Source organism: Nocardia jiangxiensis NBRC 101359 (assembly GCF_000308615.1).
GTDB classification, from domain to species: Bacteria; Actinomycetota; Actinomycetes; order Mycobacteriales; family Mycobacteriaceae; genus Nocardia; species Nocardia jiangxiensis.
In genome coordinates this window covers 743,516-801,186 of record NZ_BAGB01000041.1, presented here as the reverse complement: position 1 = coordinate 801,186, position 57,671 = coordinate 743,516, and the positions used below count along the sequence as shown (strand labels likewise).

Sequence of the window (57,671 nt, the reverse complement as noted above, 5' to 3'; positions counted from 1 at the left end):
TTCTGGAAATGCTGCTCGACGGTGAGCGGACCGTGCAGATCATCGCCGAGCGGTTCGAGATGACCCGGCCGAGCGTGTCCGAACATCTGCGGGTGCTGCGTGAGTGCGGGCTCGTCGGCGAGGACAAGCGCGGTCGCTATCGGTATTACCGCGTCGAACCCGAACCGCTGCACGAGTTGCAGACCTGGTTGAGCCCGTTCGAGCGCTACTGGCGTACGCGGCTGCGTGCCCTGGGCGATGTGCTCGACGCCATGCCCGACGACCCCGATGACACCGAGGAGTTACCGTGAGCGACACCGCCACCGCGATAGAACTGGACCACTACTACCCGCACCCGCCTGAGAAGGTGTGGTGCGCGCTCACCACGCCGAAACTGATGGCGCAGTGGATGATGGAACCGATCGGCTTCGAACCGGTGGCGGGCAACATCTTCGAGATGAAGACCCGCCCGATGCCCGGCCAGAACTTCTCCGGCCACATCCGTGGCGAGGTGCTCGAGGCCGCCGCGCCCGAACTGCTCCGCATGACCTGGAACGACGCGCAGATGGACACCCCGACCGGCTGGATCATCAGCTGGCAACTGCGCCCCGAAGGTCACGGCACCCGAATCCTGTTCAGCCACAGCGGCTTCGACCCCGACAATCCGCTCATACAACGCGCCCGCTCCATCATGAGCCCAGGCTGGGCCGCCATGCTGGACAACCTGGAAGCCGTTCTGGTCCGAGAAGGCTGAGCGCAGGATCTCCGCTCCGGGATCTCGGCGGCGGCCGAGCTGGTGGATCGGGTCAGGAACCCGAGACCGGGACGATATCCGCGACGATGCGGTGGATCGTTCCGTCCGGGATATCGAAGGTCTCGGTGATGTCGACGGTGACCAGGCGCTGTCCGGCCAGGCCCGAATCCAGGTGGTATCGCGCGGTCACCACATTGCCCGCGGTGCTCAGCCGGACGTCGTAGATGCGCTGAACGAGCTGATACTGCGGGCCGGTGTCCAGATCGTGCGTGAGTTGCGGGCCGGAGTAGCCGGTCTGGATACCGGCCTCCACCCGCGTGCAATCGGGTGCGAACGGCACGTCGGCGGCGTTGTGCGAGGTCAGCGCATCGAGGTAGGCCATCGCGATCGTCTCGCGCTGGTTGGTGGGTGCGGCGGTGGCGCTCGGCGCAGTGGCCAGCGCGGCCAGCAGCGGGAGCGCCAGAATTGAAACCCGTTTCAATTGCATGGAGTGATCGTAGGAGATCACGCCGCGCCGCAACAGCCGAGATCGCTCAGCTCTCGCGCACCTCGACACCGCGCCAGAACGCGACGTAGTCCTTGATGTTCTCGGCCGCGGGGAGCGGCTCGGGGTAGTACCAGGCCGCGTCGGGGTTCTTCGTGCCATCGACCGCGACCGTGTAGTAGCTGGCCTCGCCCTTCCATCCGCAGGTGGTGTGTTTCTCGGATGCCTCGAAGAACTGCCGATCGATCGAATCGGGCGGGAAGTAGTGGTTGCCCTCGACCACGATGGTGGCGTCGCTGTCAGCGAGTTGCTGTCCGTTCCAGATGGCTTTGGTCATGGAACCCATTGTGCCGCAACCGATCATCATTTCAACCGATCTGCTATTACAGCGCCGGCCGGTTCGCGCAGTACCCGGAGGGGTGGGACGCGCGTCGCCGACCGGCGCTTGGGGTGACCGGATCGGGGCCGGTCACCGCGGTGGTGCTGGGCCGGATTCCGGACGGCCCAGCGTCTGGGGGGATTTAGCTGGCGTAGGCGCGCAAGCGGTCGGCCCGCTCACCCTTGCGGAGCTTGGCCATGACCTCGCGCTCTATCTGCCGAACGCGCTCGCGGGACAGGCCGAACAACTTGCCGATCTGGTCCAGGGTGCGGGGCTGACCGTCGTCCAGGCCGAAGCGCAGGCGGATGACCTGCTGCTCACGCTCGTCCAGGGTGGCCAGCACGCTGCGGACATCGTTGTGCATGATCCCGGCGATGACGGCGCTCTCGGCGGAGGTGGCCTCGGAATCCTCGATGAAATCACCGAGGGGAGCCTCCTCGTCGTTGCCGACCGGCATGTCCAGGCTTACCGGATCGCGGCTGTGGTCCAGCAGATCGGCGATCTTCTCGACCGGAATGCCCGATTCGTTGGCCAGTTCCTCGTCGGTGGCCTCGCGGCCGAGCTGCTGATGCAGTTCGCGCTTGATCCGAGCGAGCTTGTTGACCTGCTCGACCAGGTGGACGGGCAGCCGGATGGTGCGGCTCTGATCGGCCATACCGCGGGTGATGGCCTGCCGGATCCACCAGGTGGCGTAGGTGGAGAACTTGAACCCCTTGGCGTAGTCGAACTTCTCCATCGCCCGGATGAGACCCAGGTTGCCCTCCTGGATCAGGTCCAGCAGCGGCATGCCGCGACCGGTGTAGCGCTTGGCCAGCGATACCACCAGGCGCAGGTTGGCCTCGAGCAGGTGCTGCCGGGCGGCCTGGCCGTCCCGGACCAGAACCGCGAGGTCACGCTTGCGGGTGGCGGCCATCCGCTTACCGGTCTCCAACAGGTGTTGGGCGTAGAGGCCCGCCTCGATGCGCTTGGCCAGCTCGACCTCGTCGGCGGCCGTGAGCAGCGCAGTCTTGCCGATCCCATTCAGGTACACGCGTACCAGGTCGGCTGCGGGGCTCGTGGCGTCGAGGTCCTGATCGCTGGCGCGCAGCCCAGTGGTGGCGGGGCTTGTCATGACTTGCCTCCTGTCGGTGGTGTCTCATCCGATCAACGGACCCGACACTGGGAAAGTTCCCCGCCACCCCTGCGATAAACCGTGCTGAGCTGCGGCTTTCTCCGTACCCATCTGAGAAGTTCCTAAGAAGGACCCAGCCGGGGAACGCCGCGGGGGTGACGGATCACGCCGGGAAGATCAGGCCGTGCCGAACCAATCCGGTGACGATCGTCAGTGCGGTGGCACGGAATTCGGCTGTTGCCTCCGCGCCGGTGTGACCGACCGCTAGCAGGTCGATCAGTTCGTGTAACGGCAGGCCGTCGACCCGCATTCCCGCGAGCAGAGCGGCGGTGGAGTCGTCCACCTCGTGCTGCCAGCGCGGACCGTTCCCGCGATGCAGCCGCGCGACCTGCTGCTCCCAGCCGTCCGGCCCGGCGAGGTAGACCCGCTCGAGCGCGGTCGCCGCATCCACCCCGAAACGCGCGGACCAGGCCAGATCCGGATCCGCCGCGACTGCCCGCAACCACGCCGAACGTTCGAAGTAGGCGGTGGCCTCGGGGCCGAGCGGATCGTCGAAACCGTGCGTGAGGTCCTCGGCGAGCAGTTCGGTCGGTCCGTCGATCGCGCGCAGATAGACGAAGCCGAACCCGATGCCCTCGACGTGGGCGTCCTCGAAGGCGTCCAGCCATGCCTGGGCACGTTCCTGGGCGTCGCGATCGCGCGGATCCAGGCCGGCGTCGCGCAGCCAGGTTCCCACGTAGAGGGCGGGATCGGCGACGTCGCGCTGCACGATCCAGGCGTCCACACCGTGATCGGGCAGCCACGAGGACACCCGGGCGCGCCAGTCCGCACCGCTGCGATGCACCCAGGAGGCCAGCATGGCCGCGGTGCCGCACGGTGCGAGCAGTTCGGGCGCTCGCGAGACGACCAGTTCGCTGGCGCCGTCCAGGGCCAGACCCGAATCGCGATAGGTGTGTTCCACTCGGGCGGGACCGACCACGAACGGGGGATTGGCGACCACCTGGTCGAAGCGGCGTCCGGCGACCGGCTCGAACCAGCTGCCCTGCAGCAGTTCGATATCCAGTCCGTCGAGCGCGGCCGTGGCCTGGGCCAGCCACAGCGCTCGCGCGCTGACGTCGGTACCGGTCACCGTGCGCGCGTATCCGGCCGCGTGCACCGCCTGCACGCCACATCCGGTGCCCAGATCCAGCACCGAATCGACCGGATCGGTCGGGGTGGCGCGCAGCAGCGACAGCGACGCCTGGCCGACGCCCAGGACGTGATCGGCGCTCAGGGTGCGTCGCCGGACCGAATCGTCCAGATCCGAGAGCACCCAGCGGGTTCCGCCGCCGAGGTCCAGCGGGCGCAGGTCGAGGGCGGCCCGCACGACGTCGCCGTCCCGCTCGAGCAGTCCGGCGGCCACCGCGCGGTCCAGATCCAGCGGTGCGAGCGCGGCCGCGACCTCGCGTTCGGGCTCCGGATCTCCGAGCAACAGCAGCCGGACCAGTGTGCCCAGCTCGCCCGCATCGCGGACCGCGCGGCGCACCGGCACCGGTTCGGACCGGCCCAGGGCGGTGTGCGCGTCGTCGCCGAGCACCTCGAGCAGGGTGTCCGCGTCGTAGCGGGCGCGGGTGAGCGCGGTGCGCAGATCGGGTGCCAGCGCGGCCAGCGGTGAGACGACGGTCGTCGGGTTCGGGGGCATGACTGGCAACTCTGCCAGGATCGCCGTCGAAACCCTGGTGGTGGGGCCGTCACAGAACCAGGGACAGTCCTCTCGTAACCCATCCGCCGGAATCTCCGCGCGACGCGAACTGCGCCGGCGCCGAAGGTGGACCCTGCGTCGAAGACGGATGTGACCAGCCGTTTCGTCGTGGGTGACGCACATCACGATCGAGGCCCATCACGGATCACGACCGACCGGCATCTCATGTACGACCCGTCAACGACAGGAGACAGTGATGAAGGTCCTGGTGGTAGGTGCCGGATATGCGGGCACGATCGCGGCTAACCGGCTCGCGCGCAAGGTCGCCGATGCCGATATCACGGTGATCAATCCCCGGCCGGAATTCGTCGAGCGGGTGCGCCTGCATCAGGAGATCGCGGGTTCGGGAGCGGCCGCGACGCCGCTGACGGTGATGCTGCGGCCGGGGATCGACACCCGGATCGGCACCGTGGACAAGATCGGCGACGGCAGTGTGCGGCTGGACGACGGTGCGAGCATCCCGTTCGATCATCTGTTCCTGGCGGTCGGCAGCACCGTCGAGTCGCCGGCGGGCGCGATCGCGGTGGGTACGTGGCAGGGCGCGCGCATGGCGCGCACGGAGCTGGCCGCGCTGACCGCCGGACAGGCGGTAACCGTCGTCGGCGGCGGTCTCACCGGGATCGAGACCGCCGCCGAGATCGCCGAGGCCCGGCACGATCTGCGGGTTCGCCTGGTGGGGTCGACGATCGCGGCCAGCCTGTCCGAGGGCGGGCGGCGACGAGCACGCGCCGGATTGGAGCGCCTGGGCGTGGAACTGATCGAGGACACCGTCGAGGAGATCCGCCAGGGCGCGGTTCTGCTGCGCTCGGGCGCGCAACCTCCCACGGATCTGACGCTGTGGGCGATCGTGGCCGATGTGCCCGATCTGGCGGCGCGCAGCGGGCTGACCGTGCGCCCGGACGGCCGCGCGGTCGTGGACGACTATCTTCGAAGCGTGGACGACCCGCGCATATTCGCGATCGGAGACTGTGCGGCGGTCCCGGGCGCTCGATTGGCCTGTGCCACCGCGGAACCGCAGGGCGCACACGCCGCGAACACGCTGGCCCGGCTGGCGGCCGGACGCGCACCGCGGCCGTACTCGATGGGCTACGCCGGGCAGGGGGTGAGCATCGGCCGTCGCGACGCGGTGATCCAGTTCGGCCGCCGGGACGATTCGGTCCGCCGGGCCTTCCTGGCCGGACGAACCGGCGCGATCATCAAGGAAAGCGTGTGCCGCTGGGCGAAATTCGGCGCGAGGACGGCCGAATACGCGTGGTTGCGGGGACCGCGGTGAGTTCGTCGTTCGATCCGGACGCGGAGTTCACGACGCATCGCCCCCTGCTGTTCTCGATCGCCTACGAGATCCTCGGCTCGGTCGGCGACGCCGAGGACGTTCTGCAGGACAGCTATTTGCGCTGGCGCACGGCCGATCTCACCGGGATCGGCAATCCGCGGGCCTATCTCGCGCAGGTCGTCACCCGGCAGGCGATGACGACGTTGCGTTCCGCGGCTCGCCGCCGGGAGAGCTACGTGGGCCCGTGGCTGCCCGAACCGCTGGCCGCGGACGGGCAGGATCCGCCCGAGGGCGTGCGGCACGTGCTCAGCGGTGAGGCGGTCACCACGGCGATGCTGCTGATCCTCGAGACGCTGACCCCGCTGCAACGCGCGGTGTTCGTCCTGCGGGAGGTGTTCGAATTCGGTTATGCGGAAATCGCTTCCGCGGTCGGCAGATCCGAACCCGCTGTGCGGCAGGTGAATCAGCGTGCCCGTGAGCACGTTCGCGCCCGGCGCGAATCGGTGTACGGCGCGGTCGCGGTCCCGGCCGACGCGGCCGCGGTCGCCGAACGGTTCTCGATCGCCGCGGCCACCGGAAACGTGCAGTCCCTGATGGACGTCCTCGCACCCGACGTGGTCTTCCTCGCCGACGGTGGTGGGGTCGTCAACGCGGCGCGGTGCCCCGTGCGCGGTCCGGACAAGGTGGCTCGCCTGCTGATCGGGCTGATGACCATGGGGCGGCGGATGGGCGAACTGGACATCCGCTTCGCGGTCTACAACGGGATGCCGGCCGTGGCGGCCTCGATCGACGGCGTACTGGACCAGGTGACCTCCGTCGAGGTGCGCGGCGGTCTCGTCACGGCGGTCTACTGCGTTCGTAATCCGGAGAAGCTGGGAATGATCGTGAACTCGTAGGCACGGAGACCAAACCGGGGTGGGGACCTGTGCGAACTCCGGGTGTCCCCATCCTCGCGATGGGGTGCTCGCAGCGGCACCCAGCCGCGCCGTTTTCCGTGTCACCGGCCGAGATCCACACCCTCGAACCCCTCGGCCGGTGACCGGAAAAAATTTCTCGCAAGGCCAAACTGGATCCGGTCGCATGTCGAACTCGAGGTATGCGACCGACTTGTGATACCGCGTCACCCGCAGAAAAATTCACGCCCTCGGGACCGGCGTGCTGCCGGGAACGGGGCCGTGGTGCCTGAATACCCGAGCCGTCGCGATATCGCGGTGATCGGCAGTGGGGTCGCGGGTCTGACCGCGGCCCATGTGCTCGCTCGCCACGACCGGGTGACCCTGTACGAGCGGGACGATCGACTCGGCGGCCATGCGCACACCCATGAGGTGGAGGTCGCGCCCGGACACCGGGTGTGCGTCGACTCCGGGTTCATCGTGCACAACGACCGCACCTATCCGACACTGCTGCGGCTGTTCGAGGAACTGGGCGTGCAGACCCGCGAGACGGATATGTCGATGTCGGTGCGCGCGGACGACGCCGGTCTGGAATACGCCGGGGCCAAAGGACTTGCGGGGCTGTTCGCCAGACCTCGCACGGTCGCCGACCCGCGCTATCTGCACATGCTGCGGGAGGTGCCCCGGTTTCATCGGGCCGCACGGGAGCTGTTGCAGCGCAACGATGCCGAGCTCACGCTCGCGGAATTCCTGCGGCGGCACGGGTTCGGCCGCTACTTCACCGAATATTTGCTGACGCCGCTGGTGGCCGCGGTCTGGTCGTGCGATCCCCGGTTGTGTGCGCGGTACCCGGCGCAGTACCTGTTCCGTTTCCTCGAGCATCACTGCATGCATGCTGACGGTGTACGGCTCGCCGGTCTGGCGCACCGTGGTGGGCGGATCCGCACGGTATGTGGCGAAGGTCGCCGCTCGGCTCGACGAGATCCGCACCGGCACTCCGGTATTCACGGTGGCCGAGCAGCCCGACGGGGTGATCGTCACCGATTCCGCGGGCGCGCGTCGTTTCGACGCGGTCGTCGTCGCCACTCATTCCCCGCAGGCGCTGGCGATGCTGGATGCGCCGAGTCCGGCGGCCCGCTCGGTGCTCGGCGCCATGCCGTACTCGGTGAATCACGCACAACTGCGCACCGACGAATCCCTGTTGCCTCGCGCTCGCCGGGCCCGCGCGTCCTGGAACTATCTGGTGCCGCGTGGGAACAGGAGCGCAGAGGGAGTGATCGTCACCTACGACATCACCCGGTTGATGCGGCTGGACGACGTCGCCGACCGCAGATTCCTGGTCACCCTGGGCGGAGCGGGACTGGTCGACCCCGACCGGGTGATCGCGGAGATGACCTACGAGCACCCGATCTACACCCCCGAATCCGTTGCGGCACAACGTCGTCTCCCGGAGCTGGACACCGACCGACCGGCCTTCGCCGGGGCGTATCACGGGTGGGGATTCCACGAGGACGGCGCCCGCTCGGGCCTGCGCGCCGCCGAGCGCATCGGCGGACGGTGGACGCGGCCGGGGGAGCCCGAATCGCAGCGGGTGGGGGTGCGATGACGACCTGCGCACCGCAGCTGTACTTCACGCGGATGCATCATGCGCGCAGGGCGCCCGTGCGCCACGAATTCGGCTATCGCGGGTACAGCTGGTTCTTCGATCTGGACGACCCCGCCGCGTCTGCCGATTCCACTGCGGCCCTTCGCATATTTCCGCGCCGCGGATCATCTGCGGGGACCGGGCACGACATTGCGCAGCCGCGTCGAGGACCTGCTGACCGAACACGGCATCGACTGCGCGGGCGGGCCGATCATCGCGCTGATGAACGCCCGAGTGCTCGGGTATGTCTTCGATCCGCTGACCGTGTTCTGGTGTCACGGGCCGGATCGGCGGCTGCGGTGTGTGATCGCCGAGGTGCACAACACCTACGGCGAACGGCACGCCTACGTTCTGGACGTCGACGACCACGCCCGTGCCGAGATCGACAAGCAGTTCCACGTCTCGCCGTTCAATCGCGTCGAGGGCCGCTATTCGGTGCGGCGGCCCGAACTCGACGATGCGTTGTCGCTGCGGATCGTGCTGTCGCGGGACGGGCAACCACCGTTCCTGGCCTCGGTGACCGGCCATCGCGTGCCGGTGACGACCGGCACGGTGCTGCGCGCCCACCTGCGCACCCCCTTCTCGCCGTGGCTGACCGCGATTCGCATCCGGCGCCAGGGCATCGCGTTGTGGCTTCGGGGAGTACCGGTCGTGTCCACCGGGCGGCATTCGCGGCTGCGGACCCGGGTGGCGGCACAACTGTTCCGGCGCGCGGTGGCCGGACTGCCGCTGCGGGTGGAATTCCCGGACGGCGTCGTGCTCGGCGCCGAATCCGAGGGAGAACCGGTGCCGCGCATGATCATTCGCGATCCGGCGGCCTTCTTCGCGCGGTTGGGCGGTCAGGGCCTGATCGGATTCGGCGAGTCCTACACCGCGGGGGAGTGGACCGCCCCGGAGCCCGCGGCGGTTCTCACGGTGCTCGCCGCCCGCTTGTCCCGGCTGGTTCCCGCTGTGCTGCAACGCTTCCAGCGTGTGCTGCCCCGCCCGCCCGCGGCCGAGCTCGGTACGACGGCCAATGCGCGCAGCAATATCGAACATCACTACGACCTGTCCAACGACCTGTTCCGCCTTTTCCTCGACGAGACGATGACGTACTCCGCGGCGCTGTTCGAGGACCCGGACACCGTGTCCTGGGATCTGCTGGCCGCCGCGCAGCGCCGCAAGATCGATCGCCTGCTCGATGCCGCCGGTGTGCGCGCGGGGAGCCGGGTGCTCGAAATCGGTACCGGCTGGGGCGAATTGTGCCTGCGCGCCGCCGCGCGCGGCGCCGACGTGCATTCGGTGACGTTGTCGACCAGGCAACTGGAACTGGCCCGCATGCGCGTCGCGGAGGCGGGATTCGCCGACTCGGTCCGAATCGACCTGTGCGACTACCGGGAGGTGCGCGGTGAATACGACGCGATCGTCTCGGTGGAGATGATCGAGGCCGTCGGATACCGGTACTGGCCGGTGTATTTCGACACCCTGTACGAGCGGCTGGCCCCGGGCGGGCGAATCGGCTTGCAGGCCATCACCATGCCGCACGATCGCATGCTCGCCACCCGCACCACCTACACGTGGATTCAGAAGTACATCTTCCCCGGGGGATTCCTGCCGTCGGTCGAGGCGATCGAGCGCCTCGCCCGCCGATCCGGCCTGCGCGTATGTGCGCGGGACGGGTTCGGCGCGTACTACGCGCAGACGCTGCGACTGTGGCGCGAACGTTTCGACGCACACGCCACCGAGGCCGCCACACTCGGATTCGACAGCACGTTCCGGCGAGTGTGGCAGTTCTACCTCGCCTATTCCGAGGCCGGATTCCGTTCCGGATACCTCGACGTCCAGCAGATCGTTCTCGACCGGCCCGAGGAGCAACCGTGACCGTCGCCGTCCATCTCGAATCCGCCCTGCGCCCGCTGCTGCGCGGCCCGCTGCCGGTGCGTCTGCATGCCTGGGACGGCAGCCTCGCCGGGCCCCTCGACGCACCCCGCGTGGTACTGGAGAGTCCGCGAGCGTTGCGCCGAATCCTGTGGCGCCCGGGCGAACTCGGCGCTGCCCAGGCGTATGTGACCGGCGAGCTCGACGTCGAGGGGGAGGTGACCGAGGCCCTGAGCACCGCTTGGCGAACCGTGGCCGAACGCCGATTCCGGGCGTGCGCGTGCGCGATGTGCTGCGCCTGGCCGTGGCCGTTGCGCGGGTCGGCGCGCTCGGCGCACCCCTGCCCGCACCCGCCACCCAGGCCCGGCTGCGCGGCCGCCGCAACGTGCGGGAGCGTGATCGAGCCGTGATCAGCCACCACTACGACGGCTCGAACGAATTCTATTCGCTGCTACTGGATCCCGCGATGGCGTACTCCTGCGCCTATTTCACCCGCGGTGTCCCGGGCGCGCCGGACGATCCGGATTACGGCCTCGTCGAGGCGTAGCGGGACAAACTCGATCTGGTCTGCGACAAGCTCGAATTACGGCCCGGCGCAAGGCTTCTGGACGTGGGCTGCGGATGGGGTTCGCTGAGCCTGCACGCCGCCGAGAACTACGGGGCGCAGGTGCTGGCCGTCACGATCGCGCAGGCGCAGCGGGGGCGACGATCCACTACTGCACGGTGAATCTGACCAACCGGCTGCACCAACTGAATATCCCTGTGACAGTGGATGACCGGCCCGACGGCACGCATTCCTGGGGCTACTGGGAGGACGAACTGCACCGCTCCTGGCCGTTCCTGGCGCAGACCATCGGCAGCCGGGTCAACTGACACCCCATCAGAAACGGACTGCTCCGACCGATTCGTATCGGTCGGAGCAGTCCGTTCGGTCGGGCTAGGCTGCGGGAGTTTTCTCCGGTGCAGGACTTTCCTCGGCTGTCCGGCGGCCGAACAGGGCACGGAAATCTGTGCGCACCATCGGACGTCCGTTGAGCCAGATGCTGCCGGGCACCCGGCGGGTGACTTCGGCCCCGAACAGCGACATCGCCATCACCGACACGTACACCACCACCGTGCACCACAGCGTGCCGATCGCATTGCCCATCGGGATGATCCACGGAGCGATCAGCTGCAATGCGAACGGATGCAACAGGAACACCCCGAACGACCGATCCGAGCCGTAGGACAGCATCCTGGCCTTGAGTGAACCGGGTTGCTGATTCGCGGTTCCCCACGTGCCCAGCGTGTACAGGGCGGCGATGATCAGGGTGAAGAAGATGATCAGATGCGGCATGAACACGTTGCTGCCCTGCCACGGCGGCAGCCCGTGCGCGGTGGAGCGCAGAAAGTCCCAGACCGACAGAACTCCGGCGACGACCGCACCCAGGACCAGCAGCGGTCCGAACCGTTTCACGGCTCGGTCGACGGCGGCCAGATGCCAGGCCGCGACCGCGCCGAGTATCACGTAGAACTGGTACGCGAAGACCACGGCGTAGATGTGCGCCCAGATCTGCCCGGCGAATCCGGTGAACGTCGGGGGATGCATGGCCAGGTACAGGAAGCCCAGTTGCAGGGCCCCGCTGACCGCCAGCACCCAGCGGTGGTGCCCCTCGGTCGCGCGCAGCAGCTTCAGCAGCAGCGGGAACAGCAGATATACCTGCATGGTGACCAGCAGGAAGTACATCTGGTACCACGCCTCGCCGGTCGCGATATCGATGACCAGCCGCCACAGCGCGTGCAGGACCGGTTCCTGGAAATTCCCCAGGACGATCGAATAGGCCCAGTAGAACACCGACCAGACGACGTACGGGATACCGATCAGCATGAATCGCCGACGCCAGAAGGTGCGCGCGGAGAACGGTTTGCGAGCGGACTGATAGACCAGCACGAAGGCGGTCAGTGCGAAGAACGCCAGGCGGGTGAAGTGCAACAGCGTCTGCACCGCGTTGGACGCCACATTGTCCGGGACAGTCGACCCGCTGGTCACGTGGTCCAACACGACGCACGCGAAGGTGATGATCCGGAACAGGTCTACCTGATACAGGTACGGCCGCTTGGTTTTTCGAGGCTGTGCCGATTCCGGAGTTTCCGGACTCGGGTCGGCGATCGTGAGCGTCGCAGTGTTCACGGTGCCGCGATCGTCCTGCGTCATCTGCCTCCTCGTCTCCTCGCCGACCCTGGTTCGGCCGCGATTCATGCTGTCACTCGACGCTGTGAATCGCCTTCACGCAATCTCCGAAACACCTGCGCCGATTACGGTGTGGCCCAGTGGACTCCGGTTGCGCCCCCGTCTCGCGCCATCGACGACTCGACCGGATACGGCATCCGGGAGATTGTCGGGATTTACCGTCGGTTTCGGCCGGAAGCGTAGCAGGTCATCAGGCGATCGGACACGTGTCGCGGTGACGTTACCACCACGGTCGTTGCTCGGGCTAACTTTCGATAGCGCCGGAAAACAGGTTTAGACGCACTTCACAGCACATGTTCGCGGTGATCGGCCGATGCGACTCGCCCGGCGTGAATTCGGTCGGCGGAGGCGAGCGGGATCGGCTCGAACATGGCCGGTTCGTCCTCGGGGAACAGCGCCGTCGGGCCGTAGATCCAGTCGATGAACGAGTAGTCGTGCACCGCGCGGGCGCGAAGCAGGGCGTTGCGACGCTCCCGCTGAATTCCGTCCAGATGCCACAGTTCACCCCAGGCGCGGGCGGTCAGCACCACCCGGCGGCAGTGTTCGGGACGGACCGCCGCATACGCCGCGAGCGTGCCGGACCAGTCGACCGTGCGATCGGCCGCGCGCAGGCGCTTCGCGTGCTCCGCGAGCACCCAGCCGTCCTCGATCGCCATGATCGCGCCCTGGGCCATGTACTGCAGCGGGGGGTGGGCCGCGTCACCGAGCAGGGCGATCCGGCCCTGGACCCAGGTGCTGATCGGGTCGCGGTCGTACATTCGCCACCACTTGTCCCGCCACATGTGCGGCAGTCCCCGCCGCACCGTGTCGCAGGTCCCCTCGAAGGCGGTGTCGAGTTCGTCCGGAGTGCCCCAGTCGTCGAGTCCGGCGCGCGCCCTGGGAGATTCGAAGACGGCGACCTGATTGAGCAGATCTCCGCCGCGCAGTCCGTAGTGCACGAAATGGCATCCCGGGCCCACGTGTACGACCACCTCGGACAGATCGACCGGGCGGCCCGCCTGTGCGACCGGCACCGTCCCGCGATAGGCGACGTACGCCGAGGACACCGGCCGATCGTCGAGGAACATCGCGCGGGCCACGGAATGCAGTCCGTCGGCGGCGATGACGACGGCCGCCCGGTGCTCGACGCCGTCCTGGGTCCTGGCGGTGGCTGTGTCGGCGGCCTGGGTGTACGAGACGACCCGCTGCTCGGTCAGCAGTTCCACGCCCGCTTTCCGGCAGGCGTCCAGGAACAGCGCGTGCAGGTCGCTGCGGTGGATGACCAGATACGGGAAGTCGTAGCGTCGTTCGAGGTCACGCAGGTCCAGTGCGGTCAGCTCCCGCCCGTCGACCGCGTCGCGCATCACCATCCGGTCCGGTACGACGCCCAGGGCCTTCGCCGCATCCAGCAGGCCGTAGTCCTCCAGGATGCGCGTGCAGTTGGGTGCGAGCTGAATTCCCGCGCCGACCTCGCCGAATTCCTTGGCCTGCTCCAGAACTCGTATTCGGAGACCGAGCCGGGCCAGCGCGAAGGCGGTGCTCAGGCCGCCGATTCCGCCACCGACGATGACGACGTCGGGTGTGCTCGCGATGTCCGGGGTGCGCATGCGGTGGTCTCCTTACAACCAGGGGCCGAGGTCGGGGACATCGGCGAGAGAGTGGGAACGTCCGGCGAGGTAGGCGGCGACCTCGGGCAGCGGCCCGTCGGGGATCGCGCGGAGTTCGCGCTTGGCGCTGATATCCGCTACCAGCGCGGTCAGGAAATCCTCGGGCAGATCGGCGAACCGCACGCCGGTGCCGAGGTCGACGGCGTGCACGCACACCTCGCGTGCCCGCAGCCACGGAATCTCGGTGGCCGGCACCGAGCGGCCCTGCGCGGTGCGGACCTCGGTGTGCCATTGCTGCTCGGTGAGGCCGGCCATGGCGTCGGTCAGGTGCTGAGCGGACCGGGGCACCCAGGTTCGGAGTTCGGACGCGGAAAGTGTTGCGCCCGACTCGATATCGGCGGCGCGCTGGGCGGGCGAGGAGTACATGGGGGTCGGCTCGCCGGTCGCGGCCCAGTGCACCAGGTGGCCGAGGGCGTCCGCGTTCGCGGCGACGTGCGCGAGGAGATGTTTGCGCGTCCAGTCGGGCAGGCCGCACGGCAGCGTCATCTCCCGCTCGTCCAGTGCGGCGAGCTGTTCGGTGAGCAGCGCCGTACCGAATGCGACCCAGCGCAGCGAATCCGCGTGCGTGTGCACGCTCACGACTCCGCGACGATCCGGTTGGTGCACCGGCCCAGGCCCGCGATCTGCGTCACGACGGTCTCGCCGCCGGTGAGATACACCTTGGGATCGCGGGCGTGGCCGACCCCGGCGGGGGTGCCGGTGGCGATCAGATCGCCCGGGTTCAGCCGGATGACCGTGGAGATGTACCGGACGAGTCGAACCGGATCGAACAGCAGGGTGCCGGTGTCGTCGCGCTGCATGACCCGGTCGTCGACGAGCGTGGTCACCTCGAGCGCCGGGCGGACGCCGCCGACCTCGTCGGGCGTCACGAGGTAGGGCCCGACCGGAGTGGAGGAGTCCCAGATCTTGCCCTGGGACCATTCGACGGTGCGAAACTGCCAGTCCCGCACGGAGATGTCGTTCATCACGGTGAATCCCGCGATGGCCGCGGCGGCCTCGTCCTCGCTCGCTCGGCGCACCGGCTTGCCGATGACGACCACCAGTTCGACCTCCCAGTCCAGGGCGTCGGTCTCGGCGGGTTTGGCGATCGGGTCGTTCGGGCCGACGAGGGTGTCCGCGAACTTCGTGAACAGCGTCGGGTAGTCGGGAAGTTCGCGGCCCATCTCGGCGATGTGGTTGGTGTAGTTGTGCCCGACGCAGATCACCTTGGACGGATCGGGCACGACCGGGGCGAGGTCGGCGTCCTGGACCGGCCAGGTCGTGCCGGTGGCCGCGGCGGCGACCGCGGCCCAGTCATCCCTGGCCAGCAGCGTGCCGAGGTCCGGGTAGCCGAGATCGACCAGCACGTCGCCGTCGAGGCGGACCGCGCGGGTCCCGCCGTCCACGCGAAGGGTGGCGAGTTTCATCGGGTGATCTCCTGACGGTCGAGCCGGAGCGCCTCGAAGACGGGCGCGTCCGAGAAACGGAACAGATCCAGTGCGCCGGAATCGGAGTCGGTGCGGCCCGCTTCCGAGGTGGCGGAGAAGGGTTCCCACGAGGGCACGACGAACAGATCACCGCGGGTGACCGACCAGCTCGCATCGCCGACGCGGACCGTGCCCGAGCCGTCGAAGACCTGGTAGACCGAGGATCCGGTCTCGCGAACCGGTGCGGTCTGCGCGCCGCGGGCGAGCCGGTGGAACTCCGCGCGCAGGGTCGGCAGAACGTCGGAACCGTTGTGCGGGTTGGTGAATCGCACCGCGGCATGGCCGGGCTCGACGGTGCCGCCGTAGCCCTGCCGTTCGAGCAGCAGCTGATCGCTCAGCGCGGCATCGGTGTGCTCCCACTTGTAGGCCAGCAGCGGCGAGCCCGGGCCGACGTCGCCCACCGACAGTGGCCGCAGGCCCGGATGACCCCAGAGTCGTTCGGAGCGTGAGCGTTCCGGCGTGATCCGCTCGGCCTCGCTGATCTGTTCGCGGCCGAACTGGAAGAACTGCGATTCGACGAGGTACTGGAACGGGATGTCCAGCCCGTCGATCCAGGCCATCGGCTCGGTGGTTACGTTGTGGTGCGCGTGCCAGTTCCAGCCCGCCTGCGGCAGGAAGTCGCCGCGACGCATCGGGACCGCATCGCCCGCGGGCGTATCACCGGTGCCGCCGACGACGGTCCACACGCCCGAGCCCTCGACCACGAAGCGGAACGCGTGCTGGGTGTGCCGGTGTTCGGGGGCGTCCTCGCCGGGCATCAAGTACTGGATCGCGGCCCACAGCGTCGGGGTGGCGAACGGCCGCCCGCCCAGGCCCGGATTCGCCAGCGCGATCGCGCGACGTTCACCGCCGCGGCCCACCGGGACGATCTCACCGGCCTGTTCGGCCAGGCGCCGCAGGTTCTGCCATCGCCACAAGTGCGGCGCCGCATGTGAATTCGGCCGTTCCGGCATCAGGTCGCCGATCTGCGTCCACAGCGGGACGAGCAGCTCCTGTTCGAAGCCGCGGTACAGCTCCTCGAGGGCCGGAGTCACCTCCGGCTGGTTCGGTGCTGCGACCGCCGGTACATGGACGGGGGTGTCGGTCGTGCTCATATTCCCACCCTGATCCTCGTAGCATCAGCAGAACACGAAATTCTGCACAACGGAACGGGGTGTCATGAGCACGGAACCGAAGACCCCACCGGCGTACGTGGTGACCAGTGCCGATCACGCGTTGCGGGCGGCGGTGATGCTCCAGTTGGAGGGCGGGCTGACGGTGAGCCGGGTCGCCGAGCGCCTGGGTGTCGCGCGTTCCACGGCCCACCGGCTGTTGCAGACGCTCGTCTACCGCGACTTCGCGGTCCAGGACGACCAGCGCGTCTATCACCCGGGACCGGTGCTTCAGCTCGCCACGCACTCGCAGTCGCGGACCTCTCGGTTGCGGACCGCGGCCCTGCCGCATCTGCAGCGACTGGTCGACGTCGTGGGGGAGTCGGCGAATCTGACCATCCGCACCGGGGATACGACGCGATTCATCGCGAGCGTCGAATGCGCTCAGGCGCTGCGGGTGGGCTCGCGGGAGGGGATGGTGTTCCCGGCCCATCGCACCACCGCCGGTCTGGTGCTGCTCGCCGCCCTCGACCCGGCCGGGGTGGACGAGCTGTACGCCGGGCAGCGGTATGTCGAGCATCCCGAGGAACAGCCGGACCTGCCGAGCCTGCGGGCCCAGCTCGCCCGGGTTCGCCGGGCCGGATTCGCGCTCAACAACGGGCTGTCCGAGCGCGGCGTGGTCGCGATCGGTGTACCGGTCCGGGACGCCGACGGCATCGCGCTGGCCGGTCTGTCGATCTCGATGCCGACCGTCCGCTACGACCGGCATCGGCTGCCGTCGCTGGTGGCCACACTGCATCGGGCGGCCGGGGCCATCGAGGCGGGCGGCGGCCGAGGGGATATGCACTGAATGCATGTATCGGCATGCAAAACATGTGTTTGATCGATGTGAATGCGCTCACTTCAATGGGCTTACCGATTGCCGACCCGAGGTGAACCCATGACCGTCTCGACCCCGCCCGTATCCGATCTCGACCTGTTCGACGACGACGTGCTCATCGATCCGTACCCGTCGTACGCCGCATTGCGCGAGCTCGGACCCGTCGTCCATCTCCCGGCGAACGAGGTGTACGCGCTCACCCGGTACCGGGTCATCCGCAGTGCCCTGATCGACTGGGAGAGTTTCTCCTCGGTCGGCGCGATCGGCTTCAACCCGACGGTCAACGAAGCTCTGTCGGGAACCTCCCTCGCCTCGGATCCTCCGGATCACACGCGACTGCGGGCCACGCTCACGGCGAATCTGTCGCCGCGGGCGCTGCGGGGGTTGAAGAAGACCATCGACGCCAAGGCGGACGCATTGGTCGCGGACCACGCGGCCCGGGGATCCTTCGATGCCGTCGACGCACTCGCTCGCGCATTCCCGTTGCAGGTGGTGGCCGATCTGATCGGCTTCACCGGCCACGTTCGCGACAACATGCTGCGCTGGGGTCAGGCCGCGATGCAGGTCATGGGACCGATGAATCACCGTACGGCGGAAAGCTTCGCGATCGCGGGCGAGTTGTACGAGTGGTGCTCGACGGTCACCGCCGAGGATCTGACGCCCGGTTCGGTCGGTCGCGGCATCTTCGAGGCGCAGGAGCGCGGCGCGATCCCGCCCGGCACCGCCGGATACATCATCCATCAGTATCTGGGCGCCGGTGTCGACACCACGATCGCGGCGATCGGCAATATCGTCGCCCTGTTCGCGGCCCATCCCGAGCAGCTCGCCCTGATCCGGGCGAACCCGTCGCTCGTGCCCGGCGCGTTCAACGAGGCGCTGCGGTACTGGGCGCCGGTCCACGCGTGGGGGCGTCGCGCCACCGAGGATGTGGTGATCGACGACCTCGTGATCCCGGCGGGGGCGAAGGTCGCGATCCTGTTCGGCGCGGGAAACCGGGATCCACGGCACTACGAGAATCCCGACGCGTTCCTGGTCGAGCGGGCGCCGACCGATCACCTGTCCTTCGGTTACGGTCCGCACGGCTGCGCCGGACAGGGGTTGGCCCGTCTCGAAGGCCATGGCGTCGTCGAGGCGCTCGCCCGCCACGTCGGACGGCTCGTCGTCGGCGACGAGGTGCGGATCCCGAGCAACATCACCCGCAGCATCGAGCAGTTGCCCGTGCAGGAGGTGCTGCCGGTATGAGGCTGGAGGTGGATCGATCACGCTGTGAAGGACACGGACTGTGCGCGGGAGCAGCGCCGTCCCTGCTCGACCTCGACGACGACGGTGAGCTGGCCTTCCTTCGCGACGAAGGCGCGGACAGCGATGCGGACCAGGCTCGTGCCGCGGTCCGGGTGTGCCCGGTCGTGGCCCTGCGCCTGGTCTGAGCAGGACGGGTCGCCGCGTAAGGTTCGACGCGATGAGCGAAGCGGAAGCGGACCTCGCGCGGTCCGGGCTGGATCGGCTGGCCTCGGTCAACCTCAACCTGCTGGTGCCACTGCTCGCGGTGCTGGAGGAACGATCGGTGACCAGGGCCGCCGAGCGTGTCGGGCTCACCCAGTCCGCGATGAGTCACGCGGTGGGCCGGATGCGTCGCCTGTTCGATGACGACCTGCTCGTCCGGCAGGGCAACGGGGCCACGCTGACCCCGCGTGCGCTCGAGCTGATCGCACCGCTGCGGGCGGTGTTGCAGTAGACCGCCGACCTGGTCGATTTCCCCGGTTTCGATCCGGTGACCGATCGCCGCGTCATCACCGTCGCGATGACGACCAGTACGGCTTTCGTCCTGGGCCCGCGGCTGGGAACCCTGGTGGCCGAGCGTGCTCCGCACGCGACCCTGCGCCTGCGCACGATCGCCGTGCCGACCGAGTCCACCTTCACCGAACACGGCGTCGATGTCGTCCTGCTGTCCGAGGGATTCGCCGCACCCCATCCGCGTGAGCGGCTGTACGACGACCGGTGCGTGGTGGTGGCGTCGCCGCGAACATCTCCGGACGTGAGCGCGCTGGAACTGCTGACCACCGAGCCCCATATCGTCGTGGACAGCGAACGTCGGGTGTTCCCGTACGGGGTGCTCGACGAGCAGGGCGTCACTTACCGTGTCGGACAGCGGATCTCGGATTTCGTGCTGGTGCCGTACCTGGTCGCGCGGGTGGGCGGGGTGGCGCTGCTGCGTTTCCGGGTCGCCGCCGCGATGCGGACACTGCTCGAGTTGCGGATCGAGGAGTTCCCCTTCCCGATCCCCGGGCTCGGCATCGATATGGTCTGGAATCCGAATCTCGGCGACCAGCACTTCATCGCCTGGCTGCGCCAACTGCTGTTCGACGCGGCCAGACCCTGACCGGGAGTCAGTGCCGCCCGATCGAGCCGATGCGGACGTCCTACCTGGTGGTGGTCGCCGTGGCCGTGGTGTCGATCGTGTTGACCCAGCTGGCCGCCGATTCCGCTGCGCCGCAAGGCCGCAAGCTGGACATTCCCGGCCAGCTCACCCTCGCCCTCGGACTTGTGGCGATCCTGTTCGCCGCCACCCAGGGCTCCGAGGGCGGCTTTCTGCGGCCCGAGATCATCGGCGCGTTCGTCGCGGGCATGGTGCTGCTGGGCGCGTTCGTCGTCGTCGAGCTGCGGTCCGAGGCGCCGCTGCTGCATCTGCACATCTTCGCCAACCGCGCCTACGCCGTCGTCGCGATCGCCACGGTCGTGGGGAGCCGGTGACATCGACGAAGGTGCCGCCGCCGTGCCGCGGTCGACCGGTACGCGGGTGCGAATCACGGTTTCGTGCAGCACTTCTCGTGGATTCCCGAGTATCAGCGGGTCTTCGCCGAGACCGCCGAATTCGTGCGGCGGCAGTGAGCCACGAGGAGAAGGACGACCATGACGCACGAGGTGCGGATCCACCCGCTGTTCTCACCGTGGGGCCGGTTCGGGCTCTACAGCTTCTTCATCGATGCCCCGGAACCGGCCATCGTCGATACCGGCATCGCCTCCTCACCCGCCGAGGGGATGGCTCCGGCACTGGCGAAGCTGGGGCGCAGGATCGAGGACGTTCGCTGGATCCTGTTGACCCACGGGCATATCGACCACATCGGCGGGGCCCACGACCTGTGGGAACGCACCGGCCGCCGTGCCGAGGTGGTGATCCACGAAGCCGATGCGCCGATGCTGCGCTCGCGCCGCGCGCACGTGGAGAACGACCTGAGCGTGCGGCAGCAGTATCTGAACGATTCCGCGGGTGAGGCGTCGCAGACCGCGGCGGCCGAGGCGGTCATCTCCGGGGAGATGGAACCGACGATGCTGGTGCGCGGCGGTGAAACCCTGTCTCTCGGTGGCGATGTCACCGTCTCGGTGCATTCGGTCCCCGGCCACACCGCCGGTTCGGTCGCCTACGCGGTGAACGGCCGTGAGGCGGTCTTCGTCGGTGACGCGGTGCAGATCCACGGCGCCGCGAACGGATTCCCCGGCTTCGAGGATCCGGATGCCTACCGGGCGTGCGTGCGGTATCTGCGCGACGAGATCCGGCCCCGGCGACTGTATCTCGGACATCCGTTCCGGCATGCGGACGGCGCGGCCTACGAGGTGGAACTCGATGCAGATCAGGCCCGCGAGGCATTGCAGGAGAGCCTGGCTATCGAAGGCCGGGTCGACACCGCGGCGCACGGATGCCTGTGCGCGGGACTGCATTCGACCGATTCGGTGTATTCGCCGTTCGCCCCCGTCGCCGACGAACTCGGCTATCGCGGGGATCCGACCCTCGAGCCGTCCCCGTTCTTCACCACGATGCACGGCTACCGCACGCGGTTCGACCGGACCTCCTCCTGACCGACCGGGCACCGCTACCAACCGGACGTTGCGACGACCGGAAGTTCTACAGGACAAGGAGTTTCGCACTCATGGCCGATTTCACCACAGTGGATGCGGGCGGGCGGCGGGTCGCCGTGCGCACCGATCTCGAGGTGCCGATGCGCGATGGGGTCACCCTCGTCGCCGACGCCTACAGCGATGTGGCGGACACCCCGCGGCCCGCGCTGGTCGCGCTGAGTCCGTACGGAAAAGATTTGCAGGCGTTGGCATTGACCATGCCGCCGCAGCGCAGGCCCAGCCCGATGTGGGACGGATGTATCGAGGCCGGTGACATCGCGCGCGTCGTCGGGGAGGGCTAATTACACGTCATCGGGGACCTGCGCGGGTCGGGCGGCTCGGGCGGCGAGATGATCGGCAACTACAACGCCGGTGGCGTCCCGCTGGGACAGGACGCCTACGACTTCATCGAGTGGGTCGCCGAACAGCCCTGGTGCAACGGCAAAGTCGGCATGATCGGCATCTCCTACTTCGGGTCCATGCAGGTGCTCGCCGCCGCGGAACGTCCGCCGCATCTCGCGGCCATCTTCGTCAGCTGCGGTCACTACGATTTCTACGAGACCACCTACCACGGCGGCATCATGTGGTTCATGCCGCGCGCGGCGCGCGAGGGGCGCGGCGGCGACTCCGGTATCGCGCATACGAATGTGAAATCCCGTATGCAGCAGGTTCATTCGCCCGAAGAGCTGCGAAAGCTGGTCGACGAGCGGCTGCGGGATCCGGACGTGGCCGCATGGCCGAATCTCGTGCACGTGCTGAAATACCCGAAGAACCGCGAGTTCTGGTTCGACATCGTGATGAACAATCTCGACGGGGACTGGTACTCCGAACGCAATCCGGTCACACTTGCGCCGAACATCGATATCCCGGTCTACCTGCAGATCGATCAGGGACGAGGCTGGACGCTGGACGGCACCATCGAGGTGTTCGACGCGCTGCGCGGGCCCAAGAAGCTGGATATCGGCCCGTACCCGCCGATGCAGTCGCGTCCCTTCGTGGAGGAGCACGACAAGATGTTCCGCTGGTACGAATACTGGCTCAAGGGCATCGACAACGGGATCATGGACGAACCGGCGGTATCGGTCTTCGTCGAGGGCACGCGCGAACGAGTGACCTCGAGCCAGTGGCCGCCACGGGATGTGGCGTACCGCTCGTTGTATCTGCGTCCGCGGCACAAACTTTCGCCCGATCCCGAGCCGATGGGCGCGCAGCACGCCGCGCCCGACGGCTTCTATCAGGCGCCGCTCACGGTCATCGACGAGGTGACGATCCTGAGTTGGAGTACCGCGCCGTTCGAGGAGTCCACCGAACTGATCGGCACCGGCGCCGCGCACCTGTTCGCCGAAATCGACCAGGACGATACGAATTTCATTCTGCGCCTGTGGGATGCCGCGCCGGACGGCGGCCGTCAGTTGATCACCACCGGCTATCTGAAGGCTTCGCATCGCGAACTCGACGACCGCACCACCGAGGGCAACCCGTATCACCCACATACGCGCAGCGTGCCGGTCCAGCCGGGCGTGATCGAGGAGTACGTGCTGCGGCTGTACCCCTTCGCGGCGACGTTCCGGCCCGGTCACCGGCTGGTGGCGGAATTGTCCAACGACGAGCCGCTGGCCGACGACCACAACGCGCTGCTGCCGCCGGACGCGTTCCACCTGCCCGTCGGACGTGCGGTCACGCACAAGATCTACCGTGACGCCGCACATCCGTCGCGGCTGGTGCTGCCGTTCACCACTCGAACCGCCGGCGAATGACCGGATCCGCCGGCACGGCGCTCAGGAGTGTGTGCCGGTGAAATAGTCCCCGTGTTCGAGGTCCTCCAGCAGACCTGGGTGGGTGGGTTCCCAGTCGAGCAGCTTGCGGGTGTATTCGCTGGAGACGGGTGCGTCGGCGGCGTAGACGGAGGCCATGAAGGGGTTCTCGAAGTGCGGGACTGCCTCCTCGGGTGTCAGGGATCGGGTGGGGATGCCGAGGGCGTCGGCGATCGTCTCGGCGATGTCCCGGAACACGATCGCCTCCTGTCCGGTCCCGTGCAGTACGGCTCCCGCTGGAGCATGCTCGACCGCGAGGCGGTAGAGCACGGCGGCGTCGAGTCGGTGCACCGCGGGCCAGCGATTGCTTCCGTCGCCGATGTACGCCGAGACGCCGGTTTTCCGCGCGGCGGCGATGAGCATCGGAATGAAGCCGTAGTCGTTCGGGCCGTGCACGGTCGGGGCGAGGCGCAGCACGCTCGCACGCACCCCGCGTTCGGCGAATTCGAGACAGGCGTCCTCGCCGCGGATGCGGAATCCGGCGGTCGAATCACGGTCGGGGGCATCGGTTTCCGTGGTCACCCGCCCGCGCGGCAGGACCAGGGTGCCCGATGTGGAGATCAGCGGTTTGCCGGAACCCTCCAGTGGCTCACCGAGCGCTCGGATCGCCGCGCAGTCGCGGCGCATCATGGCGTCGGTATCGGAGAAGTCACCGCCGAAGGCCATGTGCACGACGGCGTCGGCCTGGGCGGCGCCCGCCCGCAGGCTGTCGAGATCGTCGAGCGATCCGGGGTGCGCCGTAGCCCCCAGACCCTCGAGCCGCTGGGCGGAGGCGTCCGATCGTGCCAGGCCGGTGACCGTGTGACCGGCGGCGATGAGTTCGGAGACGATGGCGGGGCCGGTGAGTCCGGAACCGCCGGTGACGAAGATGCGCATGAATCCTCCCGTTGAGCTGCGCGGTAAATAGCGTCAGTCACTGACGCTACCATGTTGCGTCAGTGACTGACACTTGTAGACTGCCCGCTGTGCCACGCAGCGGAGAACAAGCGCGCAGTCGCCTGCAGGAGGCGGCGATCACCCTGTACGGCCGCAACGGCTACGACGCGACCACCACGGCCGAGATCGCCGCCGCGGCGGGCGTCACCGAACGCACCTTCTTCCGTCACTTCGCGGACAAACGTGAGGTGCTGTTCGGCGGCGAGAGCGTCATGCGCGAGTCGCTCACCGCCGCGATCGCCGAGGTGTCCGGAACCCCTGCGCCACTGGCGATTCTGCGCGCGGCGTTCCGGACCGTGGTGCCCTATCTGGAGAGCCACCGCCCGCTGTCCGAACCGCGGTCGCGCATCATCGCCGAGACACCGGCATTGCGCGAACGGGAGCTCGCCAAGGCCGCGAACATGGTCGAGGTGGTGGCCGAGGCGTTGACCGCGCGCGGCATTCCGGCGCGGCGCGCGCGGCTGACCGCGGAGGTCGGCATGGCGACGATCGGGGAGGCGATTCGCCTGTGGCGCAACGATTCCGCCAGTGATCTCGACGAGTGCATCACCCGATCGTTCGACGACCTGAAGGCGTTGTGTACGGAGCCGGACGCGTTCGGCGAGGCGCTATAGCGGCATCAAGTGGTGCTTGCGGGGACCGTGCCGAAGTGTCTTGTCGCGCAGTAGATTCAGGGCTTTGCGGAGCTCCAGCCGGGTGTGCGCGGGTTCGATGACCGCATCGATGTAGCCGCGTTCGGCGGCGGTCCACGGCGTGGCGATGGTGTCGTTGTAGAAATCGACCATCTGCTGACGCAGAATCGGGCGCTCCTCGTCCGAGGCGGCCTCGAGCCGACGGCGCTGGATCAGCCCGACCGCGGCCTCCGCGCCCATGACCGCGATGCGTGCGGTGGGCCACGCGAAATTCAGGTCGCCGCCGAGCTGTTTGGAGCCCATCACCGCGTAGCCGCCCCCGTACGCCTTGCGCACGACGACGGTGACGATCGGCACCGTGGCCTCCACGACCGCGTAGAAGAATCGACCGCCGCGCTTGATGACGCCGATCTTCTCCTCCTCCACGCCGGGCAGGACGCCGGGGGTGTCGACGACGAAGACCAGCGGCAGCCCGAACGCATCGCACAGCCGGATGAAATGCGCCGCCTTGTCCGAACAACGCGCGTCGATCGCACCGCTGGACACCATCGGCTGATTCGCCACCACGCCGACGCTGCGGCCGTCCACCCGGGCGAATCCGGTGATCATGTTGCGGGCCGCGGTATCGCCGACCTCCAGGAAGTCCCCGTCGTCGAAGAGTCGCAGCAGGATGTCGTACATGTCGTAGCCGCTGCGATCCGAGTCGGGGATGATCGCGTTCAATTCCCGGTCGCTGTCGGTGATCTCGGGTTCCAGACCCGCATTGAGCACCGGTGCGGTATCGAAACAGGTCGCGGGCATGTAACTCAGATACCTTCGCGCCCAGTCGAATGCGGCCTGCTCATCGGCCGCGACGTGGTGGATGTTGCCGTTGTGGGCCTGGTTGAACGCGCCGCCGAGTTCCTCGAGGGTGACCTCCTCGCCGGTGGTCTCGCGGATGATGTCCGGACCGGTGACGAACATGTAGGCGGCTTCGGTCGCGATCAGCACATCGGTGTTGATCGGCGAATAGACCGCGCCCGCAGCGCATTTGCCCAGCATCAGGGAGATCTGCGGCACCACGCCGGACAGGCGCTGCTGCCGTCGGCTCATGGCCGCGTACCAGGCCAGCGAGGTCACCGCGTCCTGCACGCGCGCGCCGCCGGAGTCGTTGATGGCGATGAACGGGCAGCCTACATCGGCCGCGGAATCCATTGCCAGCGCGACCTTCCGGCCGAACATCTCACCCACCGAACCGCCGTAGACGGTCTGATCGTGCGAGATGATCACCACCGGCCGCCCGTGGATGCGGGCGCGTCCGGTGACCACGCCGTCGCCGTACAGCGCGTCGGCGGAGCCGGGTTGGCGCATCAGTGCGCCGAATTCCAGGAAGCTGCCCGGATCCACCAGCATGTCGATCCGCTGACGGGGGCTGGGAATTCCCTTCGCCGCGCGTTTGGTGACGCCCGCCGCTCCGGCCGGTTCCCTGGCGTCCGCAAGGTTCCGGTGCAGCTGCGCGAGTTTCGCGGCGGTTGTCTCCACAGATTCCTCCCAACCTGGAACCGACCGATTGCCGGTTTGCGACTGGCTCGACCCTAGCTGGAATAGACGAGTTCATAGCTCTGTGCACTGCAATAGACTCTTCGACGTGTCATCCATGGCAATGCATTCCGGTCCACCCAGCTATCAGGCGCGAACAGGGCGGTCGGTCGAGGAACGAACGCGGGCGATGATCGTCGCCGCGGCCGAGCAGGTGATGCTCGCGCGGATCGCCGCACCCGTATCGGGCGTTTCGATCGAACGCCTGAGCACCGCCGACGTCTGCGCCGAGGCGCGCGGATACCTCCGGCGCGACGGTAGCGAGGGACCGATTCCCAAGGCCACCATGTGGAAACACTTCAAGACCGTCGAAGCGCTCGCCGCCGCGGTCGTGGAGAACATCACCGCCGAGAATCGTCCGGTGCCCGAGCCGATCGCGGAATTGGCCGCTCGCGGTGGACGTTCCGAGGACACCGCCCGGGGCAGTGTCGACGCCGAACGGCTGGAGGCGCGTTTCTCGGCGCGTCACTTCGATATCGGTGGTCTGCGCGAGCAGTTCGCGGAGGCGGCGGCGCGCGAGGATCGGCCCGATATGGTGTTCTGGTCCGCCGAACTCGCCGAACGGTATCTGCAACGTCATCGCCGCGGTGATCGGCATCCCGCGACCACCGCCAGTGAATGGGCTCGCCGCGGCATGAGCCTGGTCGATCCGCGCTCACGCCTGGACTGCATGATGGGCATCCGCTGCACTCGCGCGGCCGCCGAGGCCGAGGCCGTGTTGTCCCGGAGTGCGGAGTACGAGCCCACCGGGTTGAGCCGGGTTCGGTCGATCAAGGAGACCGAGGCGGAGTTCGCCGATGCGCTGGGCTGGGTGCTGCATCGTGAGCTCGCCCGATTCCACGCCGACCATGCCCGCGCGCTGTGCGAGGAGGATGCCGAGCGGGAGATGCGATCGTTGCGCGCCATCGCCGACGCGCTCGGCGAGTTGTGTGCCGCCGACGCGGAAGTGTCCAGGGAACCGGGAGACACCCTGCGCGCCGGTGAACTCGCCTACGTCATCGCCGGGCTGTGCCGGGTGGAGACGGCCTATGCCACGCACCCCACGCATCGGGGGACGTATGCGGCGATCTTCGCGGATCGGATGGCCGAGACGAGAACCGAACTGCTCGCCTGTTTCGCGGTGACCGCCAGGGAACGTCATCGGCACGAGGACAACATCCGGGCGCTGCTGCGCATGGACGCCTTCGCCCGTCGGCTCGACCGCATCGGTCCGGCGGCCGAACCGGGCGAGATCGCCACTGCCGTGGAGGATTACGAGCACGCGTCGATCGATCTGCTGCGCACCACCGAATACGGCACGATCCGTGACATCCTGGTGGCGCGCTACCTCATCGCGAAGGCCCGTTCGCTGACCCATCGCGATGCCGAATCCAGGCGTTCACCCGACCACACCCCGGACCGCCCGGCGGGTTCGCTGGTGCATCCGCAGCCCGCCGTACTGATCCAGGGGGCGATCCAGTTCTACGATCACGCGGCCACGGCGGGCAGCTCCCGTGGATCCACCGGCGTCCTGCGTGCACTCGCCGCTGCGGGCAGCGCCGAGCTGCGACGGGCGAATCCGGTGCGGCGCAAGGTGGATGGCGACTGCGCACCGGCCGACAGCGAGATCGACACCATCGCCCAGACGATCAACGATCTGGTCCTGATCACCGTCAGCCGCCGAAACCGCTTCACCGACAACGAGATCGAACATCTCCTGGCGATGGTCGACCCGATGTACTACTACATCACCTCCGGTCGGAACTGACCGTGTCCCCGAACCGCCTGTCCAGGAGGCGATCTCGTACTGGTGGCGATGACGTCGACGGCGGCGGACGATTCGCGATGATCGGGGCGACGAGTTGTGTGTTGCCGCTCTGTCAACGCTGCGGGGTGGGCGCGGTCAGACGGTGTCGGCGACCAGTTCCGGTTCGGTCGGTACGTGCTGTTCGCGCCGGGGCAGCAGGAGGGGAGTGGCGAGCAGCAGTACGCCGCCGACGGCGATGGCGGTGCGCGGGGTGGTCAGCGAGGCCAGGACACCACCGAGGGCGGTGAGGGTTGCGGTGGTGGCGCGCTGGGTGATCGTCCAGGCCGACAGCGCTCGGGCAACTCGGTCCGGGGGCAGCTGTTCGAGGCGGTAGGTGGCCAGCAGCGGCATGAAGACGCCGATGCACAGGATCAGGCCGAATTCGATCACCACGATCAGGACCAGACCGGCGATTCCGGGACCGATGAAGGCCAGGCCGACCGGCCAGCAGGCGCGCAGGATGCCGGTGGTGAGCATGACCCGGTGGCGGCCGAAGCGCCGGGTGAGCGGCGGGGACAGCCGGGAGCCGATCAGGCCGCCCACGCAGGGCAGTGCGAAGGCGAGTCCGTACTGCCAGGGTGCGAAGCCCAGGTGGCCGACCAGCAGCACGATCAGCGGCGGTTCGGTGGCCAGGAGCAGACCGGAGGTGAGTGCGCTGTTGGCCAGCAGCACCCGCAGTTGGCGGTGCCCGAACAGACAACGCCACCCGTCCAGTAGTTCCCTCGGCCGCGTCGCGGCGGGATGTTCGCGGACGGGATGGGCTTCGCCGCCGCCGATCGCCTTGACGCTCAGCGCGGACAGCAGATAACTCGTCGCGTCCATGACCACGGTCACCACCGGACCCAGCAGGCCCATGGCCGCGCCGCCGAGCGGTGGCCCGACCGTCTGCGCGGTCCAGGTGGTCGACTCGAATCGCGCATTGGCGATGAGCAGATTCTCCTGCGGGACAATGCTTTTCAGATACGCGCCGCTCGCGGCCTTGAAGGTGATCTCCGATGCCGCGGTCACCACCGACACGATGAGCAGCTGCACGAAACCGAGCAGGCCCAGGGCGAAGGCGATCGGGACCGTGGCCAGAACCGCGAACCGGATCAGATCCATCGTCATCATCACCGGGCGTTTGCGGCGGAACTCCATCCACGGGCCCAGCGGGACCGCGATCAGCGCGCCCACCGTCAGGCCCGCGGCGGACAGCGCCGACACCTCGGCGGGCCCGGCGTGCAGGACGCGCACCGCGATCAGCGGCAATGCGCCGAAGCCGAGTCCGGATCCGTAGGCGCTGACCGCGTAGGCCGTCCACAACCAGCCGAATCGCCGTCCCAGCGATCTGTCACTCGAGCCACGCACCGGCGCATCACCCCATTCCAACAACCTCACGTTGACCAGCGGAATGAAACCAGGTCCCGCACAAGGGAATCAAACAACCACCTGGTCGGCGCGCCACAACGATCGGTTGTGTGGGTCAGAACCGTCCGACCGCCACGAAGACGGCGATCGCCAGATAGATCACGTTCACCGGGACGACCTTGGCCTCGCCCTCGCGCAGATGGGCGACGATCGCGCCGATCATCAGCGCCACCCAGCACACCGCGGTCACCGGCACCATCACCGGTGCGATATCGAGTGCGGCGGGCAGGATCAATCCGGCCGCGGCGAGGATCTCCAGGATCCCGAGCGTTTTGACGAAGCCGTTCGTGGCGTGTGTGGTCCAGCCCGCGCCCGGCGCGGCAGCCAGCTTCTCCCGCGGCATGAAAGTCTTGGTGATACCGCCGAGCAGTGCGACGACGGCCAGTACTCCGGCGGCGATCCACAGTGCGAGGTTCATGATGTGCTCCCTGTCGAATGTCGGCGGCTTCGAACCGGAGCCGCGATCACCCATGGGACGCCGCCGGGGCGAGCCGCGTGACAGACCGGCCCGGGTGATGACCGTCACTCCCGGCAGCTGTCACAGACTGTGCGGCACCGGCGTCTCGTGGACGACACGATGCGGAGGTTCCGTCATTTACTGCGATGCCACAGACTGTGCGGGATCGGAGTTCGGCGGACCGCACGATTCGGATCGAGCTGAGAGGAGCGTCGATGAGCGGCACTGATTCGTACGATGGTGAGCCCGGGGCGGCGGGACGGGCCGACCCCGCGACCGAAGCCTTTCTCGCCCACCGCAATCTGCTGTTCACAGTTGCCTACGAGATGCTCGGTTCGGCGGCGGACGCGGAGGATGTCCTGCAGGAGACGTGGCTGCGGTGGGTCGGCGTCGAGCTGGCGGAGGTGCGCGATCAGCGGGCCTATCTGGTGCGGATCGCGACGCGGCAGGCGCTGACCCGGTTGCGCACGATGGGGCGCCGCCGCGAGTCCTATGTCGGGTCCTGGTTGCCCGAACCGCTGCTGACCTCACCCGATGTCGCCGCCGACGTGGAATTCGCGGAGAGCGTCTCGATGGCGATGTTGCTCGTGCTGGAGACGCTCGCGCCGACCGAGCGGGCGGTGTTCGTACTGCGCGAGGTGTTCGATCTGGCCTACGACGAGATCGCCGAGGCCGTCGACAAGACCCCGGCCGCTGTGCGGCAGATCGCGCACCGGGCCCGCGCGCACGTCGCGGCGCGGCGGCCGCGCGAGATGGTTTCCCCGGCGCAGACGCGGGTTGCGCTCGAGGCATTCGAGCGGGCGATCCGGACCGGTGACATGCAGGGGTTGCTGGATATTCTCGCGCCCGATGTCGTACTGGTCGGTGACGGCGGCGGGATCCGCCGGGCGGTACCGCGCCCCATCACGGGGGCCTGGAAGGTGGCGCGTCTGCTGGCCGCACGGCACGGCAAGTTCGGCGGGCTGATCGCGGCCGGATTGCGGCACGAGCCGGTCGAGGTGAACGGCTATCCGGCGCTGATCCTCGAGTTCGACGACGAGATCGACACGGTCCTGGCGGTGCGCGTCGATGACGGCCTGATCGCCGGGCTCTACGCGGTGCGCAACCCCGAGAAGCTGGCGCGGATGGAGCAGGAGACCGGCCTGAGCCGCTGACCGCTGTGCAACATTGCAATATAATTTGTGGTCTTGTACGGTCGCCTGGTGAATAGCGCCACGGCAGAGTCGCCGTCCACGCAGCTCTGGTTCGACGTCCGCGATCCGGCGACCGGTCCGGTCGTCGGGCGGTATCCGCTGCACACCGAAGCCGATGTCGACGCCGCGGTGGCCCGCGCCCGCGACGCGGGAACCTGGTGGGCGGCACTGGGATTCGCCGAACGCGCGCGCCGGCTGGATCGCTGGCGCGCCGAACTGACCCGGGGCCGGGACGATCTCGCCCGGACCATGCGGCAGGAGATGGGCAAACCGCTGTCCGACGCGAAACTCGAGATCGCCATGGCGTTGGAACATCTGAAGTGGGCGGCCCGCAACGCCGAGCGGGTGCTCGGTCCGCGGTCGGTGAACGCGAGTCTGCTGACGATCAATCAGTCCTGTCGCGTGGAGTACCGGCCGTTCGGGGTCGTCGGGGTGATCGGGCCGTGGAATTATCCGGTGTTCACCCCGCTCGGCTGCGTCCCGAACCCGGAATGCAGTTGCCCCCGGCTCTGGTCCACACCAGCGACGCCGAATTCTTCGGTGCGGACGCCACGACCCTCGCGCAACGCTGGACCGCGACCGGCGCGCTGTGTGACCTACAGATCTGGCCGGACCAGATGCACGTCTTCCAGGCCCTGCCGGTCCTGATCCCGGAATCCCGGCTGGCCTACCGGGCCGCCGCCCGGTTCATCCGATCCCACCTGCCGCCGACCGCCCTCGCGGTCTGATCGGGGAGCCTCGGCCCGCGTAGGCCGAGGATCGGAATCGCCCGTGCTACAACGCTTTACGTCCTCGGATCACTTGGTGCAGTGAGTGAGCACGCCGTTGATCGCGTCGTGCTCGGCCTTATCGATGGTCAGGTGGTACTTGGTCTTGGTCGCCACCCACTTGATGGTGTAGGCGCAGCTGTCCTTCTCCGGAAGCCAACGGGCGGGATCCTGGTCGCCCTTCTGGCGGTTGGAGCGGGCGGACACGACCTGGAGTTGGTCCAGGTCGTTGGCGAACGCCTTGCGCTGATCCTTGGTCCAGTTGCGGGTGCCGGAGCGGGCGGCCTCGGCCAGGGGGACGACGTGGTCCAGGTCGGTCTGACCGGCGTCGTGGATGACCACGCCGTCGTAGGCCGAGACCCAGGTGCCCGATACGGCACGGCACTGGGCATCGGTCTTGACGTCGGTGCCCTGCCGCTGCAGGGCGATCTCCCGGGTGTCGCAGCTCTTGCCCTGTCCGATCCAGTGCGGCCAGTCGTCGCGGTTGTAGGTGTTCCCGGTGTCCTCGGGCGCGACGGTCAACTTGGCCAGCTGTGTCAGTGCCGTGGACGACTGGCCGGTGGTCGAACTCGAACTGGAGGTACTTCCCTTACTGATCCACCACGAGACCGCGGCAACCACCAGGACCAGTACCGATACCGCGATTTTTACCCAGCCCGAGGATCGGACCGTCTTCGAACCCGCCACTACACCACTCACAACTTCCGAAATACGAACCAGCAAAACGTGATCCCATAATGACGGATCGGGGCGAGTTATGGGGGAGCAACACCAGGGGACTTGCTCACAACGGGGGACAGAATCCGCAGGGGCAGCGGGAGATTCGCGCTCGGATCACGCCTTGACCAGCGATTATCCTGCGGCACAGCGCTATTGCACCGGAACGCGAATCAGTATCTCGCCGTGCATGATCGAGATCCAGCCGTCCTCGGCCTCGGCCCACTCCCGCCATGCGCCACTGATGCGCCGCAAATCCTCGGCGCTCGCCAGTCCGGAATCGACGAGTTGCCGCGCCAGCGCCGACTCGACGACCCGCCCGGCCCACATGCCACCCCATTCGCGCCGATCCTCGAGCGTGGCATAGCACCAGGTGGACGAGGTGGCGGTGATATCGGTAGCGCCCGCGGCCCGCGCCCAGGACAGCATCCGGCGGCCCGCATCGGGCTCACCGCCGTTCGCGCGCGCCGCCGTGCGGTACAGCCGCAACCACTCGTCGAGTTCGGGAAGCGCGGGCCACCAGACGAATCCGGCGTAGTCGGCGTCCCGTGCAGCCACCAGCCCGCCCGGACGGGTCACCCGCATCATCTCGCGCAGTGCCGCAACCGGATCCGCCACGTGCTGCAGCACCTGATGTGCGTGCACGACGTCGAACGACCCGTCCGCGAAGGTCAGCCCGTGCACGTCCTGCACGCCGAATTCGATATCGGTCACACCGCGCTCGGCGGCCAGTTCCCGAGACAGCGCCAGCTCGGCCTCGCCGATCTCGGTGGCCGTCACCCGGCCCACCCGCGTGGCCAGATCGACCGTGATCGTGCCCGGCCCGGCGCCGATGTCCAGCAGCGAGGCATCCGGATCCAGCTGCGGCAGCAGATAGGCGGCGGAATTTTCCGCGGTGCGTGTCCGGTGCGAGCGCAGCACCGTCTCGTGATGACCGTGGGTGTACTTGCTCACGGGAATCTCCTTCCGGCGGAACCGATTCTGTCCGGCCGCCAACCGGGGGAGTCGATGGCGCGGCCGAATACCGTTGTAACGCAGACCAATACGGCGTCGCGCCCACCGAAACTCGTTCGATGGGCGCGACGCCGAGCGTACCGGACGCGATTATCGGTACGTCCGGGGAGCGGATCTCAGTTCGACAGCCGGACCTCGATCGCCTCGATGATGCGCGGGCGCAGCTCCTCGGTGCGCACGATCGAATCGACCGAACCCACCTCGACCGCACGCTGAATGCTGTGCACGCGATCGAATTCCGCGGCGACCTCACCGAGCTTCTCGGCCCGGACCGAGGTCCGGGTCTCGTCGAGTTCGGCGGCCAGTGCGGCGCGGTCCGCGCCGGTGGCACTGCTCGCGTTCGCCTCCAGCTCCCGCACCCGCGGATCGGTCGCGGTCCGGGTGTCGACCTCACCGGAGAACACCACGGCCGCGGCCGGTGCGCCGCCGAGCACCGAGGCGAACGAGCCCTCCAGCGCCAGCACGGTCATATTCGGGTTGAGCGCCTTGGAGAACACCACGAACGCGCCGCCGTGATACCGCGAGATCACGGTGAACACGATGGGCCCGTCGAAGTTGACGATCGCGCGGCCGATCTCGGCGCCGTACTCGAGCTGCAGCTTGCGCATCGACTCGGGCGATCCGTCGAAGCCGGACAGGTTCGCCAGCACGACCAGCGGCCGGTTACCGCTGGCCGCGTTGATCGCCCGCGCGGCCTTCTTCGACGACTGCGGGAACAGCGTGCCCGCGGTGTAGGTGTCCGGGCCGTCGGTCGGGGTGAAGCCGCGCCGCGGCACGCCGCGCGACTCGATACCCAACAGGCACACTGGAATTCCGCCGAGGTGCGCATCCTGCACGACGGCGGTCTCGGCGTCGGCCATTCCCGCCCAGCGCTCGAGCACCGGGTGGTCCTGGTCGGACAGCGCCCGCATGACGGTCCGAATATCGAAGGGCTTCTTGCGATCCGGGTTGCTCGCGGCGGAGAAGATCTCCCCGACGGTGCTGAAATCGCTGTCCGCCAGCACGTGCGGGTATCCGGAGATGTCGCGATCGACCGGATCATCGGTCGACGCCCGCCGCGGCGACTTCTCGCCGGGCGCGATGTAGGTGTGATCGTAGTGCGACATCAGAATGCTGCGCGCCGCAGTCAGATTCGGCGCCCAGTACTGCGCCTGGCCGTTGGGGCCCATCACCCGGTCGTAGCCGCCGATGCCGAAGTTGTCCTCGGCCGAGACGCCACCGGAGAAGTCCAGCGCCTGCTTACCGGTGAGCACCATGGTGGATTCCGGTGTCATGACCAGGATGCCGCGGGTGTGCATCAACATGGTGGCCTCGGCGTTCCAGTACGGCTGGGCGCCGACGTTGATACCGGTGACCACGAGGTTGATCTCGCCGCCGTCCTGGGTGAACTCGACAATCCGCTTGAGCGCCGCGGCCACCCAGTCCATGTTCTCGGTACCGGACTTCATCGAGATCCGCGCACCGGAGGACAGCGTGTACCACTCCAGCGGCACCTGCAGCTGCTCGGCCAGATCCAGGGCCGCGATGACCCGGCGGCATTCCGGTTCCGACAGTGCGCCGAGGGATTTCGTCGGATCGCCGAGCAGCACGACGCGGGTCAGACCCTGCGGATGCCGCTCGGTCGCGGTGCTGACCACACCCGCGACGATGGCCGCGGAGTTGTGCCCGCGCGGCCGATCGACCTGCACCAGCGCGTGGTTGCCGTCGAGGTCGTACTCGGTGAAATCGCCCAGCAGACTGGTCAATTCGTACGGGTAGACGGTGTTGCGGCTGCTCGCCCGCAGCACCTTCTGCCGGTACTCGTCGAGCGGTTCGACGGCCTCGTCGGTCCGCTCGCCGACGATCGTCTCGGTGCCGCCGGTGGGGTTGAAGCAGATCCGGATGGCGACCTTGGTCAGCTCACCGGTCTCCTGATCCCGCTCGCGGGCGATGATCAGGATCTCCTCCAGCCCGGCGCCCACCGTGGTCGGCTCGACGCGCTCGACGATGGTCGCGAACTCCGCGGCGGTCAGATCGATCGGCGGCCAGATGTACATCACGATGCGGTTGGTGTTGAACCGCTTGGCCGAACGCCGCCGGGACTGCGCGCGACGGATCGAGTCGAGGCAGGTGGCGATGGTGGCCTCGGCGGTCGGCAGCGCGAGCAGCCGGCCGTCGTGTTCGCGCAGCGGCGTCAGGTCGCGGACCTGGGCGAAAGCGACCAGCCGCTCGTCGGCCGGATTGTCCTTCGCGACACCGCGGAACAGGTACACCTCGTCGTCGTCCGAGGACGGCAACCGGGTCAGGTCGAACTTGCGCAGCCGCTTCATCTGCATCCGCTCCGCGATGTACGGGTGCAGACCGCGGATCAGCCGCTCCTCGGCCATACCGGTCGAGGTGGGGCGGAAGGTGAAGTGGTGGTGCATGACCGCGCCGCCGCTACCGGCGACGGTGGTGGTGATCCGGTGCACCTGGTTCGGCAGCGGGTGCGCGGCCAGAACCTCCTGCAACGCCGAGGCCATCTCGTCGAAGTCCTCGGGCTGATGCTCCCAGCCGAGGTAGATGTCGGCCTCGATGGACATCGTGCCGGTCGCCATTTCGCTCAGGCCGCGCAGCGCGGTGTCGAGCGCGTCGAAGCTCACCGCGGCCGAAACCAGGCTGGTGCCACGACGTTCGGCGATCACGAAGGAGCAGTCAGCGACCTGCTGGGTGCGCACATCGCTGAGGCCCTTGTTGCCGTAGTACCGGCGGGTCAGCACCTCGAGCATGACCGAGTTGTCCAGGCTGCCGCGGACCAGGCGCTGGCCCAGCAGCCGCACCAGCGGCTCGGTGCTGCGTACCGTCTCGGCGATGCGCTCGGCGCGATCCGGCGAATCCGGCTGAGCGTCCAAGTGGCGCAGGTGTTTGCGGACGTTGGTGTAGACGCGCGCACGGTTGCGCCGCAGCAGCGGTTGGCCGTACCAGGCGTACACCAGACCGCGGGCGAGGTCGGCGATCACCGGGAAACGCACCTGCGTCGCGGTGACCAGACGCTCGAGCGCCAGACCGACCGGCTCACGCAGCACGCGGTCCGGCACCGGCTCGCGCAGCCACTCACGCAACAGCGTGGTGACGGCGGTGACGGTGTCCGAGGGCCGCTGCTGGGCCAGGAAGATCCGGAACACCGCGCCCTCGAGATCGGGGGTGCGGTCGAGTTCGGTGATCCCGTAGTGCGCCAGGGCGCGGGACAACCTCGTCCGGTACGCCTCGGGCAGTCCGGCGCGCTCGACGTCCAAGCTCTGCAGGTAGGTGTGGAAGTACTCGCGGGCGCTGTGCACGTGCCCGTGCTCGCCCTCGTCGTCCCACGACCGGTTGTGGCTCAGTTCGGTGAGGTCCGCGAACATCTGCACGAGTTCGACTTCCTCGGCCAGCGGACGATGGTTGTTCGCGATCGAGGCCCGGCGCGCGGCCAGGTAGTCCTCGACCACGCGGCTCTCGTCGTGCGGGTCGACGTCGAAGCCCAGCAGCAGACTGCGCAGATCCTGCAGGCCGCGGGCCAGGCGCTCGTCCGGCCGGACCGAATCGGATTCGCTGGGCAGATCCAGCTCCACCGCGCTGTTGGTCGTCTCCTCGGCGGCCTCGCCGTCCTCGGCGAGCGGCTCGAGCCGCAGCAGCGGTGCACCGGTCTCGACCTGGCTGCCGACCGAGACGCCGCACTCCTTGACCCGGGCGCGGAACGGCGCGCGCAGCACCGTCTCCATCTTCATGCTCTCCAGCACGAGCACCGGCGCGCCCGCCTCGACCTCGTCGCCGATCGCCAGCGGCATCGCGACGACCAGAGCGGGTGCGGGGGAGCGGACGACGCCGCCCTCGTCGCGGCTGATCCGGTGGGTGACGCCCTCGACGTCGATCAGGCTGGTCGGCCCGTGGGTGCCGGTGATCAGGCGGTAGCGGGTGCCGTTGACCACGAGGTGTCCGGTGTGGCTGTCGAAACGCTCGAGATCGACTGCGGCGGTACGGATTTCGTCACCGGCCTCGATGCCGATCCGGAACCGGTGGGCACCGATGCGGGCCACCCGCACGCGGTAGGTGACGCCGCGCAGCTTCAGATCCAGCGGACGACCGCTCTCGTGCTGCACCTGCGGACGTCCACCCGAGGCGGTGGACAGCAGCCGGTGCTGCTCGACGCGCTCCTCCTCCTCGTAGGCGTCGATGGCGGCGGCGGCCAGCGCGATGGCGGAGTGCCGGTGCGAGACCAGCCGTCCCTCGCCGCGCACGCGGTCGATCCAGCCGGTGTCGGCGCTGGCGTCGATCACCTCGGGCTGCTTCAGCAGATCGAGGACGAAACTCTTGTTGGTCGCGCCGCCCTCGATGACCACGCGCGTCTGACCCACCGCGCGCCGCAACCGGCCCAGGGCCTCGTCGCGGTTGCGGCCGTAGGCGATGATCTTGGCGATCATCGAGTCGAAGGCGGCCGGAATCGTGTCGCCCTCGCTGACGCCGGTGTCGACCCGGATGCCCGGACCCGCGGGCAGGTCCAGCCGCGCGATGCGGCCCGGGGCGGGCGCGAAGTCGCGGTCGGGATCCTCGGCGTTGAGCCGGGCCTCGATGGCGTGTCCGCGCTCGGCCGGGGGCTCACCCTCGAGCTTGCCGCCGGACGCGACCAGCAGCTGCGCGCGCACCAGGTCGAATCCGGTGGTGGATTCGGTGATCGGGTGCTCGACCTGCAGGCGGGTGTTGACCTCGAGGAAGGCGAACAGCTTCTCGCCGGGGTGGTAGAGGAATTCGACCGTCGCCGCACCGCGGTAGCCGACGGTGACCGCGAGCCGCTCGGCCGAGGCCTTGAGTTCGGCGGCCTGGTCGGCGCTCAGGACCGGCGAGGACGATTCCTCGATGATCTTCTGGTTGCGCCGCTGCACCGAGCAGTCGCGCACGCCCAGCGCCCACGCGGTGCCCTGACCGTCCGCGATCACCTGGACCTCGACGTGCCGGGCGCCGGTGACCAGGCGCTCCAGGAAGACCACGCCGCTGCCGAAGGCCCGCGCGGCCTCCTGGCTGGTGCGCTCGTAGGCGTCGACCAGATCGGCCTCGTTGGTGATGACGCGGATACCGCGCCCACCGCCACCCGCGGTCGCCTTGAGCATCAGCGGGTAGCCGATCTCGCCGGCCGCGGCCACGGCGGCGTCGACGGATTCGACCGCTCCGCGACTCCACGGCGCGACCGGAACGCCGACCTCCTCGGCGATCAGCTTCGCGCCGATCTTGTCGCCGAGTTTGCGCATGGCCTCCGCGCTGGGGCCGATGAAGGTGATGCCGATCTGGTCGCAGAGTTCCGCGAAGGCAGGGTCCTCGGCAACGAAACCCCAACCAACCCAGGCGGAATCTGCCTTGGTCGCGATCAGGGCGCGCTCGAGCGCCTTCAGATCCAGGTACGGGCGCGCCGAGGCGGGGCCCAGGTCGTAGGCGATATCGGCCTCGCGCACGAATGTCGCGTTCCGGTCGACGTCGGTATACAACGCAACGGTTTCGATCGCCTGCCCCGTTTCCGCGGCCAGATCTCGAGCGGCGTGGATGAGGCGCATGGCGGCCTCGCCCCGGTTCACGATGGCGATGCGGCTGAACACTCGCCAACTCCTTTCCATTTCACGGCACTGACCCGATCGGGTGAGGGTTTGCGACTGTTGGTTGTGCGTAGTGTGCACCCTGTAGGTGGATATGTGCACGGCGTATGAGTGTTACTGGCCCGTATCCTCGGACAATGCCCCGTCAAGGGCATCAGAAGAGGCGCGATAGCTGGTCTGCGCCCCGATCGCGGTGCCCATCCAGCGCCGTAGATAGCGCCTTAGTTCCTCGTCGCCGCGCGGCGGATTGCCCGGCGCCAGGAAGAACGACTGCATGGTCCGCAGGACGTATTCGACGAGTTCGGCCAGGGCGTCGTCGTCGTAACCGTGCTGCTCCCAGTCGACGTCGAAACGCCGGATCATGGTCACGCCGAATGCCTGCGCCTCCTCGGAGGTGAGGCTCTCGGGCTGCAGATTCGAGTACGTGCTCGACAACAGGATGCCCAGATGTGGTGTGGAGCGCACCTCGGACAGGGTGAAGACCACCCCTTCGGTCAGTGCCTCGACCGGGTCGTCGATACCGCTGACCTGCTCGGCCAGCCGATCGAGGAAGCCGTCCACCGAGGCGTACGCCGCGGCTCGCATCAACGCGTCCGAACTCGGGAAATAGCGGTACACCGTCTGCCGGATGACGCCCAGCGCCTCGGCGACCTCAGCGATGTTGACCTCCGAGCCGGTGCGCCCGATCAACTCCACGGCCGCGCCGACGATGCGCCGGGAGGCCTCCTCGTCACTGCTCGGTGGGCTCCCGCCCCACCCGCGTCGTCGTGCCACTGACCTGCTTTCTCGGCTCGAACCGGCGTCGCGGGGGATCCCCCGATCGAATCGGCCCTCGACGCTACCAGGGAACGCACCCGAAACCGGTGATGACGTTCTGCGCGAATCCAATCATACAAACATACGCATCTATGTATGATCGTCTCGTCTAGCGGCCTGCGCGGGCAACGATGCCCGGACGAACGATGGAGGTAGAGCAGGTGACCGACCTACATGTCCGGAAGATGCGATTCGCATTCGCGGACTACGACGTGCCCTTCCTGTGGAACGAGAAGAATCCGGCCTTCTCGTCGATGGCGAACGCCGTGTCCTTCCTGGCGATCGGCTTCGAGAAGATGATCGTGAACATGATTCGCGAGGCGATGCCGCGGATCACCGACCCCGACGTGGCCGAGGAGGCCGACGCGTTCGTGCGCCAGGAGGGGCAGCATTCGACCGCGCACCGCCAGCACGTCAACGGACTGATCCGCCGGTATCCGCGGTTGCGCGAGACACTGGACGAGGTGATCGGCGAATTCGACCTGCTCACCACGAAAACCTCGCTGGACTACCGCCTGGCCTACACCGCGGACCTGGAGGCCACCTTCACCCCGGTGTTCAAGTTGATGCTGGACAACGACGCGAACCTGTTCGCGCCCGGCGACGACCGGGTGGCCTCGCTGTTCATCTGGCATTTCGTGGAGGAGGTCGAGCACCGCAGCTCCGCGCTGATCATCTTCGACGCGATCGTGGGCAGCGACGTCTACCGGATGCGGATGGCTCCCTCGATCTTCCGGCACGTGATGAAGGTGATCCGGATCGCCTGCACGGGTTTCAATGCCCATGTGCCGCTGGAGGATCGGCAGGTGGACGCGTTGTCGATGTTCGCCATGCACCGGCACCGCCGCCGGTTGGGCCGGTGGATTCCGCCGCTGCGGGTGCCGGACAACGGGACGATGCCGCGCGCGTTCACCGAACTGCCGTTGCGGGAACAACTGGTCGCGTTGAGCGGCATCGTGCGCAGTCAGATGCCCAAACACAATCCGGCGCACGAGAATCTGCCCGAACTCGCGAATCTGTGGTTCCGGCGTTTCGACGAGGGTTATGACGTAACCCAGTGGTACACGGCCGAATTGACCTCGTCGAAGTAAGGGGAATCATGTCCGATCACTGTTCGCCGACATTCGCTCGGCTGGCGACCGAGATGGGGTTCTCCTGCCGGACCGAGGGCGGGCTCGTCGCCTTCCGCAATCCGTTCGCACTGGAGAACTGGACCCTGCCGATACTCGAGGTCGCCATCATCCTGGGCGCGGTGCTGACCCTGGTGCACGCCATCCGGCGGCTGCGCCGCGACGGCGACCCCACCAATCTGGTGCTCTGGTTCGGCGCGACGGCCTATCTGTTCATCATCGAACCGCCGCTGTACTTTCCGGCCGCCTTCGGCATCAGTGGACATGTGGACACGATGTTCGCGCACAACGTGTTCACGGTCGACTTCCTGTGGGGGCGGCTGCCGCTGTACATCGTCGCGATCTACCCGTTCATGGCGACCATCGCCTTCGAAATCGTCCGCATGCTCGGCGTTTTCCGGCGATACGGGGTGCTGGTCGGCGCGATCTGCGTCGGATTCGTGCACCACGCGTTCTACGAGATCTTCGATCACATCGGGCCGCAACTGAAGTGGTGGGAGTGGTCCACCGGGAATTCGCTCAATCAGCCCATGTTCGACTCGGTGCCGTTGTCCAGTGTGGTGGTCTTCGCCGCGCTGTGGCCGATGTCGCTGGCCTTCTGCGTGCAGTTGTTCGTCGGGCGGCATGTCGACGCCGGGCGCAAGTTCAGTGGCCTGCAACTGGTTTGGCGCACGATCGTGATCGGGATCCTGGGTTCGGCGGGCACCGGAGTGCTCCCCATTCCCGCCACGGTGCTCGGCGCGAACAACATCACCGTGCGCGGGTGGCTCTACGCCGCCGAACTTGTCGTGTTGAGCGTCATCGCGATTCCGGTGCTGGTGCGTCAATGGGTGCGACTGCGGCAGGGTGAGGTTCCCGCATACTCGGACAACGTCGTTCGCATCTACAGCGGGGTGTATCTGCTCGCCATGGCGGTGCTGTGGCTCACCGCGCTGCCCGATTTCCTGCACGCGTCGAACGGCTGGGCGCGCAACGCCGGTCCGGTGGGCAACATCTGGTACACCATCGCCTGTTTCGTCGTCGCGATCCTGTGCAGCGCGGCGGTATTCGCCGGGCCGCGGTCGCGGAGTGCGGTGAGTGCGGGGGTGTCGCCGGAGGTGGCTCCGGCGGCCGGATAGTACGGGGTTCGGACGTGGACTACGCGTCCGAGGTTCGCAGACTGGGACGTCCTCGGGGCGGCAGCCCTCCGGCTCCGAGGACATCTGCTCGCCTGTCCGTCACCCACCCCCGATCCGAATCCGGCGCTGGAGGAGGTCGGGGAGGTGTACCGGCCCGACCCGGCCGAATCCGCCGCCGTGGAGGTGGGCCACGCCGAGGCCGCGGCCGAGATCGACGCCGAGGTCGCCTTCTTCTGCGGAATGGCGCGCAAAGTCCTGAGCGGGACGGGGCGATCGGGAGCGCCTGTCGCCGATGCTGCACCGGGATTAGACTTCGAAGCGGACCGAATCCGACCGAGGGGAGGTCGTCATGCGAGTCGTGGACTTCGATCATCTGGTGCTGAACGTTTCGGATGTCGAGCGTTCGCTCGAATTCTATTGCAGCACACTCGGTTTGGATCCCGTTCGAGCCGACGAGTGGCGAGCCGGGCAGGTCCCGTTCCCGTCGGTGCGGGTGACCGACCGCACGGTCATCGACCTGCAGCACATGCCGCGCGGCGAGGCGAACGTCGATCACATCTGCCTGGTCGTCGAGCCCCTGGACTGGCAGGAGATCATCGACTCCGGCATCTTCACGGTGCTCGAGGGGCCCGTTCCTCGCTGGGGTGCCCGAGGTCAGGCGACGTCGATCTACGTCGCCGACCCGGACGGCAACACTGTCGAATTACGTTGGTATCCCGAGGGTTCCACTGCCTGAGTGCTGATCGTCGTCAGGACCGCGTCGACGGTTTGCTCGGCAAGCCGCGGCGTCAACGGTTGGTGCCCGAACAGCACCCGGTAGTACAGCGGCGCGGCGAGCAGGTCCAGCACGAAGTCCATATCGAAGTCGGCCCGGATCTCGCCGCGTTCGATCGCCGATCGCAACGCGGCCGCGCTCGATTCCCGCCGCGGGAGGAAGACCCGGCTGCGGAATTCGTCCGACAGTTCCGCGGATGCCGACAGATCCGCGACGAGTGCGGGCAGCGCCCTGCCCAGCGGTGTACTCGACAGCGAGCGAACCAGCGTCGACATGCCTTCGAGGAGATCGGATCTCAGATCCCCGGTGTTCGGGGTCGGCGTGACGCCCATCAGTTCGGCCACCGCATCGACGACCAGATGACGTTTCGACGGCCACCGCCGGTACACCGCAGGCCGGTGCACACCGGCCCGGGACGCCACCGCGCCGATCGTCAGCTGTTCGTAGCCCTGTTCGTCGAGCAACTCGACCACGGCGGTGCGGATGGCCGCGTCGAGTCGGGTGTCCCTGGTTCGTGCCATCAGAACACCGGCCGGGGGACCAGTACGACTCGCCACCCGTCCGGATCCTCGAACGTCAGCGCTCCGACCCCGGCCCAGTACGGATTTTCCGCCTCCACCGGCTCGTGTCCGGCCGCGGCCAATCGCTCGACGAGTTCGTACATCGCCGCCTCGCCGCGGAAGTACAGCACCAGCAGATTCTCCGCGGTCGGCGCCGGGCACGGGCTGCCGTCGACGTGGCTGGTGAATTCGAGGTGGTAGTCGGTGCCGGGCAGGCCGAGCATCACTCCGTCGTACCCGGCGTGATTCTCGAACCGGTACAGGACGGGTAACCCGATCACACCGGCATAGAACCTCTCCACCTCGGCCAGTTTGTCGGTGGGCCGCGCCACCCGGACCTGCCCCACGGACAGGCCGTCCGGCCATCCGGCCGTGTCGGTTCCGCTCATATCGAAACGGTACATCATGTACCGATATTCGGTCGATGTCGTCGCGGATCACCGCCGCTCCGGCCTATGTTGCGTGGCAGGAGCTTTCGGTAGCGGCCAGCATCGACGGATCGACCGCGTCTGCCATGGCCTGATACCCCTGGGGGCCCGGATGCAGATGATCGGCACTGCTGTCGGCGGACCGCAGGACGGAGGTATTGGCGGCGCACCCCCGCTGCGGCGGTGCGAACGCCGACGCTCACCCGCCCGAAGGTCACCGGGGTGAGACCGAACCGGTTCGTCGGATGGATCCGTACCTCGGCCCCGCCGAGATGGGGAGTGATGACCATGCGGAAGGTCTGATCGTCGACCGACAGGGGGCCGGACCGCCCGAGGCGTCGACCGGTGTGACCGCGTCGGTGGGACTGGCGAGCCAGCTCGCGACGAAATGTCTACCGCAGGAACCGGATTCCGCGACACTCGACGGCGAGGCCGCCACCGCACCCGCGATCGGCGCGCCCACGGCCGCCACCACTCCCGCACCACGCGCCCCGCGCCGCCGCGCTCGCCGCCCGTCGCCGACGACGTTGTCGGATCCCACTGTTCGCACCTCTCGTCGCAGCCACCGCGAGTGGTCCGATCCGGCAGGACGCGCTGCTCGAGACGGGATCGGACGCCGTCGACATCTGATCCGGACCCGGCCGTCCCGGCCAAAAATAGACACTTGGTGGTCAAAGTGTCTATTAATGTAGAGGGAACGCTCGTGTTAGTCCGGAGAAGTTCTGGATCGGCTCGAATCAGGGCCTCCCGCAACGGAAAACGGCCTTCCCGTCAGTCGGAGATGGCGACTGCGGCTTGGTTGTGTGGCGACCGGCGAACCATGATGAGAGACTGGGAAGTAACTTGTATCAAACTCTCGCCGCATGTGGCACACTCGGTAATGAAAGCCGCTGCCCCGTCGACGAAGCCGGGAAGGACGCCGATCATGACCGAGCGTGTGCCCCCGAGTCGGGAGCCGGCACGCACACCGTCGCGCCGCACCGCGCGCGCGGAGACCGATGCCGCGGACACCCTGTTCCTCACCGACGAGATGTCGGCCTGGCTCTCACCCGCCTACGGTGCGGCGAACGTCGTGATGCAACTGGCCCGTGCCGGAGTCGCCTACGGCGTGATGGAGAGCCGGGTCGACAGCGGCAATCTGCACGAACACCCGATCAAACGCGGGCGCACCACCATGACGTACATCGCGGTGGCCGTGGCGGGCAGCGCCCGGGATCGCCGGATCTATCGCGAGGCCGTCGACGCCGTGCATGCCCAGGTTCGCTCGACATCGCGGAGTCCGGTGTCCTACAACGCTTTCGACCCGGAACTGCAACTCTGGGTCGCCGCGTGCATGTCCGCGGTATTCCCGGACACGCGCCGGTTGCGCGGCGGGCGCACCTATCACGATCCCGAGGCCGTGCACCGGGCCGCGTCGATATTCGCGACCATGTTGCAGGTGCCGCCGGACATGTGGCCCGCCGACCGCGAGGCGTTCGACCGGTACTGGAACGAACAGCTCGACCGGCTCGAATTCGACGACCGGATGCGCGAATTCCTCATCGGCATAGCGCGATTGGACTTCCTGCCCCGTCCGGTCCAGATCCTGCTGGGGGAGTGGGATCTGTTCATGACGCTCGGATATCTGCCGCCGCAGCTGCGCGAGAAGCTGGGTTTCGACTGGACCGCCGCCGAGCAACACCGTTTCGACCGCTGGCAGCGCGGTCTGGCCGTACTGGACCGGCTCACCCCGCGTGCGGTGGTGCGGCTGGGCATGCGCGCCGCGATCTGGGATATGCGCCTGCGGTACGTCACCGGAGCGACCGTCGTATGAACAGTGTCACCAAGGGAAACGAGGTACCGTGACCACCACCGAATCGACGCCGGGCGATGCCGTCCCGTCATCGGAACAGCCTGATGCACAACTCGATTCGCGACACCGAGCGCTGGTCGAGGATGTGCGCTGGTTCCTCGGGTCGCCGCTGGGCGGCGTGTTCGGCGGGCTCGCACTCGATCAGGTCGCCTATCGCCGGATCGCCGCGGCCGTGGACCGCACCGGGCGGTTCGCCGACAATTTCACCGACCGCGGCATTCGCAGTTTCGCGTTCACCGCGTTGATGGCATTCGGCGATCCGACGGACCGGGAGGCATTCCGCGCTGATCTCAAACGGCTGCACGCGGATGTGAAGGGAACGGGCCGAGGCGAATTCGCGGACGACCGGTACAGCGCGCTCGCCCCGGAACTGTGGATCTGGGTCGCGGTCAGTTCGTTGCACGTGTTCTATCTGGCCTACCTGTACGTGTGCGGGCGTAGGCTCGACGAGCAGGAGAAACAGGTCGTCTACCGGACCATGCGCGTGGAGATGTCGTATCTGGAACTGCCCAGCCGCGCGGGCAGACTGCCCGAGACGGTGCAGGAGATGGTCGACTACTACGACCGGGTCGCCGCCACCGAACTGGCCGACAACGAATTCCTGCAGTTCGCCCGCCGCAACTTCATCGCCCCGCCGCCGTCGAAAATCCTGATCCCGCCGGGCCTGCATCCGGCGCTCAGGCCGATCTGGCGGCCGCTGACGAAGCTGGCCGCCCGGCCCACCATCGTCTGCTCCGATACCGTGGCCCATCCGCGGATGCGGGAGCTGTTCGGCGTGCGCACGACCGCCCGGGACCGGCTGGAGTTCGCGGTCTACGTGACGATCCTGCGACTGGCCTGGCGGCTGCTGCCGCGCCGGTTGACACTGGAACCATTGGCCTACAACCGTTATCGGTACGAGCGGATCCGTCGGCGGTATCGCAGCGTGCTGCTGGATTCCTTCGCCGCGCCCTGATGCCGCGGAATTCCGGAGGGGGAGCAGGAATGCTGAACGAGCCGGTCAGCCGGGACGTTTGAGCAGATCCATCTGTTTGTAGACGTCGCCGAGGTGATCCAGGTGGCGGCGCATCAGGGCCATGGCGGTCATGGAATCGCGCTGCTCCACCGCGGCGAGGATCGCGCGATGGTCATCGTCCACGCAGGTCCAGAAGTCCTCGGGGGCGGTGTCGCGGCTGAACCGGCTGCCGAGCACCCGGAACACCGGGACGGTCACCAGATCCAGCAACGGATTGTCCGCCGCGCGCAGTAGCACCCGATGGAACTCGTGGTTGACCGCATAGGTTTCCGACCCCAGCGATCCCGACGGATCGAACAGCGCCGCATGGAGTTACTCGATATGGGTGTCGTTGTGCCGGAACGCCGCCGCACCCGCGGCGGGCACCTCGATCAGGTGCCGTACCTCCATCAGCTGATCGACGGTCACGGCCTCGGCCGCTGCCAGCAGCGCCACCCCGGTCTCGAGGTGTTCGCTCATCCGCCCGATGCTCGGAACCGAGACGAAGGTGCCTCCGGTGGCGCCGCGTGTGGTGTGCACGAGGTTTCCGCACTCCAGCGTTCGGATCGCCTCGCGCACCGTGCTCTGTCCGACATTGAACTCCGCACGCAGCTCCGCATCGGGCGGTAGCCGGGTACCCGGCGCGAGCTGCCCGTCGAGGATCGTCGTCCGCAGCGGCGGTGACGCCCAGATCGGCGGCGAGGTCGACCTCGCCGATCTGCAGATACCGCACGCGTGGAGCCGCGGCGATCTCGCGCACGTTCCACAGTCCGGTCGCGGTTTCCACCAGCGGCGACACCAGGGTGCGGGAGCGCCCGAAACGCTGTTCCAACTCGGCGAGCAGGTGGTCGAGCCGGTGCAGCGCGGCGGCGTCGTCGCACTTCGGCAGCCAGATGCCCGCATCCGCCGCGCGCAGGACGGCGGTGACGTCCTCGGTGAGTTCGGCGCCCGGATTCACCCGGACCCACACCGGCACAACATGATTCCGGTACGAGGCGAGCCAGGCGGCCACCGCCTCGCGGGCCGCGGATTTGGCGGCGAGCGGTACCGCGTCCTCGAGATCGAGTACCACGGCGTCCGCGCCCGAGCTCACGGCTTTGTCGAATCGCTCGGTCGGTCGCCCGGAACGTAGAGGTGGATCAGCGCGGTACTCATCCGACCGGCACGGAGCCGGACACCAGGGCCTTGGCGATCACGGTCCGCATGATGTCGTTGGTGCCCTCGCCGATCGACATGAGCGGGGCGTCGCGGTAGTAGCGTTCGATGTTGAATTCGCTGGCGTAGCCGCCGTGCACCCGCATGGCCTCGAGGCTCGCGGTGATCGCGGTTTCGGAGGCGAAGTACGTGGCCATGCCCGCCTCGGCGTCCACCCGCGCACCCGAATCCGCCTTGGACGCAGCCCAATACGTCATCAGCCGGGCCGCCTGCAGTTGGGTCGCGATATCGGCGAGTTTGAGCTGGATGGGCCTGGAATTCGGCGATCGGCCTGCCGAATGCGGTGCGTTCGCGGGCGTAGGCGAGCGCGGCGTCGTAGGACGCCTGGGCGATGCCGACACTGCGGCCGGCGATTGAGCCGCCCGATCTCCAGTCCGGACAGCGCCTGCTGCATTCCGCGACCCTCGACGCCGCCGAGCAGCGCCGACTGCGGGACGGTCACGTCGTCGAGGAAGATCTCGCAGGATTCGGTGCCCTTGTAGCCGAGCTTGCCCAGGTCGCGCGAGACGGTGAAGCCGGGCGTCGTGGTGTCCACCAGCAGAATGCTCATGCCCTTGTGCGCGGGCTGCGCGGTCGGATCGGTCTTCACCAGTACCGGAAGCACATTCGCGTGCCGGGCATTGGTGATCCAGGTCTTGGTGCCCCGGATGACGTAGTCGTCACCGGATTTCGTGGCGGTGGTGGCGATGCCCTGCAGATCGGTGCCCGCGCCGGGCGCGGTGAGCCCGATTCCGGTGCGGCACTCCCCGGAGGCCAGGCGCGGCAGCCACTGCCGCTTCTGTTCGGCGGTGCCGTGCTTCGCGATCATCCAGCAGGCCAGATTGTGACTGCCCAGAATGCCCGCGATTCCCATCCAGCCGCGGGCGATCTCCTCGTAGGCCAGGGTGAAGGAGACCATGTCCAGTTCGAGCCCGCCGTACTCCTCGGGTGTGGTGATGCCGAACAGGCCCATCTCGCGCAGCCGGGCCACGATCTCGGTGGGGTAGCGGCCCGAACGCTCCCATTCGTTGGCGACCGGGATGATCTCCTTCTCGACCAGTTGCCGCAGGGCGGCGCGGAAATCGCGCTGGTCGTCGGTGAAGCTGAAGTCCATGAGGTGAATCCGTTTCTGCGAGAGCGAGACCGGCGTGCGGTATCGCGAATCAGTGGTCGGCGAGCTGTGCGGCCGCGAGTTTCAGTACGGTGGTGACCGATTCGATTTCCGACAGGCGGAATACCGTGTGCGCCAAGGCTTCTGCGTCGGGTCCGCCGCCGGTGTTCGCGAGGAATTTGGCGCGCACTTCGGCATCGTCCATCGGTAGGGCCGCGGTGCCGCGACTGCCGGTCCATTCGGGCGGCGCTGGAACGCACTGCGCGGTCACTGGAGGGCCTCGGTCACACGATCGAGCACGAGCCGGTGCCGCATGCCGAATCGGCGCAGGACGTGGTGTACACGCTGATCTATTCCGATGCCGCCCGGGTGCACGCCGAGCGGCTGCGCGACGACCCGCACAGCTTCCAGGCAGCCACCAGGGAGCGAATCTCGTTGGGCCTGACCATCTCCGACGATCAGCGCTCGGCGGCACTGCGGCAGCGCGACGTGTTCCGCGCGGCGATGGCGGAGTATTTCCGTGACACCGACGTCATCGTCACTCCGGCCATGCCGATCGACGTCCCGCCGATCGACGACAGTGCGGGCGTGCTCGGGCAGTCGCGCCGAATGGGCCAGCTCACCTACCCGTGGTCCTTGCACGACGGTCCCACCCTGGCCGTACCCATCGGCTTCCATCCGGTTTCGGGCATGCCCATCGGCGCCCAGTTGACGGCCGCGCGGGGACGGGAGGCGATCCTGTTCGCTCTCGCCGAGCAACTCGAGGGCCTGACCCACCTGCACCTGCGTCGCCCGCCGATATCGGTCGACCAGACCGGATGATCTCCGGGGTGCGGATCCGGAAAATCCAGCGGCACAGCCATTTCCGTGCTTGACGGCTACTCGCTGTCCGGCCGGTAGGACTTCGGATCTTCAGGGTGAAGGATGGTTCGCCCAGTGCGCGGCAAGTACATCGCGATGCGGATCGGTCGCCGGAATCCAGACGGGCCCGTCGAGACCTTCGAGTGTGAACTCGGCCGACAGCTGTTCGGCATGTTCGCGCAGAGCTGCGACACTCGGTCGCTGTTCGTCGGCACGGGTGATCAACGACCAGCACCACAGCGGCGCCGGATCGTGGATCGGCCGTGCCCGCAGGCCCGCGGGCAACGGGGTCGGATGGCGTTTGGGGGAGGCCAGGACCGGTGCGTCGAGCCGCTTGCAGTGCTGATGGAATGCGGCGCCGGTGATACCGCCGTCATCGATGCGCAGCAGGCGGCACCCGATCGACTCGGCGAACTCGATCGCGAACTGGTTCCACGCATCCCAGGACGTCAGATCGGAATCGACCAGTACGGTGAGTTCCCCGGCGGCGACCGATGTCGCGCCGACCCGGGGTGTGACGGCGAAAAGCGGTTCGGCCCACAGCAATTGGTAGTCGAGCCGCTCGTCGCGATGCGGAGCCCAGGCGACGGCGGCGTCCAGACCGCCGTCGAGCACTCGTCCGATCTGGACGTGACTGGGCATCACCCACTCGTCCAGCCGTGGATCCGAGCCGGGGGAGGAGAGCAGCTTGTCGGGCAGCCAGCTCACATAGCCCAGGCGCAGCGGCCCGGTGGTTCCCGCCAACCGACGCTCGGCCGCGGCAGCCAGTGACAGGATCTCGCGGGCGTCGGACAACAGCATCGTGCCCGCGGAGGTGAGTTCGACATGGCGGCGGTCCCGCTCGAACAGTGTCACGCCCAGACTCGCCTCGAGCGCCTTGATCTGCTGGGACAGCGACGGCGCCGCGATGTAGAGCCGCGCGGCGGCCCGGCCGAAGTGCAGCTCCTCGGCGACGGCGACGAAGTAGCGCAGCTGCCGCAGTTCCATCGCCTCAGACTAAACCCGGTGTTAGGCACAGCCTATGAGTGTCAGCACACCGGTCGTGGACGGCGCGGACCGCGCGGCACACGATCACAGACATGAACACAGCCCCAGCCTCGACAAGTACCCGGACTCTCGGAGCACGGCTCGGCCTGGCGGCGATCTGTCTCGGGTTCGGCATGGTCACGCTGGACGCGACCATCGTCAATGTCGCTCTGGGGCCGATCGTTTCGGATCTGGGCGGCAGTCTGTCGGCCGCGCAGTGGATCGTCAACGGGTACACGCTGGCCTTCGCGGCCCTGCTGCTGAGCGCCGGAGCGCTGTGCGACCGCGTCGGTGCGCGGGCCGGATATCTGATCGGGCTCGGCGTCTTCGCGCTGGGCAGTGCGGTGTGCAGTGCGGCGGGTTCGATGGAGGTACTCGTCGCCGCCCGGATCGTGCAGGGCGCCGGCGCGGCCTGGCTGATGCCGTGCTCGCTGGCGCTGATCGCGCACACGTTCCCCGATCCGCGGGAACGCGGCCGAGCGCTCGCGGTCTGGGGCGGTGTCTCGGGGATCGGCCTGGCGAGCGGGCCGATCCTCGGCGGCGTGCTCACCGAGACGATCGATTGGCGCGCGATCTTCCTGGTCAACATTCCCGTCGCCGCGATCACCGCGTGGCTGCTGGGCCGCCGTGTGGCCGAAACCCGTCGGCATCGTCACCGGCTCGACGGGATCGGCCAGACGCTCGCCATCACGACCCTCGCGACGCTGACCGGCGGCTTCATCCTCGCCGGACAGGACGGGTGGCTCGCGGACGCACCGCTGATCCTGTTCGGTGCGGGCGTGGTGTCGGCTGTAGCGTTCGGGGTCAGCCAATCCCGGGTCCGGCATCCGATGGTGGACCCGATTCTGTTCCGCCGCCGCACTTTTCCGGTCGCGATCGCGATAGGGGCGATCTTCAACTTCTGTCTCTACGGAATGTTGTTCTGTCTCGCGATCGACCTGCACGACAGCCATCACCTCGGCCCGTTCGCGACGGGTATCGCGATGCTCCCGATGACGATCATCATCGGGCTGACCGCCTTCCGCGCCGCCCGCGTCGTGGCACGCATCGGTGAATGGCGGGCGATCACCGCGGGTCTGCTCTGCGCGGCCATCGGCGCTCTGCTCGTCGCCCTCCTGCCCACTCGCGCACCGGTGTGGGCGCTGGTGCTGTGCACGCTCCCGATCGGCCTGACTTCCTTGGCGATGCCGTCGATGACCGCCGCGGCGCTGTTCGGCGTACCCGCGGACCGCGTCGGTCTGGCCTCCGGCGTGCTGAACACCGCGCGCCAGACGGGTGGGGCGTTCGGTGTCGCGGTCCTGGGCGCGCTGCTGAACGTCACGGGCATGGTCTCGCTGCACGTCGCGTTCGGCGCCGTTCTCGTGACGTACCTGTTCGGCGTGAGCCTGTCGATCATCGGCAGGCGCATGCGGGACCGCACGACGCCGTGATGACCGGGCACCGCGGCATGCGCTCGGTCCTCCAGCGCTATTGACCAACTCCGCGCAGCTCGCTATTTTGGAACAAAAGTTAGGTTCCCTAGGGCGGTCCGCCCGGCCTTCGGCCCGGCCGGACCGACGTGCACGCTCGCGTGCGCCCCGACTCGACCAGTACCCCGAGATCGAATCCATTGCCCGCCTGGCCGGTTGATGCCGCCGGTGCGGTGTGGAAAGGCGGAGAAAATGCATGAATTGGTCGAAGCGGACCCGTATTACGACCCATACGATTTCGCGATCGATGACGATCCGTATCCGGTGTGGCAGCGATTGCGTGCGGAAGCGCCGCTGTATCGCAACGACAAATACGGGTTCTATGCGTTGAGCCGATATGCGGATGTCGCCGAGGGCCTGCACGATTGGCGGACATTTCGTTCGGGGCGCGGTACCGTGCTGGACATCATTTCCAGCGGGGTGCAGCTTCCGCCGGGGCTCATTCTGTTCGAGGATCCGCCCTCGCACGATGTCCACCGCAGGATTCTGGCGCGGGTGTTCACGCCGCGCCGGATCGCGGCCGTCGAGCCCATTGCCAGGCAGTTCGCCGTCGCGGCGCTGGACCGGCTGGGCGGCGCGCACGGGTTCGATTTCATCGCCGATCTGGGCGCCGCGATGCCCATGCAGACCATCGGCGCGTTGCTCGGAATTCCCCAGCAGGACCAGTCGACGATTCGCGACACCACCGACCGCATCATTTCGCTGGAATCCGGCGAACCGGGGGAGGGAATGAAAGTCGAACCGCCGAATCTCGAGCTCATCGCCGAATATGTCGACTGGCGTGCGCGCAATCCCTCCGACGATCTGATGACCGATTTGATCAATGCCCGAGTCGAGGACGCGGACGGCACGGAAAGGCCGCTCACCCGCACCGAGATATTGACCTATATCAGCATGATCTTCGGGGCGGGGAGTGAAACCACCACGCGGCTGATCGGATTCATCGGGCAGTTGCTGTCCGAGCATCCCGATCAGCGACGCCAGCTCGTCGCGGACCCCTCGCTCATCCCCGGCGCCATCGAGGAGGTGCTGCGCTTCGAACCGCCCTCGCCGGTGCAGGGCCGCTACGTCGCGAGTGCGACCGAGTACTACGGCCACACGGTCCCCGAGGGGTCGGTGATGCTGCTGCTCAACGCCTCGGCCAACCGTGACGAACGCCGGTACGCAGACCCCGATCGCTTCGACATCCACAGGCAGGCAAGCCATGTGAGTTTCGGGTTCGGCCTGCATTTCTGCCTCGGCGCCGCGCTTGCCCGGATGGAGGCGCGCGTCGCGGTGGAGGAGGTCCTGCTCCGCTGGCCGGACTGGGAGGTCGACTACGCGGGCGCGGTCCGGGCACACACCGCCAGCGTCCGCGGCTGGGCGAAATTGCCGGTCGTGACACGGTGAGCGTCGAGGGGCCCGTACGACGCGGGCCCCTCGTATCATCTTGTCCGGCAACAGGTTCGGAGCACGCGGTCACCGAGGCTGATTCGGCACGCCCGGAAACAGTTGCGCCGCGGGCCCGGCGGTCACCCGCCCTTGCATCTTCGTCACCAGATGGGGTGCGAAGACCGCGCCGTAGAGCGCGGTGCCCAGAACCACGATCCCGACTACCGACAGCACCGAGGACCGCACACGGTCCGCCGACAGCCGGTCGGCCAGCACATCGATGACGGTGCGTCCCTCCGCATCGGTCCGACCCAGCACATAGGTGAAGACCATCATCTGCACGCCCATCGCGAGGGCGTCGTAGACCGGGTATTGATGTTTGGTCCCCTCCCACAGCGCCAGTCCGTGGATCACACGGCCGTAGTAGAACACCCCGAGTCGCGCACCGAGGATGGCATTGAACAGGAATGCCCAGACGAAACCGACCACCAGGCCGACGACGAGCAGAGTCTGCGGTCGGCGCCGGCGGAATCGGGCGATCAGCCACCGCCCGAGCGCCGCGCCGAGCACCGCGGGCAGCACGAAGTAGGCGATGTAACCCGGTGGCACCGCGGCGGGCAGTCCGCCCCAGGTCATGTTCAGCGGCCACCACGACGGCATGCGCGGGATGGCGGGCGGGAACTGCGCGTAGACGGCCCAGTCGTAGGGCGCCTCGATCCAGGAGAACGAGATCGCCGAAATGCACAGCAGCAGTAGGGGATGCAGCCGACGACGGCGACAGGACAGGTACACCCCGGCGGCCAGGAATGCCAGTCCGCCGACGTAGGCGAAACCGATGGCGGCCTTCAGCAGCGGTGTCGAGGTCACCGTCATCGATCACGCTCCTGGTTGCGCCGGGCTTCCGGGTCGAACCGGTACGCCACGCCGAAGATGACGACGACGAGCCCGAACAACGTGCCCAGCATGATGCCTGCGCCCATGTCCGCACCCCCTTCGAAACGAGCTCCGGAGAGCTTTGGATAGCAGCCACTATCCTAAATGAGGACAGTGCGCACTGTCCTATAATTTCGCCAACCGTCCAGAGCTGTTTCCAGGAGCGAACGATCGTGCCCCACAAGGCTTCCGGTCGTAGCGGCCCGGCCGATCCGCCGACCCGTCGGCCTCGCGGCGAGCCGCGTCGACTGCTGCTCGACGCCGCCCGCACCCTGTTCGCGCGGCAGGACTACCGCAGCACCACGACTCGGGAGATCGCCGAGGCGGCCGGTGTGAGCGAACATCTGCTGTTCCGCAACTTCGGTTCGAAGGCGGCGCTGTTCCGCGAGGCCGTGGTGCTTCCGTTCACCGGCTTCGTGGACGAGTTCGGCCGCACGTGGCGAGCGGTCGTCCCCGACGAGACCGACGAGCAGGACCTGGCTCGGCAGTTCGCCGGACAGCTCTACGACCTGTTCGTCGAGAACAGAGGTTTGGTCATCACGCTGCTGGCAGCCGAGGCTCTCGCCCCGGAGGAAATCGAGGACACCGGCATCGCCGACATCAGGCGCGCGCTCGACGCGCTCGGTCGGATCAGCGCCGAAGGTATGCACCTGCGGGGCGTGCGGTCGGACCATCCGGCCCTGGCGGCGCATTCGACGGTCGCGATGATCGCCGGGATGGCCGCCCTGCGCTCGACCTACTTCGGCGCCGAGCAGCCGCCCCGAGCGGCGATCGTCGAGGAACTCACCCAGGCGATCCTGTACGGCTTCCTGCACCGGCACGGCTGACCGGAGAGGCCGGTTGCCAGGCGCGGCGGTCCGAGCTAATTTGTAAACAGTACTGTTCTGTTTATAAATTCGACGAGAAGGGAGCCGGCCATGGAGGTGCTGATCGTCGGTGCGGGGCCGACCGGATTGACCGCGGCCTGCGGGTTGCTCGAGCGCGGGGTCGCGGTGCGGGTGGTGGACAGTGCGCCGGGACCCGCGACCACGTCGCGGGCGCTGGGTCTGCAGCCGCGCGGGGCGGAGGTGCTGCAGCGTCTCGGCGCGCTCGGCGATCTACCGCAGCGCGCGGCCGACGTCCGCGGAGCGGGGATTCACGTGAACGGCCGCAAGATCGTCGACGTGGGCGCGGCGCTCGACGCCGCGGGACCACGGCTGCTGTGGATCCCGCAGACGGAGATCGAGGCGCAGTTGCGCGAGCGGTTGGCCGCACTCGGTGGACGGGTCGAGTGGAACAGCCCGTTGCGCGGGCTGGTGCAGGACGCCGACGGGGTGGAGGTGGATCTCGGCGGCGAACAGGTGCGTGCGCAGTGGGTGATCGGCTGCGACGGCGCGCACAGCCAGGTGCGCAAGAGCGCCGGGATCGGATTTCCGGGATCGCAGTTGACCGAGCGGTTCCTGCTCGCCGATGTCCATGCCGAACTGCCCGGCCGGGGTCGGGTCATGGGGATATTTCTCGGCGCGGGTGGCCAGTTCGTGGCGATGCCGCTGCCGCATCCGGACGGTGACCTGTGGCGGTTGATGGCCCCCGTCCCCGGCGATCACGGCGACGATCCGGACGAAGAAGAGATCCTGAAGTTGTTGTGCCGCTTCGCATCCGAGCGCGCTGGGATCCCGGATCTGCGCATCGACCGCGCGGTGTGGACCTCGGTGTTCCGCTTCAACCGCAGGCTGGCCGATACCTATCGCCGCGGCCGGGTGCTGCTGGCCGGGGATGCCGCGCACATCCACTCACCGCTCGGCGGCCAGGGTTTGAACACCGGTATCGGGGACGCCGAGAATCTGGCATTCAAGCTGGCCTTGGTGATCAGCGGGCGAGCCGGAGTCGGCCTGCTGGATACCTACGCCGCCGAACGACGACCGATCGCGGAATCGGTGCTGTCCGCGACCAGCATCGGCACCAGAATCGGTTTCGCCGAAACAGCCACGGGCCGAAGGCTGTTCGCCACGCTGTCGCCGCTGCTGCGCATCCCTGCGATCCAGCGTCGGCTCACGGGCGCGGCCTCCCAGCTGGGGATCAGCTATCGCAACGGGCCGTTGGCCGCTCCGGCGGTCCGGCGTGCGCGGCGCGGCGCGCAACCGGGCGATCGCGTGCCGAACATCCTCACCCGCGACGCCGAGGGGCATGACGCCCCGCTGCACAGCCAACTCGGCACCGGCTGGGCGGTACTGGCGAGCGGCAACGCCGCCGAGTACCTCCGTCAGGCAGCGAAACGACTTGGCGCAGAACAGGTCCGGACTTTGACCCCGGCAACCGGAACGCTACGCGAGGTCTGCCTCGTCCGCCCCGACGCCCATCTCGCCTGGCGGGGCACCAACGCGCAGGAGTTGGGCCGCTGGTTGGATACGGCACTGTGCCACAACGAACGGAGGCCGGTGTGAGCGAGACGGTGCGCAGGGGCGTCGCATGAGCGAGGAGACGGCCGCCGCCTCGCGCGGACGTCCCCGCGATCCGCGGGCGGACGAGGCGATCCTGCGTGCGGCGCTGGAGCTGTTCATCGAATACGGTGCGGACGCCACCAGCATCGACCAGGTCGCCAAACGCGCCGGTGTGGCCCGGCTGACCCTGTACCGGCGCTGGCCGAACAAGGAGGCGCTGCTGATCGCGGCCCTGGACCGGGCGCGCGATATCGACGACCTCGCGCTCTACCGGCAACTGCTGGACACCGACACCGAACCCACCGAACACGAATTACGCAGTGCGGTAACGAAACTGCTCGAGACGTTCACCGAGGTGGTCACCCGCACCGACATGCGCCGCCTGATCGCCCGGCTGATCGGCACCGCCT

52 protein-coding genes and 6 pseudogenes (2 of these 58 running past the window's edge) are annotated in these 57,671 nt (G+C 67.9%); 31 read left to right on the top strand and 27 right to left on the bottom strand.

The annotated features are described in order from the left end of the window. On the top strand, positions 1-290 hold the 3' portion of the coding sequence (locus ON40_RS17825) for an ArsR/SmtB family transcription factor (RefSeq protein WP_040823757.1). 73 nt of this gene lie to the left of the window's left edge; only the last 290 of its 363 coding nucleotides appear in the window; the start codon falls outside the window, past its left edge; the stop codon is at positions 288-290. Continuing rightward, the gene (locus ON40_RS17820) at positions 287-733 is read left to right on the top strand and encodes an SRPBCC family protein (protein WP_040823755.1); all 447 of its coding nucleotides are present in this window, start codon (positions 287-289) and stop codon (positions 731-733) included. The genes ON40_RS17825 and ON40_RS17820 overlap by 4 nt, the downstream gene beginning before the upstream one ends. A gap of 52 nt (positions 734-785) precedes the next feature. Here the strand turns inward: ON40_RS17820 and ON40_RS17815 are convergent, their stop codons facing one another. From ON40_RS17815 to ON40_RS17800, 4 genes are all read right to left on the bottom strand, one after another. Next, on the bottom strand, positions 786-1,220 hold the full coding sequence (locus tag ON40_RS17815) for a DUF8021 domain-containing protein (protein WP_040824517.1): 435 nt from the start codon (positions 1,218-1,220) through the stop codon (positions 786-788). Positions 1,221-1,266: 46 nt separating this feature from the next. Next, entirely contained in the window at positions 1,267-1,554 is a 288-nt protein-coding gene (locus tag ON40_RS17810) for a DUF427 domain-containing protein (protein WP_040824514.1), read from the bottom strand. A gap of 184 nt (positions 1,555-1,738) precedes the next feature. Continuing rightward, a complete protein-coding gene (locus ON40_RS17805; RefSeq protein WP_040823752.1) occupies positions 1,739-2,707 on the bottom strand; it encodes a sigma-70 family RNA polymerase sigma factor in 969 nt (322 codons plus the stop codon). Positions 2,708-2,870: 163 nt separating this feature from the next. Continuing rightward, complete coding sequence (locus ON40_RS17800; RefSeq protein ID WP_040823751.1) at positions 2,871-4,388, bottom strand: DUF7782 domain-containing protein; 1,518 nt, start codon at positions 4,386-4,388, stop codon at positions 2,871-2,873. Between the two features lie 256 nt (positions 4,389-4,644). On the opposite strand from ON40_RS17800, the gene ON40_RS17795 reads away from it, so the two are divergent. From ON40_RS17795 to ON40_RS49910, 6 genes and pseudogenes are all read left to right on the top strand, one after another. Then, on the top strand, positions 4,645-5,721 hold the full coding sequence (locus ON40_RS17795) for an NAD(P)/FAD-dependent oxidoreductase (protein WP_040824511.1): 1,077 nt from the start codon (positions 4,645-4,647) through the stop codon (positions 5,719-5,721). Next, positions 5,718-6,617 (top strand): RNA polymerase sigma-70 factor, encoded by a 900-nt coding sequence (locus ON40_RS17790; protein ID WP_040824509.1) that lies wholly within the window; start codon positions 5,718-5,720, stop codon positions 6,615-6,617. The genes ON40_RS17795 and ON40_RS17790 overlap by 4 nt, the downstream gene beginning before the upstream one ends. A gap of 282 nt (positions 6,618-6,899) precedes the next feature. Continuing rightward, positions 6,900-8,220, top strand: a pseudogene (locus ON40_RS17785) (NAD(P)/FAD-dependent oxidoreductase). 39 nt (positions 8,221-8,259) lie between these two features. After that, the gene (locus ON40_RS56070) at positions 8,260-10,119 is read left to right on the top strand and encodes a DUF1365 family protein (protein ID WP_051193208.1); all 1,860 of its coding nucleotides are present in this window, start codon (positions 8,260-8,262) and stop codon (positions 10,117-10,119) included. Beyond that, positions 10,116-10,816, top strand: a pseudogene (locus tag ON40_RS49915) (class I SAM-dependent methyltransferase); the annotation flags it as partial. The gene ON40_RS56070 and the pseudogene ON40_RS49915, both read left to right, overlap by 4 nt. 8 nt (positions 10,817-10,824) lie before the next feature. Beyond that, positions 10,825-10,989: pseudogene (locus ON40_RS49910) on the top strand (esterase family protein); the annotation flags it as partial. A 64-nt stretch (positions 10,990-11,053) separates the two neighbouring features. Here the strand turns inward: ON40_RS49910 and ON40_RS17770 are convergent. The 5 genes from ON40_RS17770 to ON40_RS17750 form a co-directional block, all read right to left on the bottom strand. Continuing rightward, complete coding sequence (locus tag ON40_RS17770; RefSeq protein WP_051193206.1) at positions 11,054-12,310, bottom strand: acyltransferase; 1,257 nt, start codon at positions 12,308-12,310, stop codon at positions 11,054-11,056. 320 nt (positions 12,311-12,630) lie between these two features. Further along, positions 12,631-13,932, bottom strand: coding sequence for an FAD-dependent oxidoreductase (locus ON40_RS17765; RefSeq protein ID WP_040823750.1), 1,302 nt, complete (start codon positions 13,930-13,932; stop codon positions 12,631-12,633). A 12-nt stretch (positions 13,933-13,944) separates the two neighbouring features. Next, positions 13,945-14,571, bottom strand: a complete 627-nt coding sequence (locus tag ON40_RS51200) for a maleylpyruvate isomerase family mycothiol-dependent enzyme (RefSeq protein ID WP_218008804.1) — start codon at positions 14,569-14,571, stop codon at positions 13,945-13,947. Continuing rightward, positions 14,568-15,398: a fumarylacetoacetate hydrolase family protein gene (locus ON40_RS51195; protein ID WP_040823748.1), complete on the bottom strand. Its 831-nt coding sequence runs from the start codon at positions 15,396-15,398 to the stop codon at positions 14,568-14,570. Before ON40_RS51195 ends, ON40_RS51200 begins: the two co-directional genes overlap by 4 nt. After that, entirely contained in the window at positions 15,395-16,552 is a 1,158-nt protein-coding gene (locus tag ON40_RS17750) for a cupin domain-containing protein (RefSeq protein ID WP_040823746.1), read from the bottom strand. The genes ON40_RS51195 and ON40_RS17750 overlap by 4 nt, the downstream gene beginning before the upstream one ends. 64 nt (positions 16,553-16,616) lie before the next feature. Between ON40_RS17750 and ON40_RS17745 the strand changes: the two genes are divergently transcribed. The 8 genes and pseudogenes from ON40_RS17745 to ON40_RS17715 all read left to right on the top strand — a co-directional run bounded on the left by ON40_RS17745 (position 16,617) and on the right by ON40_RS17715 (position 23,080). Beyond that, a complete protein-coding gene (locus ON40_RS17745) occupies positions 16,617-17,399 on the top strand; it encodes an IclR family transcriptional regulator (protein ID WP_040823745.1) in 783 nt (260 codons plus the stop codon). A 90-nt stretch (positions 17,400-17,489) separates the two neighbouring features. After that, positions 17,490-18,671, top strand: a complete 1,182-nt coding sequence (locus ON40_RS17740; RefSeq protein WP_040823743.1) for a cytochrome P450 — start codon at positions 17,490-17,492, stop codon at positions 18,669-18,671. Further along, positions 18,668-18,856: a ferredoxin gene (locus tag ON40_RS17735; protein WP_040823741.1), complete on the top strand. Its 189-nt coding sequence runs from the start codon at positions 18,668-18,670 to the stop codon at positions 18,854-18,856. Before ON40_RS17740 ends, ON40_RS17735 begins: the two co-directional genes overlap by 4 nt. Positions 18,857-18,888: 32 nt before the next feature. Beyond that, the gene (locus tag ON40_RS54645) at positions 18,889-19,164 is read left to right on the top strand and encodes a LysR family transcriptional regulator (RefSeq protein WP_245567851.1); all 276 of its coding nucleotides are present in this window, start codon (positions 18,889-18,891) and stop codon (positions 19,162-19,164) included. A 36-nt stretch (positions 19,165-19,200) separates the two neighbouring features. Then, complete coding sequence (locus tag ON40_RS17730; protein WP_245567850.1) at positions 19,201-19,809, top strand: LysR substrate-binding domain-containing protein; 609 nt, start codon at positions 19,201-19,203, stop codon at positions 19,807-19,809. A 29-nt stretch (positions 19,810-19,838) separates the two neighbouring features. Then, positions 19,839-20,180, top strand: coding sequence for a hypothetical protein (locus ON40_RS17725; RefSeq protein WP_040823738.1), 342 nt, complete (start codon positions 19,839-19,841; stop codon positions 20,178-20,180). Positions 20,181-20,339: 159 nt separating this feature from the next. Beyond that, entirely contained in the window at positions 20,340-21,284 is a 945-nt protein-coding gene (locus ON40_RS17720) for an MBL fold metallo-hydrolase (RefSeq protein WP_040823737.1), read from the top strand. 71 nt (positions 21,285-21,355) lie between these two features. Further along, positions 21,356-23,080: pseudogene (locus ON40_RS17715) on the top strand (CocE/NonD family hydrolase). A 21-nt stretch (positions 23,081-23,101) separates the two neighbouring features. On the opposite strand, the gene ON40_RS17710 reads toward ON40_RS17715, so the two are convergent. Continuing rightward, a complete protein-coding gene (locus tag ON40_RS17710) occupies positions 23,102-24,013 on the bottom strand; it encodes an SDR family oxidoreductase (protein WP_040823735.1) in 912 nt (303 codons plus the stop codon). A gap of 89 nt (positions 24,014-24,102) precedes the next feature. Here ON40_RS17710 and ON40_RS17705 point away from each other — a divergent pair, with 89 nt between their 5' ends. After that, entirely contained in the window at positions 24,103-24,687 is a 585-nt protein-coding gene (locus ON40_RS17705) for a TetR/AcrR family transcriptional regulator (RefSeq protein ID WP_040823733.1), read from the top strand. Here ON40_RS17705 and ON40_RS17700 read toward each other — a convergent pair. Continuing rightward, a complete protein-coding gene (locus ON40_RS17700; protein WP_040823732.1) occupies positions 24,682-26,226 on the bottom strand; it encodes an acyl-CoA carboxylase subunit beta in 1,545 nt (514 codons plus the stop codon). The genes ON40_RS17705 and ON40_RS17700 overlap by 6 nt on opposite strands. Positions 26,227-26,332: 106 nt before the next feature. Between ON40_RS17700 and ON40_RS17695 the strand changes: the two genes are divergently transcribed. Continuing rightward, the gene (locus ON40_RS17695; RefSeq protein WP_169541870.1) at positions 26,333-28,030 is read left to right on the top strand and encodes a hypothetical protein; all 1,698 of its coding nucleotides are present in this window, start codon (positions 26,333-26,335) and stop codon (positions 28,028-28,030) included. A 135-nt stretch (positions 28,031-28,165) separates the two neighbouring features. Here the strand turns inward: ON40_RS17695 and ON40_RS17690 are convergent, their stop codons facing one another. Together ON40_RS17690 and ON40_RS17685 are read right to left on the bottom strand one after the other, a co-directional pair. Continuing rightward, the gene (locus ON40_RS17690) at positions 28,166-29,446 is read right to left on the bottom strand and encodes an MFS transporter (RefSeq protein ID WP_245567849.1); all 1,281 of its coding nucleotides are present in this window, start codon (positions 29,444-29,446) and stop codon (positions 28,166-28,168) included. A gap of 85 nt (positions 29,447-29,531) precedes the next feature. Next, positions 29,532-29,894 carry a DoxX family protein gene (locus tag ON40_RS17685; protein WP_040824495.1) on the bottom strand — a complete coding sequence of 121 codons (363 nt, stop codon included), beginning with the start codon at positions 29,892-29,894 and terminating at the stop codon, positions 29,532-29,534. 254 nt (positions 29,895-30,148) lie between these two features. On the opposite strand from ON40_RS17685, the gene ON40_RS17680 reads away from it, so the two are divergent. Both ON40_RS17680 and ON40_RS17675 read left to right on the top strand, forming a co-directional pair. After that, the gene (locus ON40_RS17680; RefSeq protein WP_040823730.1) at positions 30,149-31,087 is read left to right on the top strand and encodes an RNA polymerase sigma-70 factor; all 939 of its coding nucleotides are present in this window, start codon (positions 30,149-30,151) and stop codon (positions 31,085-31,087) included. A gap of 48 nt (positions 31,088-31,135) precedes the next feature. Then, entirely contained in the window at positions 31,136-31,774 is a 639-nt protein-coding gene (locus tag ON40_RS17675; protein WP_083895746.1) for an aldehyde dehydrogenase family protein, read from the top strand. A gap of 149 nt (positions 31,775-31,923) precedes the next feature. Here the strand turns inward: ON40_RS17675 and ON40_RS17670 are convergent, their stop codons facing one another. The 4 genes from ON40_RS17670 to ON40_RS17655 form a co-directional block, all read right to left on the bottom strand. Further along, a complete protein-coding gene (locus ON40_RS17670; RefSeq protein ID WP_218008803.1) occupies positions 31,924-32,592 on the bottom strand; it encodes an HNH endonuclease family protein in 669 nt (222 codons plus the stop codon). Between the two features lie 171 nt (positions 32,593-32,763). After that, positions 32,764-33,564: a class I SAM-dependent methyltransferase gene (locus ON40_RS17665; RefSeq protein WP_040824492.1), complete on the bottom strand. Its 801-nt coding sequence runs from the start codon at positions 33,562-33,564 to the stop codon at positions 32,764-32,766. A gap of 176 nt (positions 33,565-33,740) precedes the next feature. Further along, positions 33,741-39,206, bottom strand: coding sequence for an ATP-binding protein (locus ON40_RS17660; protein WP_040823726.1), 5,466 nt, complete (start codon positions 39,204-39,206; stop codon positions 33,741-33,743). Positions 39,207-39,317: 111 nt separating this feature from the next. Further along, positions 39,318-39,977, bottom strand: coding sequence for a TetR/AcrR family transcriptional regulator (locus tag ON40_RS17655; protein WP_040823724.1), 660 nt, complete (start codon positions 39,975-39,977; stop codon positions 39,318-39,320). A 203-nt stretch (positions 39,978-40,180) separates the two neighbouring features. Between ON40_RS17655 and ON40_RS17650 the strand changes: the two genes are divergently transcribed. From ON40_RS17650 to ON40_RS17640, 3 genes are all read left to right on the top strand, one after another. Further along, positions 40,181-41,110: a metal-dependent hydrolase gene (locus tag ON40_RS17650; RefSeq protein WP_040824491.1), complete on the top strand. Its 930-nt coding sequence runs from the start codon at positions 40,181-40,183 to the stop codon at positions 41,108-41,110. Between the two features lie 8 nt (positions 41,111-41,118). Then, positions 41,119-42,267 (top strand): hypothetical protein, encoded by a 1,149-nt coding sequence (locus ON40_RS17645; RefSeq protein ID WP_040823723.1) that lies wholly within the window; start codon positions 41,119-41,121, stop codon positions 42,265-42,267. A 349-nt stretch (positions 42,268-42,616) separates the two neighbouring features. After that, positions 42,617-43,003 (top strand): VOC family protein, encoded by a 387-nt coding sequence (locus tag ON40_RS17640; protein ID WP_040823721.1) that lies wholly within the window; start codon positions 42,617-42,619, stop codon positions 43,001-43,003. On the opposite strand, the gene ON40_RS17635 is transcribed toward ON40_RS17640, so the two are convergent. The 3 genes from ON40_RS17635 to ON40_RS53235 all read right to left on the bottom strand — a co-directional run bounded on the left by ON40_RS17635 (position 42,937) and on the right by ON40_RS53235 (position 44,571). Then, entirely contained in the window at positions 42,937-43,563 is a 627-nt protein-coding gene (locus ON40_RS17635; protein ID WP_051193204.1) for a TetR/AcrR family transcriptional regulator, read from the bottom strand. The genes ON40_RS17640 and ON40_RS17635 overlap by 67 nt on opposite strands. Beyond that, positions 43,563-43,991 (bottom strand): VOC family protein, encoded by a 429-nt coding sequence (locus ON40_RS17630; RefSeq protein WP_040824486.1) that lies wholly within the window; start codon positions 43,989-43,991, stop codon positions 43,563-43,565. The genes ON40_RS17635 and ON40_RS17630 overlap by 1 nt, the downstream gene beginning before the upstream one ends. Positions 43,992-44,244: 253 nt before the next feature. After that, a complete protein-coding gene (locus ON40_RS53235) occupies positions 44,245-44,571 on the bottom strand; it encodes a hypothetical protein (RefSeq protein WP_169541869.1) in 327 nt (108 codons plus the stop codon). 384 nt (positions 44,572-44,955) lie between these two features. Between ON40_RS53235 and ON40_RS17625 the strand changes: the two genes are divergently transcribed. Together ON40_RS17625 and ON40_RS17620 are read left to right on the top strand one after the other, a co-directional pair. After that, positions 44,956-45,843: an oxygenase MpaB family protein gene (locus tag ON40_RS17625; RefSeq protein WP_040823719.1), complete on the top strand. Its 888-nt coding sequence runs from the start codon at positions 44,956-44,958 to the stop codon at positions 45,841-45,843. A gap of 28 nt (positions 45,844-45,871) precedes the next feature. Next, positions 45,872-46,837, top strand: coding sequence for an oxygenase MpaB family protein (locus ON40_RS17620; RefSeq protein ID WP_040823717.1), 966 nt, complete (start codon positions 45,872-45,874; stop codon positions 46,835-46,837). A gap of 45 nt (positions 46,838-46,882) precedes the next feature. Here the strand turns inward: ON40_RS17620 and ON40_RS54635 are convergent, their stop codons facing one another. The 5 genes and pseudogenes from ON40_RS54635 to ON40_RS54615 form a co-directional block, all read right to left on the bottom strand. Then, entirely contained in the window at positions 46,883-47,176 is a 294-nt protein-coding gene (locus ON40_RS54635) for a FadR/GntR family transcriptional regulator (RefSeq protein WP_281033047.1), read from the bottom strand. Between the two features lie 33 nt (positions 47,177-47,209). Continuing rightward, positions 47,210-47,539: a FadR/GntR family transcriptional regulator gene (locus ON40_RS56570; RefSeq protein ID WP_505788429.1), complete on the bottom strand. Its 330-nt coding sequence runs from the start codon at positions 47,537-47,539 to the stop codon at positions 47,210-47,212. Positions 47,540-47,576: 37 nt separating this feature from the next. Then, a pseudogene (locus ON40_RS54620) lies at positions 47,577-47,948 on the bottom strand (aldolase/citrate lyase family protein); the annotation flags it as partial. 79 nt (positions 47,949-48,027) lie between these two features. Continuing rightward, positions 48,028-49,184, bottom strand: a pseudogene (locus ON40_RS17610) (acyl-CoA dehydrogenase family protein). Positions 49,185-49,233: 49 nt separating this feature from the next. Further along, the gene (locus tag ON40_RS54615; RefSeq protein ID WP_245567847.1) at positions 49,234-49,386 is read right to left on the bottom strand and encodes a hypothetical protein; all 153 of its coding nucleotides are present in this window, start codon (positions 49,384-49,386) and stop codon (positions 49,234-49,236) included. Between ON40_RS54615 and ON40_RS17600 the strand changes: the two genes are divergently transcribed. Beyond that, on the top strand, positions 49,326-50,003 hold the full coding sequence (locus tag ON40_RS17600) for an amidase family protein (protein ID WP_306305391.1): 678 nt from the start codon (positions 49,326-49,328) through the stop codon (positions 50,001-50,003). The two genes, ON40_RS54615 and ON40_RS17600, sit on opposite strands and share 61 nt — an antisense overlap. Positions 50,004-50,093: 90 nt before the next feature. Here ON40_RS17600 and ON40_RS17595 read toward each other — a convergent pair whose 3' ends face one another. Next, positions 50,094-51,029 carry a LysR family transcriptional regulator gene (locus tag ON40_RS17595; protein ID WP_051193203.1) on the bottom strand — a complete coding sequence of 312 codons (936 nt, stop codon included), beginning with the start codon at positions 51,027-51,029 and terminating at the stop codon, positions 50,094-50,096. 92 nt (positions 51,030-51,121) lie between these two features. On the opposite strand from ON40_RS17595, the gene ON40_RS17590 reads away from it, so the two are divergent. Together ON40_RS17590 and ON40_RS17585 are read left to right on the top strand one after the other, a co-directional pair. Next, the gene (locus tag ON40_RS17590; RefSeq protein ID WP_063713025.1) at positions 51,122-52,498 is read left to right on the top strand and encodes an MFS transporter; all 1,377 of its coding nucleotides are present in this window, start codon (positions 51,122-51,124) and stop codon (positions 52,496-52,498) included. Positions 52,499-52,729: 231 nt separating this feature from the next. Further along, complete coding sequence (locus tag ON40_RS17585; protein WP_040824479.1) at positions 52,730-53,926, top strand: cytochrome P450; 1,197 nt, start codon at positions 52,730-52,732, stop codon at positions 53,924-53,926. 69 nt (positions 53,927-53,995) lie between these two features. On the opposite strand, the gene ON40_RS17580 is transcribed toward ON40_RS17585, so the two are convergent. After that, positions 53,996-54,781 carry a spirocyclase AveC family protein gene (locus ON40_RS17580; RefSeq protein WP_040823712.1) on the bottom strand — a complete coding sequence of 262 codons (786 nt, stop codon included), beginning with the start codon at positions 54,779-54,781 and terminating at the stop codon, positions 53,996-53,998. A gap of 233 nt (positions 54,782-55,014) precedes the next feature. Between ON40_RS17580 and ON40_RS17575 the strand changes: the two genes are divergently transcribed. The 3 genes from ON40_RS17575 to ON40_RS17565 form a co-directional block, all read left to right on the top strand. Next, positions 55,015-55,668 carry a TetR/AcrR family transcriptional regulator gene (locus tag ON40_RS17575; protein WP_040823710.1) on the top strand — a complete coding sequence of 218 codons (654 nt, stop codon included), beginning with the start codon at positions 55,015-55,017 and terminating at the stop codon, positions 55,666-55,668. Positions 55,669-55,758: 90 nt separating this feature from the next. After that, on the top strand, positions 55,759-57,264 hold the full coding sequence (locus ON40_RS17570; RefSeq protein ID WP_040823708.1) for an FAD-dependent monooxygenase: 1,506 nt from the start codon (positions 55,759-55,761) through the stop codon (positions 57,262-57,264). Between the two features lie 25 nt (positions 57,265-57,289). After that, on the top strand, positions 57,290-57,671 hold the 5' portion of the coding sequence (locus ON40_RS17565; protein WP_040823706.1) for a TetR/AcrR family transcriptional regulator. The gene runs 257 nt beyond the window's last position; 382 of the gene's 639 nt are visible here — the first part of the coding sequence; the start codon lies at positions 57,290-57,292; the stop codon falls past the right edge of the window.

Bases quoted from the DNA above. Each gene is read 5' to 3' on its own strand.
- ON40_RS17815 (WP_040824517.1), bottom strand. From the start codon at position 1,220: ATGCAATTGAAACGGGTTTCAATTCTGGCGCTCCCGCTGCTGGCCGCG.
- ON40_RS17810 (WP_040824514.1), bottom strand. From the start codon at position 1,554: ATGACCAAAGCCATCTGGAACGGACAGCAACTCGCTGACAGCGACGCC.
- ON40_RS17805 (WP_040823752.1), bottom strand. From the start codon at position 2,707: ATGACAAGCCCCGCCACCACTGGGCTGCGCGCCAGCGATCAGGACCTC.
- ON40_RS17800 (WP_040823751.1), bottom strand. From the start codon at position 4,388: ATGCCCCCGAACCCGACGACCGTCGTCTCACCGCTGGCCGCGCTGGCA.
- ON40_RS17795 (WP_040824511.1), top strand. From the start codon at position 4,645: ATGAAGGTCCTGGTGGTAGGTGCCGGATATGCGGGCACGATCGCGGCT.
- ON40_RS56070 (WP_051193208.1), top strand. From the start codon at position 8,260: ATGCGCGCAGGGCGCCCGTGCGCCACGAATTCGGCTATCGCGGGTACA.
- ON40_RS17770 (WP_051193206.1), bottom strand. From the start codon at position 12,310: ATGACGCAGGACGATCGCGGCACCGTGAACACTGCGACGCTCACGATC.
- ON40_RS17765 (WP_040823750.1), bottom strand. From the start codon at position 13,932: ATGCGCACCCCGGACATCGCGAGCACACCCGACGTCGTCATCGTCGGT.
- ON40_RS51195 (WP_040823748.1), bottom strand. From the start codon at position 15,398: ATGAAACTCGCCACCCTTCGCGTGGACGGCGGGACCCGCGCGGTCCGC.
- ON40_RS17750 (WP_040823746.1), bottom strand. From the start codon at position 16,552: ATGAGCACGACCGACACCCCCGTCCATGTACCGGCGGTCGCAGCACCG.
- ON40_RS17745 (WP_040823745.1), top strand. From the start codon at position 16,617: ATGAGCACGGAACCGAAGACCCCACCGGCGTACGTGGTGACCAGTGCC.
- ON40_RS17740 (WP_040823743.1), top strand. From the start codon at position 17,490: ATGACCGTCTCGACCCCGCCCGTATCCGATCTCGACCTGTTCGACGAC.
- ON40_RS17735 (WP_040823741.1), top strand. From the start codon at position 18,668: ATGAGGCTGGAGGTGGATCGATCACGCTGTGAAGGACACGGACTGTGC.
- ON40_RS54645 (WP_245567851.1), top strand. From the start codon at position 18,889: ATGAGCGAAGCGGAAGCGGACCTCGCGCGGTCCGGGCTGGATCGGCTG.
- ON40_RS17725 (WP_040823738.1), top strand. From the start codon at position 19,839: ATGCGGACGTCCTACCTGGTGGTGGTCGCCGTGGCCGTGGTGTCGATC.
- ON40_RS17720 (WP_040823737.1), top strand. From the start codon at position 20,340: ATGACGCACGAGGTGCGGATCCACCCGCTGTTCTCACCGTGGGGCCGG.
- ON40_RS17710 (WP_040823735.1), bottom strand. From the start codon at position 24,013: ATGCGCATCTTCGTCACCGGCGGTTCCGGACTCACCGGCCCCGCCATC.
- ON40_RS17685 (WP_040824495.1), bottom strand. From the start codon at position 29,894: ATGAACCTCGCACTGTGGATCGCCGCCGGAGTACTGGCCGTCGTCGCA.
- ON40_RS17680 (WP_040823730.1), top strand. From the start codon at position 30,149: ATGAGCGGCACTGATTCGTACGATGGTGAGCCCGGGGCGGCGGGACGG.
- ON40_RS17645 (WP_040823723.1), top strand. From the start codon at position 41,119: ATGTCCGATCACTGTTCGCCGACATTCGCTCGGCTGGCGACCGAGATG.
- ON40_RS17640 (WP_040823721.1), top strand. From the start codon at position 42,617: ATGCGAGTCGTGGACTTCGATCATCTGGTGCTGAACGTTTCGGATGTC.
- ON40_RS17635 (WP_051193204.1), bottom strand. From the start codon at position 43,563: ATGGCACGAACCAGGGACACCCGACTCGACGCGGCCATCCGCACCGCC.
- ON40_RS17630 (WP_040824486.1), bottom strand. From the start codon at position 43,991: ATGAGCGGAACCGACACGGCCGGATGGCCGGACGGCCTGTCCGTGGGG.
- ON40_RS17625 (WP_040823719.1), top strand. From the start codon at position 44,956: ATGACCGAGCGTGTGCCCCCGAGTCGGGAGCCGGCACGCACACCGTCG.
- ON40_RS54615 (WP_245567847.1), bottom strand. From the start codon at position 49,386: ATGGACGATGCCGAAGTGCGCGCCAAATTCCTCGCGAACACCGGCGGC.
- ON40_RS17595 (WP_051193203.1), bottom strand. From the start codon at position 51,029: ATGGAACTGCGGCAGCTGCGCTACTTCGTCGCCGTCGCCGAGGAGCTG.
- ON40_RS17590 (WP_063713025.1), top strand. From the start codon at position 51,122: ATGAACACAGCCCCAGCCTCGACAAGTACCCGGACTCTCGGAGCACGG.
- ON40_RS17585 (WP_040824479.1), top strand. From the start codon at position 52,730: ATGCATGAATTGGTCGAAGCGGACCCGTATTACGACCCATACGATTTC.
- ON40_RS17580 (WP_040823712.1), bottom strand. From the start codon at position 54,781: ATGACGGTGACCTCGACACCGCTGCTGAAGGCCGCCATCGGTTTCGCC.
- ON40_RS17570 (WP_040823708.1), top strand. From the start codon at position 55,759: ATGGAGGTGCTGATCGTCGGTGCGGGGCCGACCGGATTGACCGCGGCC.